Annotated in this window: 48 protein-coding genes and 4 pseudogenes (2 of these 52 running past the window's edge); 26 read left to right on the top strand and 26 right to left on the bottom strand. The window is 68.3% G+C overall.

Translation table 11 applies throughout. The features are described 5' to 3' along the window. From ACKTSN_RS23890 to ACKTSN_RS23875, 4 genes and pseudogenes are all read left to right on the top strand, one after another. A protein-coding gene (locus ACKTSN_RS23890) for an NAD(P)/FAD-dependent oxidoreductase (RefSeq protein ID WP_409470982.1) crosses the window boundary here: on the top strand, nt 1-886 show its 3' portion. Its footprint begins 335 nt before the window's first position; the window shows 886 of its 1,221 coding nt (coding positions 336-1,221); its start codon lies beyond the left edge, outside the window; its stop codon occupies nt 884-886. Between the two features lie 573 nt (nt 887-1,459). Then, nucleotides 1,460-1,720 (top strand): annotated as a pseudogene (locus tag ACKTSN_RS23885) (RrF2 family transcriptional regulator); the annotation flags it as partial. A gap of 255 nt (nt 1,721-1,975) precedes the next feature. Beyond that, a pseudogene (locus ACKTSN_RS23880) lies at nt 1,976-2,659 on the top strand (LLM class flavin-dependent oxidoreductase); the annotation flags it as partial. Between the two features lie 76 nt (nt 2,660-2,735). Then, nucleotides 2,736-3,626 carry a Cof-type HAD-IIB family hydrolase gene (locus tag ACKTSN_RS23875; protein ID WP_409470981.1) on the top strand — a complete coding sequence of 297 codons (891 nt, stop codon included), beginning with the start codon at nt 2,736-2,738 and terminating at the stop codon, nt 3,624-3,626. 72 nt (nt 3,627-3,698) lie between these two features. Here ACKTSN_RS23875 and ACKTSN_RS23870 read toward each other — a convergent pair whose 3' ends face one another. The 5 genes from ACKTSN_RS23870 to hisC all read right to left on the bottom strand — a co-directional run bounded on the left by ACKTSN_RS23870 (nt 3,699) and on the right by hisC (nt 12,233). Then, nucleotides 3,699-4,757 (bottom strand): M23 family metallopeptidase, encoded by a 1,059-nt coding sequence (locus tag ACKTSN_RS23870; RefSeq protein WP_409470980.1) that lies wholly within the window; start codon nt 4,755-4,757, stop codon nt 3,699-3,701. A gap of 99 nt (nt 4,758-4,856) precedes the next feature. Next, complete coding sequence (gene cydD, locus ACKTSN_RS23865) at nt 4,857-8,357, bottom strand: thiol reductant ABC exporter subunit CydD (protein ID WP_409470979.1); 3,501 nt, start codon at nt 8,355-8,357, stop codon at nt 4,857-4,859. 78 nt (nt 8,358-8,435) lie between these two features. Further along, nucleotides 8,436-9,455, bottom strand: coding sequence for a cytochrome d ubiquinol oxidase subunit II (cydB, locus tag ACKTSN_RS23860; protein ID WP_409470978.1), 1,020 nt, complete (start codon nt 9,453-9,455; stop codon nt 8,436-8,438). Between the two features lie 20 nt (nt 9,456-9,475). After that, on the bottom strand, nt 9,476-10,981 hold the full coding sequence (locus tag ACKTSN_RS23855) for a cytochrome ubiquinol oxidase subunit I (protein WP_409470977.1): 1,506 nt from the start codon (nt 10,979-10,981) through the stop codon (nt 9,476-9,478). Between the two features lie 172 nt (nt 10,982-11,153). Beyond that, nucleotides 11,154-12,233 carry a histidinol-phosphate transaminase gene (gene hisC / locus ACKTSN_RS23850; protein WP_409470976.1) on the bottom strand — a complete coding sequence of 360 codons (1,080 nt, stop codon included), beginning with the start codon at nt 12,231-12,233 and terminating at the stop codon, nt 11,154-11,156. A 458-nt stretch (nt 12,234-12,691) separates the two neighbouring features. Here hisC and ACKTSN_RS23845 point away from each other — a divergent pair, with 458 nt between their 5' ends. The 3 genes from ACKTSN_RS23845 to ACKTSN_RS23835 all read left to right on the top strand — a co-directional run bounded on the left by ACKTSN_RS23845 (nt 12,692) and on the right by ACKTSN_RS23835 (nt 16,175). Continuing rightward, a complete protein-coding gene (locus tag ACKTSN_RS23845; RefSeq protein WP_409470975.1) occupies nt 12,692-13,804 on the top strand; it encodes a LacI family DNA-binding transcriptional regulator in 1,113 nt (370 codons plus the stop codon). Nucleotides 13,805-14,017: 213 nt separating this feature from the next. Beyond that, a complete protein-coding gene (locus ACKTSN_RS23840) occupies nt 14,018-15,115 on the top strand; it encodes a metallophosphoesterase (RefSeq protein ID WP_409470974.1) in 1,098 nt (365 codons plus the stop codon). A 193-nt stretch (nt 15,116-15,308) separates the two neighbouring features. Continuing rightward, nucleotides 15,309-16,175, top strand: coding sequence for a hypothetical protein (locus ACKTSN_RS23835; protein ID WP_409470973.1), 867 nt, complete (start codon nt 15,309-15,311; stop codon nt 16,173-16,175). A 132-nt stretch (nt 16,176-16,307) separates the two neighbouring features. Here ACKTSN_RS23835 and ACKTSN_RS23830 read toward each other — a convergent pair whose 3' ends face one another. The 4 genes from ACKTSN_RS23830 to thiC form a co-directional block, all read right to left on the bottom strand. Further along, nucleotides 16,308-17,759, bottom strand: coding sequence for a VWA domain-containing protein (locus ACKTSN_RS23830; RefSeq protein WP_409470972.1), 1,452 nt, complete (start codon nt 17,757-17,759; stop codon nt 16,308-16,310). A gap of 156 nt (nt 17,760-17,915) precedes the next feature. Beyond that, a complete protein-coding gene (locus ACKTSN_RS23825) occupies nt 17,916-18,077 on the bottom strand; it encodes a hypothetical protein (RefSeq protein ID WP_409475128.1) in 162 nt (53 codons plus the stop codon). Between the two features lie 16 nt (nt 18,078-18,093). After that, complete coding sequence (locus ACKTSN_RS23820) at nt 18,094-19,362, bottom strand: DUF4241 domain-containing protein (protein WP_409474904.1); 1,269 nt, start codon at nt 19,360-19,362, stop codon at nt 18,094-18,096. 168 nt (nt 19,363-19,530) lie between these two features. Further along, a complete protein-coding gene (gene thiC, locus ACKTSN_RS23815) occupies nt 19,531-21,345 on the bottom strand; it encodes a phosphomethylpyrimidine synthase ThiC (RefSeq protein WP_409470971.1) in 1,815 nt (604 codons plus the stop codon). 823 nt (nt 21,346-22,168) lie between these two features. On the opposite strand from thiC, the gene ACKTSN_RS23810 reads away from it, so the two are divergent. Then, complete coding sequence (locus ACKTSN_RS23810; protein WP_409470970.1) at nt 22,169-23,434, top strand: YibE/F family protein; 1,266 nt, start codon at nt 22,169-22,171, stop codon at nt 23,432-23,434. 273 nt (nt 23,435-23,707) lie between these two features. Here ACKTSN_RS23810 and ACKTSN_RS23805 read toward each other — a convergent pair whose 3' ends face one another. The 4 genes from ACKTSN_RS23805 to ACKTSN_RS23790 all read right to left on the bottom strand — a co-directional run bounded on the left by ACKTSN_RS23805 (nt 23,708) and on the right by ACKTSN_RS23790 (nt 26,171). Next, on the bottom strand, nt 23,708-24,145 hold the full coding sequence (locus ACKTSN_RS23805; protein WP_129798800.1) for an SsgA family sporulation/cell division regulator: 438 nt from the start codon (nt 24,143-24,145) through the stop codon (nt 23,708-23,710). A 98-nt stretch (nt 24,146-24,243) separates the two neighbouring features. Then, a complete protein-coding gene (locus tag ACKTSN_RS23800) occupies nt 24,244-24,969 on the bottom strand; it encodes an IclR family transcriptional regulator (protein WP_409470969.1) in 726 nt (241 codons plus the stop codon). Nucleotides 24,970-25,467: 498 nt separating this feature from the next. After that, nucleotides 25,468-25,680: a DUF5326 family protein gene (locus tag ACKTSN_RS23795; protein ID WP_129798802.1), complete on the bottom strand. Its 213-nt coding sequence runs from the start codon at nt 25,678-25,680 to the stop codon at nt 25,468-25,470. Nucleotides 25,681-25,853: 173 nt separating this feature from the next. Beyond that, nucleotides 25,854-26,171: a cupin domain-containing protein gene (locus ACKTSN_RS23790; protein WP_409470968.1), complete on the bottom strand. Its 318-nt coding sequence runs from the start codon at nt 26,169-26,171 to the stop codon at nt 25,854-25,856. Nucleotides 26,172-26,230: 59 nt separating this feature from the next. Between ACKTSN_RS23790 and ACKTSN_RS23785 the strand changes: the two genes are divergently transcribed. The 5 genes from ACKTSN_RS23785 (at nt 26,231) to ACKTSN_RS23765 (ending at nt 30,007) form a co-directional block, all read left to right on the top strand. Beyond that, the gene (locus tag ACKTSN_RS23785) at nt 26,231-26,608 is read left to right on the top strand and encodes a phage holin family protein (RefSeq protein WP_409470967.1); all 378 of its coding nucleotides are present in this window, start codon (nt 26,231-26,233) and stop codon (nt 26,606-26,608) included. Between the two features lie 6 nt (nt 26,609-26,614). Beyond that, nucleotides 26,615-27,160, top strand: a complete 546-nt coding sequence (locus ACKTSN_RS23780; RefSeq protein ID WP_409470966.1) for a low molecular weight protein-tyrosine-phosphatase — start codon at nt 26,615-26,617, stop codon at nt 27,158-27,160. Beyond that, complete coding sequence (locus ACKTSN_RS23775) at nt 27,157-28,302, top strand: cystathionine gamma-lyase (protein WP_409470965.1); 1,146 nt, start codon at nt 27,157-27,159, stop codon at nt 28,300-28,302. Before ACKTSN_RS23780 ends, ACKTSN_RS23775 begins: the two co-directional genes overlap by 4 nt. Nucleotides 28,303-28,529: 227 nt before the next feature. Beyond that, a complete protein-coding gene (locus ACKTSN_RS23770; protein WP_409470964.1) occupies nt 28,530-29,435 on the top strand; it encodes a LysR family transcriptional regulator in 906 nt (301 codons plus the stop codon). Nucleotides 29,436-29,524: 89 nt separating this feature from the next. Further along, nucleotides 29,525-30,007 carry an NUDIX domain-containing protein gene (locus tag ACKTSN_RS23765; protein ID WP_224736534.1) on the top strand — a complete coding sequence of 161 codons (483 nt, stop codon included), beginning with the start codon at nt 29,525-29,527 and terminating at the stop codon, nt 30,005-30,007. A gap of 23 nt (nt 30,008-30,030) precedes the next feature. Here the strand turns inward: ACKTSN_RS23765 and ACKTSN_RS23760 are convergent, their stop codons facing one another. After that, nucleotides 30,031-31,893 (bottom strand): globin domain-containing protein, encoded by a 1,863-nt coding sequence (locus ACKTSN_RS23760; protein WP_409470963.1) that lies wholly within the window; start codon nt 31,891-31,893, stop codon nt 30,031-30,033. Between the two features lie 392 nt (nt 31,894-32,285). Next, the gene (locus ACKTSN_RS23755) at nt 32,286-32,918 is read right to left on the bottom strand and encodes an HAD family hydrolase (RefSeq protein ID WP_409470962.1); all 633 of its coding nucleotides are present in this window, start codon (nt 32,916-32,918) and stop codon (nt 32,286-32,288) included. Between the two features lie 197 nt (nt 32,919-33,115). Between ACKTSN_RS23755 and ACKTSN_RS23750 the strand changes: the two genes are divergently transcribed. Then, a complete protein-coding gene (locus ACKTSN_RS23750) occupies nt 33,116-33,982 on the top strand; it encodes a GNAT family N-acetyltransferase (RefSeq protein WP_409470961.1) in 867 nt (288 codons plus the stop codon). Between the two features lie 64 nt (nt 33,983-34,046). Here the strand turns inward: ACKTSN_RS23750 and ACKTSN_RS23745 are convergent, their stop codons facing one another. Continuing rightward, nucleotides 34,047-34,469 carry a GlcG/HbpS family heme-binding protein gene (locus tag ACKTSN_RS23745; protein ID WP_409470960.1) on the bottom strand — a complete coding sequence of 141 codons (423 nt, stop codon included), beginning with the start codon at nt 34,467-34,469 and terminating at the stop codon, nt 34,047-34,049. A 46-nt stretch (nt 34,470-34,515) separates the two neighbouring features. Continuing rightward, nucleotides 34,516-35,724: an MFS transporter gene (locus ACKTSN_RS23740; protein WP_409470959.1), complete on the bottom strand. Its 1,209-nt coding sequence runs from the start codon at nt 35,722-35,724 to the stop codon at nt 34,516-34,518. A 142-nt stretch (nt 35,725-35,866) separates the two neighbouring features. On the opposite strand from ACKTSN_RS23740, the gene ACKTSN_RS23735 reads away from it, so the two are divergent. Further along, nucleotides 35,867-36,325 carry a MarR family winged helix-turn-helix transcriptional regulator gene (locus ACKTSN_RS23735; RefSeq protein WP_409470958.1) on the top strand — a complete coding sequence of 153 codons (459 nt, stop codon included), beginning with the start codon at nt 35,867-35,869 and terminating at the stop codon, nt 36,323-36,325. 9 nt (nt 36,326-36,334) lie between these two features. Then, nucleotides 36,335-36,787, top strand: coding sequence for a GNAT family N-acetyltransferase (locus tag ACKTSN_RS23730; RefSeq protein ID WP_409470957.1), 453 nt, complete (start codon nt 36,335-36,337; stop codon nt 36,785-36,787). Nucleotides 36,788-36,847: 60 nt separating this feature from the next. On the opposite strand, the pseudogene ACKTSN_RS23725 reads toward ACKTSN_RS23730, so the two are convergent. Both ACKTSN_RS23725 and dnaB read right to left on the bottom strand, forming a co-directional pair. Beyond that, a pseudogene (locus tag ACKTSN_RS23725) lies at nt 36,848-37,933 on the bottom strand (serine hydrolase domain-containing protein); the annotation flags it as partial. 59 nt (nt 37,934-37,992) lie between these two features. Further along, nucleotides 37,993-39,336, bottom strand: a pseudogene (gene dnaB, locus ACKTSN_RS23720) (replicative DNA helicase); the annotation flags it as partial. Nucleotides 39,337-39,408: 72 nt separating this feature from the next. Between dnaB and ACKTSN_RS23715 the strand changes: the two are divergent. Further along, the gene (locus ACKTSN_RS23715; RefSeq protein ID WP_409470956.1) at nt 39,409-40,746 is read left to right on the top strand and encodes an MATE family efflux transporter; all 1,338 of its coding nucleotides are present in this window, start codon (nt 39,409-39,411) and stop codon (nt 40,744-40,746) included. Nucleotides 40,747-40,906: 160 nt separating this feature from the next. Here ACKTSN_RS23715 and rplI read toward each other — a convergent pair whose 3' ends face one another. The 4 genes from rplI to rpsF all read right to left on the bottom strand — a co-directional run bounded on the left by rplI (nt 40,907) and on the right by rpsF (nt 42,611). Then, nucleotides 40,907-41,353, bottom strand: a complete 447-nt coding sequence (gene rplI, locus ACKTSN_RS23710; protein ID WP_129798819.1) for a 50S ribosomal protein L9 — start codon at nt 41,351-41,353, stop codon at nt 40,907-40,909. Between the two features lie 18 nt (nt 41,354-41,371). Continuing rightward, nucleotides 41,372-41,608, bottom strand: coding sequence for a 30S ribosomal protein S18 (gene rpsR, locus ACKTSN_RS23705; RefSeq protein ID WP_003949403.1), 237 nt, complete (start codon nt 41,606-41,608; stop codon nt 41,372-41,374). Between the two features lie 59 nt (nt 41,609-41,667). Next, a complete protein-coding gene (locus tag ACKTSN_RS23700) occupies nt 41,668-42,243 on the bottom strand; it encodes a single-stranded DNA-binding protein (protein WP_409470955.1) in 576 nt (191 codons plus the stop codon). 77 nt (nt 42,244-42,320) lie between these two features. Beyond that, nucleotides 42,321-42,611, bottom strand: a complete 291-nt coding sequence (rpsF, locus tag ACKTSN_RS23695) for a 30S ribosomal protein S6 (protein ID WP_224737695.1) — start codon at nt 42,609-42,611, stop codon at nt 42,321-42,323. A 263-nt stretch (nt 42,612-42,874) separates the two neighbouring features. Between rpsF and ACKTSN_RS23690 the strand changes: the two genes are divergently transcribed. From ACKTSN_RS23690 to ACKTSN_RS23680, 3 genes are all read left to right on the top strand, one after another. Then, a complete protein-coding gene (locus ACKTSN_RS23690) occupies nt 42,875-43,186 on the top strand; it encodes a hypothetical protein (RefSeq protein WP_409470954.1) in 312 nt (103 codons plus the stop codon). A 174-nt stretch (nt 43,187-43,360) separates the two neighbouring features. Next, on the top strand, nt 43,361-44,482 hold the full coding sequence (femX, locus tag ACKTSN_RS23685) for a peptidoglycan bridge formation glycyltransferase FemX (RefSeq protein ID WP_224737697.1): 1,122 nt from the start codon (nt 43,361-43,363) through the stop codon (nt 44,480-44,482). 74 nt (nt 44,483-44,556) lie between these two features. Next, the gene (locus tag ACKTSN_RS23680) at nt 44,557-45,588 is read left to right on the top strand and encodes an alanine racemase (RefSeq protein WP_409470953.1); all 1,032 of its coding nucleotides are present in this window, start codon (nt 44,557-44,559) and stop codon (nt 45,586-45,588) included. A 157-nt stretch (nt 45,589-45,745) separates the two neighbouring features. On the opposite strand, the gene ACKTSN_RS23675 is transcribed toward ACKTSN_RS23680, so the two are convergent. Both ACKTSN_RS23675 and ACKTSN_RS23670 read right to left on the bottom strand, forming a co-directional pair. Next, the gene (locus ACKTSN_RS23675) at nt 45,746-46,894 is read right to left on the bottom strand and encodes a restriction endonuclease (RefSeq protein WP_409470952.1); all 1,149 of its coding nucleotides are present in this window, start codon (nt 46,892-46,894) and stop codon (nt 45,746-45,748) included. A 65-nt stretch (nt 46,895-46,959) separates the two neighbouring features. Then, nucleotides 46,960-48,483: a glycosyltransferase family 87 protein gene (locus ACKTSN_RS23670; RefSeq protein ID WP_409470951.1), complete on the bottom strand. Its 1,524-nt coding sequence runs from the start codon at nt 48,481-48,483 to the stop codon at nt 46,960-46,962. 335 nt (nt 48,484-48,818) lie between these two features. Between ACKTSN_RS23670 and ACKTSN_RS23665 the strand changes: the two genes are divergently transcribed. Both ACKTSN_RS23665 and ACKTSN_RS23660 read left to right on the top strand, forming a co-directional pair. Beyond that, the gene (locus ACKTSN_RS23665) at nt 48,819-49,229 is read left to right on the top strand and encodes a peptidase inhibitor family I36 protein (protein WP_409470950.1); all 411 of its coding nucleotides are present in this window, start codon (nt 48,819-48,821) and stop codon (nt 49,227-49,229) included. Nucleotides 49,230-49,304: 75 nt separating this feature from the next. Next, the gene (locus ACKTSN_RS23660) at nt 49,305-50,246 is read left to right on the top strand and encodes a hypothetical protein (protein ID WP_409470949.1); all 942 of its coding nucleotides are present in this window, start codon (nt 49,305-49,307) and stop codon (nt 50,244-50,246) included. Nucleotides 50,247-50,314: 68 nt separating this feature from the next. Here the strand turns inward: ACKTSN_RS23660 and ACKTSN_RS23655 are convergent, their stop codons facing one another. Next, nucleotides 50,315-52,594, bottom strand: a complete 2,280-nt coding sequence (locus ACKTSN_RS23655) for a transglycosylase domain-containing protein (protein ID WP_409470948.1) — start codon at nt 52,592-52,594, stop codon at nt 50,315-50,317. Nucleotides 52,595-53,400: 806 nt separating this feature from the next. On the opposite strand from ACKTSN_RS23655, the gene ACKTSN_RS23650 reads away from it, so the two are divergent. The 4 genes from ACKTSN_RS23650 to ACKTSN_RS23635 form a co-directional block, all read left to right on the top strand. After that, nucleotides 53,401-54,084, top strand: a complete 684-nt coding sequence (locus tag ACKTSN_RS23650) for a PadR family transcriptional regulator (protein WP_129798826.1) — start codon at nt 53,401-53,403, stop codon at nt 54,082-54,084. Between the two features lie 45 nt (nt 54,085-54,129). After that, complete coding sequence (locus ACKTSN_RS23645; RefSeq protein WP_409470947.1) at nt 54,130-55,212, top strand: inositol-3-phosphate synthase; 1,083 nt, start codon at nt 54,130-54,132, stop codon at nt 55,210-55,212. Nucleotides 55,213-55,289: 77 nt separating this feature from the next. Further along, the gene (locus ACKTSN_RS23640) at nt 55,290-56,552 is read left to right on the top strand and encodes an MFS transporter (RefSeq protein WP_409470946.1); all 1,263 of its coding nucleotides are present in this window, start codon (nt 55,290-55,292) and stop codon (nt 56,550-56,552) included. Nucleotides 56,553-56,677: 125 nt separating this feature from the next. Then, nucleotides 56,678-56,883 carry the 5' portion of an LppU/SCO3897 family protein gene (locus tag ACKTSN_RS23635; RefSeq protein WP_409470945.1) on the top strand. The gene runs 307 nt beyond the window's last position, so 206 of the gene's 513 nt are visible here — the first part of the coding sequence; its start codon is at nt 56,678-56,680; the stop codon falls past the right edge of the window.

Raw genomic sequence — 56,883 nt, 5'->3', positions numbered from 1 at the left:
CCAGTTGGTCCAGCCGAAGCTCCCCGGGGCCCAGCGGATGTTCAACGTCGACACGCTTTCGGCAGCCGCCGCGTTCGAGTACCACTTGCAGCGACTGCCGGAGGCAGAGCCGCGGCAGGGGCGCTTCACCGCCGTGGTGGTGGGGGCGGGATTCACCGGTGTGGAGGTCGCCACAGAAATCGGTGGTCGTCTCAAGGCGGTCGCCGACGCTTGGGGTTGCACGGATCCCGTGCGCGTCGTCCTGGTCGAACGAGCGGATGTCGTGGGCCCGGAGCTCGGGCCCGGACCGCGTCCTCACATCGAGAGTGCGCTGGAGTCCCTCGGGGTCGAGCAGCGGCTGGGCCGCACGGTGGAGTCGCTCACCGAACACGAGGTCCGCCTCTCCGACGGGGAGGTCATTCCCGCGGCAACGGTGGTGTGGACGGCAGGCATGACCGCCAGTCCGCTCACCGCGTTCATCCCCGGCGAACGCGACCGCCTGGGCCGACTGCACGTCGACGAGTTCCTGCGCGTCGTCGGCACCTCGGACGTCTACGCGGCCGGTGACACGGCAGCTGCGATGGCGGAGGAAGGCCACACCGTGACGCAGAGCTGCCAGCATGCCATGCCGCTGGGCAGGTTCGCCGGCCACAACGTTGTGGCCGATCTGCTTGGTCTGAAGCAGGTTCCCTTCGCTCCGGAACCGTACGGCACGGGCCTGGACCTGGGGCCGACCGGAGCACTTATCACCATGGGGTGGGACCGCGAGGTTCAGATGACAGGCCAGGCGGCCAAGGAGACGAAGGTCCTGATCAACACCCAGCTCATCTACCCGCCGGTTGACGATGCCGACGCCCTGCTGGCGCAGGCTGACTACGCCGCCAAACCGGTCGGCGAGGTGGTCTGACAGGGCCGGGGCATGTCACCGGCGGTCCTCGGTCGCCAGGGCCTTGAGAACTGTGAGTCGGTGGTTCCCTTCGCAGGCGGGCTCTTCTCCCGGCGCGGAGTCGATGCCCCGAGGGCCGAGCGCGCGTTGGCAGGTGGGCCGTTTCGCTCTGGAGACACCTGGTCCGGCGATGCCCTCGTCGGGGGATCAGCCTGGGAGGGCGGCCTCTGTCCGCTCTCCCGGACGATCCCTGGACCGCCGGTGAGGAGGCCATGTGCGCGGACAGGTACACGGCTGTCTCGTGCAGGGCGACTCCGGCGCCACCGCGTCATGCGGTCCACCATTCAGAGAGGGGTCGCCGCGGGGTTGAAGTGTGCGCCCGACACCGGACCCAGGAGCGCGGGCGGCATGCTGAGTCCGAAGACCGCCGCGGTCGAGTTGGCGAGCAGCGCAGACCAACGTCCTGGGTCAGTTCGGCGGCCTGGATGTGGGGCCCACCATGATGCGACCAGGGGCCGTCCGGCCAAACTCGGTCACTTCCTGTCCGAGAAATATTCGGACAGGAAGTGACCGAGTAAAGGGGTGGATGAAGCAATGAAGACGTCCAACGGCGTCGAGTGGGCGCTGCACTGCTGCGTTGCCCTCACCACGAGCAGCAGACCCGTCCCAGCGGTCAGACTCGCGGAACTGCACGACGTCTCCGGCAGCTACCTCGCCAAACAGCTCCAGTCCCTCGCCCGCGTCGGCCTCATCCACTCCGTGCAGGGCAAGTCCGGCGGCTACGCACTGACCCGCGCCCCGGAGAGCATCGCCCTGCTCGACGTGGTCGAGGCCATCGACGGGACGACCCCCGCCTAAGTGTGCACCGAATCACGGTACTGGTGGACACCAAGAACGCCATCAAGGATTCGGTGGACGTCCTCGGAGCTCAACTGGACACAAGCCATCAGCAGCTGAGCCAGCAGGTATCCGATGCCGTATCACTCATCCGGCAGGACCACAGCGAGACCCGTGACCGGGCCGGCACTGCCTCCTCCCAAGCCTCCCAGGCGGCTGTGGAGGTTGCGGCGCTGAAGCGGGAGGTCAATGCGCTCCGCAGGACGATCGAGGACCTCACCGAACTTCCGCCACCCGGTGACCCTCGCCAAGGAGCTGATCTCCCTGGACGACATCTCCGGTGGCCGGGTCACGCTGGGCATCGGCGCGGGCGGCACCGGCTTCGACGCCACGGCCCTGGGGCAGGACCCTTGGTCCCCGCTGGAGCGTGCCGACCGGTTCGGCGAGTTCGTGCCGCTGCTGGACCGGCTGTTGACCGAGGACGCGGTGTCGTACGAGGGCGACTTCTACTCGGCGCACGAGGCGCGCAACATCCCGGGCTGTGTGCAGCGCCCCCGGCTGCCGTTCGCGGTGGCTGCCACCGGCCCGCGCGGGCTACGGCTCGCCGCGCGGTACGGGCAGGCGTGGGTGACCACCGGCGACCCCAAGTTGTACGAGTCGGGCACGCCTGAGCAGTCGCGCCAGGCTCTGCGCGATCAGGTGGACAAACTCGGCAAGGCGTGTGCGGACGCCAGCCGTGACGCAGATGCCATGGACAAGGTCCTGCTCACCGGTTTCACCCCGGACCGTGGCCAGCCATTGCAATCCCTCGACGCGTTCGTGGACTTCGCAGGACGGCACCAGGAACTGGGCTTCACCGAGATCGTGATCCACTGGCCCATCCCCGACTCGGACTTCGCCGCAGAGGACAAGGTCTTCGAGCAGATCGCCATGGAGGCACCGGCTCAGCTGGGCTGAGCCCGCCGATCGCAACGACACAGGTGAGGGCGGTATCCACTCACCTGCGCGGACTCCTGCACGCCAGTGCGGGCATATGCGCGAGAATGGCGCGGTGACCTCAGCGACTCGACAGCCCGAGACCCCGGCCTCCCCCATGGTTCCGCCCCGGCTGATCGCCACCGACCTCGACGGCACGCTGCTGCGGGACGACAAGTCGGTGTCGCCGCGCACGGTCGCCGCCCTCGCGGCCGCCGAGGACGCGGGCATCGAGGTCTTCTTCGTCACCGGCCGCCCGGCCCGTTGGATGGACGTCGTCAGCGACCATGTCCATGGTCATGGCCTGGCGATCTGCGGCAACGGTGCCGCGGTGGTCGACCTGCACGGCGGCCCCGGCACCCACCGGTTCGTGAAGGTCCGGGAGCTTGCACGGGAGAACGCCCTGGACGCCGTACGGCTGCTGCGCGACGCGGCCCCGGGCACGGTGTACGCCGTCGAGCAGACATACGGCTTCTACCAGGAGCCCGCCTATCCGAAGCTGCACATGGAGACGCCGGACATGCTCGCTCCGGCCGAGCAGCTCCTGGCGCCCGACGCGTCCGGCGCCGACGAGCCGGTGCTCAAGATCCTCGCCTATCACCCCGAGATCGACCCGGACGCCTTCCTCACCCTCGCCCGGCTCGCCATCGGCGATCGCGCCAATGTCACCCGCTCCAGTCCCAGCGCCCTGCTGGAGATCAGTGGGCCGGGTGTCTCCAAGGCCAGCACACTCGCCTTGTGCTGTGCCGAGCGTGGCATCTCGCACGAGGAGGTCGTCGCCTTCGGTGACATGCCCAACGACGTCGAGATGCTCACATGGGCGGGCCAGTCGTACGCCATGGGCAACGCGCACCCGGACGTGATTGCCGCGGCCTCGGGGCGGACGGTCGCGAACAACGAGGACGGGGTCGCGGTCGTGATCGAGCGGATGCTGGCGGAGCGGGTGTAGCAGTCGTTCCCGTACGCGCAACCAGCTGCCTCGTGACGCTCTGCGGCGCGGACGGGCGACCACGCCACCGGGTCACAGATTCACACCCCGTGCGGCCAGCCAAGGCACCGGATCCACCCCCGAACCCAGCTCGGGGGCGACCCGCACCTCGAAGTGCAGGTGCGGGCCGGTCGAGTTGCCGGTGTCGCCCGACTGCCCGACCCACTGCCCCGGCAGCACGCGATCCCCCTGGTCGACGGCGACCGAGGCGAGATGCGCGTACTGCGTGTAGTAGCCGCCGCGGTGCTCGACCACGATCTCGATGCCGAAGGCGCCCCCGCACGACACCCTCACGACCCTGCCCTCACCGACCGCCCGCACCGGCGTACCGATCGGCACCGCGAAGTCCTGCCCTGTGTGCCGGTTCGCCCATCGCGCACCACCCGTGCCGAACCCGGCGGACAACACGTACTTCTCCACCGGTGCGACCCAGTCGCGGGTGAAGGACAGCTTCGGCTGGTCGAGCCGCACCGCACCACGGCAGATGCCCGCCATGGCGGAGGCGTTCGCCTGCCCCTGCAGCCGCCACCGCGCCTCTTCGAGCTTCTGCTCGATGCTCTTCTTCAACTTGGCTAGTTCAGCGTTCCGTTTCTCCAGGTCCTGCCACGCCGCCGCAGCCCTCGCCTCGTCCGCCGCGAGCCGGATCTCCGCGCGGCGGCTCTTGTCGATCGCGTTGTCGACGACGAGATCCGCCTTCCTCACGGCATGCTCACGCTCCATCAGTTTTTCCGGGTCGTCCGCGAGGATCATGCGCGCGGTGAGGGGAAGGTCCCCGCCGGTGCGGTACTGGGCGCGCGCGAGTCGACCCAGGTCCTCGCGCAGCACTACGATCTCCCGCCGCTCACGGTCGAGGAGCCCTTCGAGCCGCCGGGCCCGCGCCCGCTGCACCCTCGCCTCCCGCCACCCCTCCTCGTACTGCTGCGTGGCCACGGCCGCGTCCTCGTACAGCTGCGCCACCTCGGTGCCGACGCCGACGTCCCCGCGGCCGTCCTCCGGGCTGCGCCGGGACTCCTCGGCGGGCCGGGCCGCGAGCAAGGCGAAAGCGCAGAGCAGCACCGAAACAAGCAGCGGACAGCGGCGAGATGAACGCATGACAGCGATCGTGGCCCGCGCGGGCAGCCCGATCCCGTTCCAGTCGTACGCATGGCGCGCAAACGCCTACGGATGGAGCAGCGCAAATATGGCGAATGGCTACAGGATCGACGCTGCTTCGGTCAGCTCCGACTGCGCCTCTCGCGTCGCCATCGCCCGCAGCGGCCCGTCCACGGCGACCAGCTCCGCGTAGGCACCGCGCTGCACCACCCGTCCATCGTCGAGCACGATCACCTCGTCCACGGTCTCCAGCCCGGCCAGCCGGTGCGTGATGAGCAGCGTCGTACGGCCCTCGGTGGCGGCCAGCAGATCGGCGGTGAGCGCGTCCGCCGTCGGCAGGTCGAGGTGCTCGGCGGGCTCGTCGAGAACGAGGACGGGGAAGTCCGCCAGCAGCGCCCGGGCCAGCGCGAGCCGCTGCCGCTGCCCGCCGGACAGCCACGCCCCGTACTCACCGACCAGCGTGTCGAGCCCCTCGGGCAGTGCGTCGGCCCAGTCGAGCAAGCGGGCCCGCGCGAGCGCGTCACGCAGCTCGCCCTCGGTCGCGTCCCGCTTCGCGAGGAGCAGGTTCTCCCGCACCGAGCTGTCGAAGAGGTGCGCGTCCTGCGCGCACAGTCCGACGAGCCGCCGTACGTCGTCGCTGTCCAGGGAGTACGCGTCCACGCCGGCCAGCGTGTACGAGCCTGCGTGCGCGTCCAGGAACCGCAGCAGTACCTGCGCCAGCGTCGTCTTGCCGGCCCCGGACGGGCCGACCACCGCGATGCGGCGGCCCTTGTCGAGCGTCAGGTCGAGCCCCGCGAGTGCGTTCCGGTCCTGTCCCGCGTGCCGGGCGGCCAGGCCCTTGAGGACGAGCGGGAACGGCGATACGGGCGCCTGCCGGGGCTGCTCCGGTTCGCGTACGGGCTCGGGGGCGTCCAGCACCTCGTGGACACGCTCGGCGCTCCTGCACACCCGCTGCCGGAACTGCACCGCGAGCGGCATCCCGAGCACGGCCTCGAAGGCCGCCAGCGGGGTGAGGACGACCACGGCCAGCGCCACGCCGCTCAGCCGTGCGTCGGCGACCGCCTGGATGCCCACCAGGGCGGCTCCGGCGACGGTCAGGCCGGAGATCAGCGCGGTGAGTCCGTCGCCCAGGGCGGTGGCGGTGGCGGCGCGCGAGGCGATCCGGGTGAGTGTCGCGTCGGCCCGCCGGGTCTCGGCGGTACGGGCGGGCAGCGCCCCGGCGACGGTGAGCTCCGCGGTGCCGGTGAGCAGATCGGCCACGCGGGTCGCGAGTACCCCTCGGGCGGGGGCCAGCCTGCGCTCCGCCCGCCGCGCCACCGCGCCGGTGACCAGCGGGACGCCGGCCCCGGCCGCGAGCAGCCCGACGGCGAGCACGGCCCCGGCCTCGGGCAGCAGCCAGGCGGTGAAGCCGACGGAGGCCGCGGAGACGGCGACCGCGGCGCCGGCCGGGAGCAGCCACCGCAGCCAGTAGTCCTGCAGGGCGTCCACATCGGACACGAGCCGTGACAGCAGGTCACCCCGTCGGGCCCGGCGCAACCCGGCGGGCGCAAGCCGCTCCAGTCGGCGGTACACGGCGACCCGGGTGTCGGCCAGCATCCGCAGCACGGCGTCGTGCGACACGAGCCGCTCCGCGTACCGGAACACCGCCCGACCGATCCCGAAGGCCCGCGTGGCCGTCACGGCAACCATCAGATACAGCACGGGCGGCTGCTGCGAGGCTCGGGAGATGAGCCATCCGGACGTGGCCATCAGCCCGACGGCGCTGCCCAGCGCGAGGCTGCCGAGCAGCAGGGCGAGTCCGAGTCGGCCGCGCCGGGCCCCGGACATGGCCCGGACGCGGGCGAGTACGCCGCCGCTGTGCGCCGCAGGTTCGGACGCGGGCTCCTCCTGCGCGGCCTCGGGTGCCGGGGCGGACTCGATCGGACGCGCCGCGGACGCCCGGGGCCCGGTTTCCACGCGCGAGGCGAGGGCGGGCTCCTCGAGCCGCACCACCCGGTCCGCCACGTCCAGCAGCGCCGGCCGGTGCACCACCAGCAGAACGGTCCGGCCTGCCGCCAGTCGCCGCACCGCCTCGACCACCTCGGCCTCGGTCGCTCCGTCGAGCGCGGCGGTCGGTTCGTCGAGCAGCAGCACAGGCCGGTCGGCGAGGAAGGCCCGCGCCAGCGCGAGCCGCTGCCGCTGCCCGGCGGACAGCCCGGCCCCGTCCTCGCCCAGCACGGTCTCGACACCCTGGGGGAGGGCGTCCACGAACGTGAGCGCTCCCGCGTCCTGAAGCGCCTGCCGTACCGCTGCGTCGTCCGCGTCGGGACGGGCGAGCCGTACGTTCTCGGCGATCGTCCCGGCGTACAGGTGCGGCCGCTGCGGCACCCAGGCGATGCGCGACCGCCACTGCTCCAGGTCGGCCTCGGTGAGATCGACTCCCCCGATCCGCACCCGGCCCTCGGTCGGCCGCACGAACCCCAGCAGTACGTTCAGCAGCGTCGACTTGCCCACGCCGCTCGGCCCGACGAGCGCGACGGTCTCCCCGGGCTCGACGGTGAAGGTCGCATCGGACACGGCCTCGGCGGTGCGGCCCGGATAGCGGACCGTCACGCCCTCGAAGGCCGCCGCGCCCGCCGGCACGGCCCTGGTTCCCGACGCCGGTACCGGAGTCTCCAGAACCGAGAAGATCTCCTCGGCCGCGGCCAGCCCCTCGGCCGCTGCGTGGTACTGCGCGCCCACCTGCCGCAACGGCAGATACGCCTCCGGCGCGAGGATCAGGATGACCAGCCCGATGTACAGATCCATGTCGCCGTGCACGAGCCGCATGCCGATGGTCACGGCGACCAGCGCGACCGAGATCGTGGCGAGCAACTCCAGCGCGAACGACGACAGGAACGCGATCCGCAGCGTTCGCATCGTCGCCTGCCGGTACTCGCCGGTGATACGCCGGATCGACTCGGCCTGCGCCTTGGCCCTTCCGAACACCTTCAGGGTCGGAAGCCCGGCGACCACGTCCAGGAAGTGCCCGGACAACCGGGACAGCAGCCGCCACTGACGGTCCATCCGGGACTGGGTGGCCCAGCCGATCAGCATCATGAAAACGGGGATGAGCGGCAGCGTGCCGACGATGATGGCGGCGGAGACCCAGTCCTCGGTGACGATCCGGGCGAGCACCGCCACGGGAACGACCACCGCGAGCCCCAACTGCGGCAGATAGCGCGAGAAGTAGTCGTCGAGGGCGTCGACTCCGCGCGTGGCGAGGGCAACCAGCGATCCAGTGCGCTGCCCGCTCAGCCATCCGGGCCCCAGTTGGGCGGAGCGCTCCAGCAGCCGCCCCCGAAGCTCCGACTTCACCGCCGCGCTCGCCCGGTGTGCGGCGAGCTCCGTGAGCCAGGAGACCAGCGCGCGGCCACAGGCGACGGCCACCAACAGCAGCAGGGGAGTGCGCAGTTCGGCGGTTGACATCCCGTGCTGGAACGCGCCGACCACCGTCTCGGCGATCAGCATCGCCTGCGCGATGACCAACCCGGCACCGACGGCACCCAGGCCGACGACCGCCACCAGGAAGAACCGGGTGGCGCGGGCGTATCGGAGCAGTCGCGGGTCGATCGGTTTCACGTGAAACACACCCTCTTCTCAAGAGGCCTGAAGGGGTCTCAAGGGGCATGTTTCACGTGAAACATGCCCCTGTCGGACTCAGTGTGCGGAGCCGGCGGCAGCATCCGCGGCGATGTGCTGTGTTCCGATCCGCTTACGGAACACCCAGTAGGTCCACGACTGGTACAGCACGACGATCGGCGCGGCGATGCCCGCGCACCAGGTCATGATCTTCAGGGTGTACGGGCTCGACGAGGCGTTGGTGACCGTGAGACTCCACTCCTCATTGAGCGAAGACGGCATGACGTCGGGGAAGAGCGACAGGAAGAGCATCGCGACGGCGGCCACGATGGTGACGCCGGACAGCGCGAACGCCCAGCCCTCACGCCCGGCCTGGTTCGCCACCAGCGCCGCGACCAGGGCGGCGACCGCCACGATCATCGCGACGAGGCTCTTGCCGTCCCCGCTGTCGACCTGGGTCCAGAGCAGGAAGACCGAGGCCAACCCGGCCGTGAGCAGACCGACCTGGAGCGCCAGCTTCCGTGCCCGCTCCCGAATCCCCCCGACGGTCTTGAGCGCCGTGAACACCGCGCCGTGGAAGGTGAACAGCGTCAGTGTGACGAGGCCGCCGAGAAGTGCGTACGGGTTGAGCAGGTCCCAGAGATTTCCGACGTACTCGAAGTCCTGGTCGATCTTCACGCCGCGAACGATGTTGCCGAAGGCCACGCCCCACAGGAACGCGGGAATCAGCGAGCACCAGAAGATCGCGTTCTCCCAGTTGCGCTGCCAGTTCTCCTCGGGCCGCTTGGCCCGGTACTCGAAGGCGACACCCCGGACGATCAGGCAGACCAGGATGAGCAGCAGAGGCAGGTAGAAGCCCGAGAAGAGCGTGGCGTACCACTCGGGGAAGGCGGCGAAGGTCGCGCCGCCGGCCGAGAGCAGCCACACCTCGTTGCCGTCCCAGACCGGGCCGATCGTGTTGATCAGCACCCGCTTCTCGGGCCGGTTGCGGGCGAGCAGCTTGGTGAGGACGCCGACCCCGAAGTCGAAGCCTTCGAGGAAGAAGTAGCCGATCCACAGGACGGCGATCAGGACGAACCAGACGTCGTGCAGTTCCATGACTGTGCAGCTCCCTCGGCCTAGTACGAGAAGGCCATCGGCTTGTCGGCGTCACGGGAGTCGCCGCCGATCTTCGTGGGCGGGTTGAGGTCGGCCTCGGTCAGCTCGGGCGGGCCGGCTTTGACGTACTTCGCGAGCAGCTTGACCTCGATCACGGCGAGGATCGCGTAGAGCGTCGTGAAGACGATCATCGAGGTGAGCACTTCGCCCGTGGAGACACCGGGGGAGACCGCGTCGCGGGTCTGGAACAGGCCGTAGACGACCCACGGCTGCCGGCCCATCTCGGTGAAGATCCAGCCCCAGGCGTTGGCGATCAGCGGAAACGCCATCGTCCAGAGGGCGAGCAGCCAGTACAGCCGGGTGAGCCTCGACCCGAGCGGCTTCTTCAGCAGCACCAGATGCGGCACCTCGTCCTCCCCGGTCCGCAGGGCGGCCGGCAGCAGGAACTTCTTCCGCGTGAGCCACAGCCCCAGCAGGCCCAGGGAGAGGGACGCCATGCCGAAGCCGATCATCCACCGGAAGCCCCAGTAGGCGACGGGGACGATGGGCTTGTAGTCACCCGGCCCGAACTTCTCCTGCAGGGCCTTGTTGGTGTCGTGGATGCCGGGCACATACGACTCGAAGTCGCTGTGGGCCAGGAAGGACAGCAGCCCGGGTATCTCCAGGGCGACCTTGTTGTGCCCCTTGTCGACGTCCCCGTACGCGAAGACGGAGAACGGTGCCGGGCTCTCGCCCTCCCACAGGGCCTCGGCGGCGGCCATCTTCATCGGCTGCTGCTCGTACATGACCTTGCCGAGGGTGTCCCCGCTGACCGCGGTGAGCACACCGCCGACCGCCAGAGTGACCAGGCCGAGCCGGAGCGACGTCCGCATCACCGGGATGTGCTTCTTGCGCATCAGGTGGAAGGCGGCGATGCCCACCATGAAGGCGCCACCCGTCAGGAAGGCGGCCGAGAAGCTGTGGAAGACCTGGTTGAGTGTCGTGTTCTGGGTGAGGACCAGCCAGAAGTCGGTCAGCTCGGCGCGGCCCTTCTCCTCGTTGATCCGGTAGCCGACCGGGTGCTGCATCCAGGAGTTGGCCGCGAGGATGAAGTACGCCGACAGAAGCGTGCCGATCGAGACCATCCAGATGCAGGCCAGGTGGATCTTCTTCGGCAGCTTGTCCCAGCCGAAGATCCACAGCCCGATGAAGGTGGACTCGAAGAAGAAGGCGATCAGGGCCTCGAAGGCGAGGGGAGCACCGAAGACATCGCCGACGAAGCGCGAGTAGTCGGACCAGTTCATGCCGAACTGGAACTCCTGCACGATGCCGGTGACGACACCCATCGCGATGTTGATCAGGAAGAGCTTGCCCCAGAACTTGGTCGCCTTGAGATACTTCTCCTTCTCCGTACGCACCCACGCGGTCTGCAGGCCGGCCGTGAGGGCAGCGAGGGAGATCGTCAGGGGGACGAACAGGAAGTGGTAGACGGTGGTGATGCCAAACTGCCAGCGCGCCAGCGTCTCCGGCGCCAAAGCCAATTCCACGTCGTCTCTCCTTACGTCGCCGTGGGGGCGCTTGTGAACGCGTTCACATTCACAAGCAATTATGGCGCACTGGCTTTCGATGCCTCGAAGGGGGGTCCCCTACGGACCTACGCCGGGCTCGCGAAGCGGCGAGAGTCACCTCGCGAGCCCGTTCAACACCGTCGGCGACCGCCTAGAACTCCTTACGGAATCCTTCCGCCACCTTCAGGAGGATGTCGTTCGCCTCGGTCTCCCCGACCGTCACCCGCACACCCTCGCCGGGGAACGGCCGTACGACCACACCTGCCGCCTCACACGCCTCCGTGAAGGCGACCGCGCGCTCCCCCAGCGGCAGCCACACGAAGTTGGCCTGGGACTCGGGCAGCGTCCAGCCCTGGCCGCGCAGCCCGTCGACCACGCGGTTGCGCTCACAGACCAGCGAACCGACCCGGCCCAGCAGCTCGTCCTCGGCACGCAGCGAGGCGATCGCCGCCTCCTGGGCAATCCGGCTCACTCCGAACGGCACAGCCGTCTTGCGCAGCGCCGCCGCGACCGGCTCGTGGGCGATGGCGAAACCGACGCGCAGGCCGGCCAGCCCGTACGCCTTCGAGAACGTCCGCAGTACACAGACGTTGGGCCGGTTCCGGTACAGCTCGACACCGTCCGGCACCTCGGGGTCGCGGATGAACTCGCGGTACGCCTCGTCGAGCACGACGACCACGTCGCTCGGCACGCGGTCGAGGAAGCGCTCGAGCTCGTCCCGTCGGACGACGGTGCCCGTGGGGTTGTTGGGGTTGCAGACGATGACCAGGCGGGTCCGGTCCGTGATCGCGTCCGCCATCGCGTCCAGGTCGTGCACCGCGCCCGGGGTCAGCGGCACCTGCACGGACGTCGCACCGCTGATCTGCGTGATGATCGGGTACGCCTCGAAGGAGCGCCACGCATAGATCACCTCGTCACCGGGACCGCTGGTGGCCTGGACCAACTGCTGGGCGACACCGACCGAGCCGGTGCCGGTGGCCAGATGCGAGACAGGGACACCGAACCGGTCGGACAGCTCGTTCATCAGGTCCGTGCAGGCCAGATCCGGGTAGCGGTTGAAGGACGAGGCCGCCGCCGTCACCGCCTCCATCACGCCGGGCAGCGGCGGATAGGGGTTCTCGTTGGAGGACAGCTTGTAGGCCACGGGGCCGCCGGCCGCGGCCGGCTTGCCCGGCTTGTAGGTGGGGATCCCCTCCAACTCGGCGCGCAGCTTCGGGCTCGTCTCGCTCACCGCAGTCCTCCTCGCGACCACCGGCAGCCCTGACTGCCGCCGGCTTCCAATGCTTCTCACCTTATGAGGATTCGGCACGGCTGCGTATGGCCCGGCACCAACTGCGCGCCCTCCGCGTGCGGCCTCCGGGTGCGCGGGACGAACCCCATCTGCCCCACTGGCATCAGGGGCATCATCGTATGAAGGGTGTGAATCGGGGGGCGTGCTGCACATATATCTACGCGCCGGTGGCTCACGCCGTAGCGCGCATCACCCGTGCAGGTGAGTTGAGACCTCTTCGAAACATCGACCACTTGGCAGGCCTGTGCGCTCCGACAAGTCAAGTACTACAACAGGATGGGTCAACTCCCTTTCATACCAAGGTATTTGACCCTTAATGACCTTGCAGAAACGTGCCTGTCAACGGGTGCATATGCGTCCGCACTACCCCACCACGTGAGCCCTACTATCGGCTCGCCATGACAGCAGCAGGGAAGCACCAGGTGAGCCGCGCGGAAACCTCACGTCGAGGCAGCCGACCGGGCCGGGCGGGCATCAGAGATGTGGCCGCCGCCGCCGGGGTCTCCATCACGACCGTCTCCGACGCCCTCAACGGCAAGGGCCGGCTCCCCGACGCCACCCGACGCCATGTCCGCGAGGTCGCCGACCGACTGGGGTACCGCCCCTCGGCCGCCGCCCGCACCCTCCGTACCGGCAAGTCCGGACTGATCGGTCTGACCGTGACGACATACGGGGATGAACCTTTCACCTTCACGGAGTTCGCGTACTTCGCCGAGATGGCCCGCGCCGCCACCTCCGCCGCGCTCGCCCGTGGTTACGCCCTCGTCATCCTGCCCGCGACCTCGCGTCACGACGTGTGGTCGAACGTCGCCCTCGACGGGACCGTCGTCATCGACCCGTCCGACCAGGACCCGGTCGTCAGCGAACTCGTCCGGCAGGGTCTCCCGGTCGTCTCCGACGGCCGGCCGGCCGGCACGCTCCCGGTCACGGCCTGGGTCGACAACGACCACGAGGCCGCCGTCCTCGGCATCCTCGACCACCTGGCCGAAGCGGGCGCCCGGCGCATCGGCCTGCTGACCGGCACCACGACCGACACGTACACACACCTGTCCACCACCGCGTATCTGCACTGGTGCGAACGCGTCGGCCAGGACCCGGTCTACGAGGCCTACCCGGCACACGACCCGTGCGCGGGTGCCGTCGCCGCCGACCGGCTGCTGGCCCGCCCCGACCGACCGGACGCCGTCTACGGCCTGTTCGACCCGAACGGCACCGACCTGCTCGCCGCCGCCCGCCGCTACGGACTGCGCGTACCGGACGATCTGCTGCTGGTCTGCTGCAGCGAGTCCACCGTGTACGCCAACACCGAGCCGGCCATCACCACACTCTCCCTGAAGCCGCGCCGCATCGGCACGGCCGTGATCCAGCTGCTGATCGACGCCATCGAGGGCGTGGAATCGGACCGTCCGGTCGAGCAGGTGATACCGACCGAGCTGATCGTGCGAACCTCGTCGCAGCGGCGTTCCCCGCGCACGACGGTCAGCCCGCCGCGGTCGCCCGACAACGGGTAGAGCGAGGCGGTCACCCGGGAGGGGATCTGCGCAGGGCGGTCACCAGGCGGGCAAAGCCCTGCCCAATCGGGGCGAAAGCCGCGATGAACTGGAGTCTTGCTCCGATTCACTACCCCTGGGTCATCACACAGCGCGATCCGCATTCCTATGATGGGCCCACGACACCGCGGGCCGCTGCGACCAGGCAGTCCGAAGCGGTGCAGATGCGGCGCGATGGTGGAGGGGTCGATGACTCAGGGGGCCGGTCAGGGACCCGAGGTGAAGCGGACGGCGACGCTGCGCGACTTCCGGGTGCCCGCGTATGTGCACGAGACCGGTCCGTACGTCCACAGCACGCATCCCGGCGAGGCCATCAGCCCCGTCGCGGAACCGGTCGACCACCCGGAGGGGTACACCCCCACGGAGCGCGACCTGCCCGTCATCCGTCGGGGTGACACGCTTCAGGTGACCGTCGACCCCGCACCCACGCTGGCCCCGCAGCCCGGCACCGGCCCCGGCCCCCTCTACGTCGTGGGTGACGTTCACGGCTACCTCGAGGAGCTGGTGGCCGCCCTGCAGGAGAAGGGCCTCATCGACGCCGCCGGCCAGTGGTGCGCCGGCACCGCCCGGCTGTGGTTCCTCGGCGACTTCACCGACCGCGGTCCGGACGGCATCGGCGTCATCGACCTCGTGATGCGGCTGTCCGCCGAGGCCGCCGCGGCCGGCGGCTACTGCAAGGCCCTGATGGGCAACCATGAACTGCTGCTGCTCGGCGCCAAGCGATTCGGCGACACTCCCGTCAACTCCGGCGCGGGCACCGCCACCTTCCAAGCGGCCTGGCTGCTCAACGGCGGTCAGAAGACCGACATGGACCGCCTCCAGGACCACCATCTGCAGTGGATGGCCCGCCTCGACGCCGTCGAGGAGGTCGACGGCCATCTGCTCGTCCACTCGGACACCACCGCCTACCTCGAGTACGGCAACTCCATCGAGGAAGTCAACGACAACGTCCGCGAGACCCTCACCCGTAACGACGCGAACGAAGTCTGGGACTTGTTCCGCAAGTTCACCAAGCGCTTCTCCTTCCGCGACGAGGGCGGCGCCGACGCCGTACGCTCCCTCCTCGATACGTACGGCGGCACCCGCATCGTTCACGGCCACAGCCCCATTCCGTATCTGCTGGGCGAGGTCGGCTCCGAGGACGGCGAGGACAGCTCCGGTCCCGTGGTCGAGGGACCGCACGTCTACGCCGACGGCCTCGCCATCGCCATGGACGGCGGAGTGACCATGGCCGGAAAGCTACTGGTCCAGCAACTTCCCCTGGATATCTGAGGGTTTACCGGGCAGGCGTACCGCGACGGCGGACCGGCGCACGACGGCGCAGGCCAGGGCCCAATTTCTGGAAACCCCCTGTCACGGCGCACCGTCACCGCTCTACCATCGGCTTATCCGTAGCAGGCTCCCCTCCGTTTCTGCCCAACGGCTCGTCAGCGTGCGAGCCACCAGCCCTACGGAGCATCGGGGGATGCACATGAACAGCGTTCCGCAGCACCTGTTGAGCGAGGACCGCCAGGAATACGAGCGGATCCTCGATGAGGCGCTGCGCTCCGCACCACAACGCCCGGAACTGGCCGCTGTCGGACAGCGGCTCAACCCTGAACAGCTGCGCACCATGGCGCTCAACGCCACCGCATTCATCACGGCGGCCGCGGCGACCGAGTACCAGCACTACGTGAAGGTCCGCGAGGAACTGCGCCGCCCGGCGCCGTCCACCCCGTCGTCCACTCGCGAGTCCGGCTCCGCGGAGCCCGGCACGGGCGCGGTGGGGCTCGCCACCACCATGGGAGAAGTCGCCGAAACCTCCGGCGCGGGTGCCGTCGCCATCGTCGCGGTCCTCGCCCCCGTCCTGGCCGGAACGGCCGCGGCGATCTTCCTGCTCGTCGGCTACATCCTGAAGATGCTGGACCCCGAGCCGGCTTTCGCCGAGACCATGCTCACCACCGGGTGGGTGTTCGGCGCCGTCACCGCGGTCGCGATCCTGGTCGCCGCCGTCGGGTTGCTGCTCACCGCACTGCGCAACCGGCCCTCGCTGGAGGCCGGTCCGTACGGCGAGCTCAGCGGCGAGGTGGCCAAGGCCAGGGAAGCCTGGCACGAGGCCCTGCTGGAGAACGGCATCCTGCCGTTTCTGCGCGAGGCGCTCGCCGACCCCGGCCCGTCCGCACTGCACCATACGGCCCCGTCGGCGTCGACCAGTCGTATCCCGCACCTCGGCTACGACCGCCCGGGCTTCACCAGCCCCGGCGACGGCCCGGAATCGCGCTCGCGCCCGAGCTTCACGAGCCCGGACTACACGAGCCCGGAGTTCGGGGGGCCCGAGCACCAGCCGGAGTAATCCTCGGCTTGCGCCCCCACCCAGGGGAGCGCAAGCCGAACACACCCCGCTGTACGTGCGGCTGTGCGTGGCCATGCCGACCGCACGGGCCACCCACCCGTGGTGCTCTGCGCGCCGGGCTGCGACATCCGGTCAGAGGATGCCCGCCTGGCGGGCCGCGGCCATCCAGCTGGGAAACTCCGACAGAAGCCGGTCGTACAGCTCCTGATCGGGGACCGTGCTGATGTCGTCGACCGCGAAGAAGCCCACGTTGTCGACACGGCGGCCGGGCAGGGTGTCGAACCGCTCCAGCACGCCGTAGTTGGACCGCCCCAGACCCACGAACTGCCAGAAGACCGGTTCCTCCACTGCCTCCCGCAGCTCTCGCTCGATCTGGGCGTTGCGGTAGACGCCTCCGTCGGAGAAGAAGAGCACGAGTGTGGGAACCGCGGCCGGGTTCTCCCGGACGTATGTACGAACCTGGGCGATCACCTTCTGTTCCTCGTTCTGGATACCGATCATCCGCATGTCGACCTGACCTGCCTCGAGGCCCTTCCTCGCCTTCTTGCGGCCAAAGAGGCTCAGCTCACCGACCCGGACATGCAGCCGCAGCCACTCGGGCAGCTCCCCGAGCCGGAGATCGGGCAGCCGGGCCGCGTTCGAGGCGAACGTCCAGGCCTGCATCTCGCCGTCGTCGTCGAGTTGTGCGGCGACAGCGGCCATGCGCTCCACCACGTCCCTCACGATGCCGCGGGAGTACAGGGACGACATGGAGCCCGAGGCGTCGAGAACCAGGATGACGCGCGCGGTGGTTCCGGCGACCCCGTGCTTGGTCAGGCTCACCGCCACCTGCTGCTTGCGCAGCGACAGCCGCTTGCGCATGTCCACGGGCAGGTGTTCCTCGCCCTTGGTCAGGCGGGGGGCGGGGGGTGGGGTGGGTGAGGGTGGTGTCGTCGGAGGTGCGGTGGGTGGCACCATCGGTGGAGCTGGCGATGCGGATGGTGTCGGCGGGGCTTGAACAGGTGCCGTCGGCTGGGTCGGTTGGTCAGGCTGGACCGGCACGGCCGGCGGAGCGTCGTCGACCGTGATGCCGAAATCGGTGGCCAGGCCCGCCAGCCCGGAGGCGTACCCCTGCCCGACCGCACGGAACTTCCACCGCCCCTGCCGTAGGTACAGCTCACCTCCGATGAACGCGGTCTCCGCCCCGGCCGCCATCTCGAACCGGGCGAGCTCGGTCCGCGTCCCGTCGTCGAGCAGCCTCAGCATCAGTCCGGGCACCTGCCCGAACGTCCCGCCGTCGGCCGACGCACACAGCACGATCCGTTCGACGGCCGGCTCCAGTGAACCGAGGTCCACCGCGATCGTGTCGGAGGTGGCCCCGGCGGCACGCTGTTTCCCCAGGTGGGTCACAGCATCGGACGCGTGGTTCGGCTGGTTGTAGAAGACGAAGTCACCGTCGTCCCGAACGCGTCCGGCCGCGGTGAGCAGCAATGCGGAGGCGTCGACGTCGGGCACGCCCGGCTCTTCGGACCAGGAGAGCTCGACGCGTACCGCCCGAGCATCGACGGGAAGGTTGGCACCCTTGCTCAGTGAAGTCGCTGCCATGAAGTCAGTCTGCCGAGCCGAGAGAGCCGAGGCGCGGCTTTCCCGAGGACCGGGCTGACCGGGGTGACCGGGGTGACCGGGGTGACCGGGGTGACCGGGGTGACACGGTGCCCCGGCGGACCGGGGCACCGCAACGTGGTCTCGGCCTGAAGGTCTTCAGTCCGCGATCGGCAGATACACGCGGTTACCCGCGGCCGCGAACTCCTTCGACTTCTGTGCCATCCTCTCCTCGACCTCCGCCCGCGTTCCACCGTGTTCGCAGCGGATGTCCTGGGAGATCTTCATCGAGAACAGCCACGGGCCGGACATTCCTGTCACGAGGGAACCGCGCTACTCACAGGACTCGCAGATCGGGAAGGTACCCGCACTCGACTACGACGGACACCAATTTTCCGGACTCCGAGCGCCCCAGCCAAACCGGGTACGTGCCGTCTCCACCGGTGTAGAAGGACACGAGATCGCTGCCGGTCATGTCGTCAGAGGTGCGTATGAAGCCCTCACCGACGTTCTCTCCGGCGTCGCGCTGCCGGTCCACGACATAGCTCCGGTACTTGTGCGCGAGCACTTCCCAACCGGAGGAGTCGGCGAAGCAACCTGCTGCGCTGTCGGTGTCGAAACCGAATATCTCGCGGTCCCGCAGAAGCCTGGCATCGTCTCCCTCCGCGAGCGCCAATTCCCAGGAGACCGGCGGCTCCGCGTCCACAAGAAGACGGATGGCCACGTCTTCCTCCACCGGGAACCGCTCGTCCTCGTACCGCCCCTCGTAGGCGACCACAGCGGCCTGCACCGGATATGCGCCCGGTGGAATGCGCTCGGTCAGCTCGCGGCCGGCGGTATTCCCCGTCATCAGCGGATCGGCGACGGTAAGTCTGCCACTGGGCACACGCAGCACTGCGATGTCACGCACACCGTCGACTGTCATCTCCGGCTCGAAACGCGTCGCCATGCGAGTCCCGGGCTCGAACAGCTCGCGCAAGTGCTCCGGCTCGGCCGGGCGAGGTGGCAGCCAAGGGGTCTGAGCGGCAGGTGCGCCATCGCCTACAGCCCCGGATGAATCCCGATAAGTGACGTGCCGGCCCACCAGCGCCTCGTGAGGAAAGAGCAGATTCCTGACGCCTCGTACACCCAACGTCGACCTGTCGCGCCATCGATCTGTTTCAGGAATGTCCGCAAGGGTGTGCAGCGACGAGCCTCGGCGGCCTTTCGGCTCGGACACCTTGCGTCCCTTGCCATCGGGAAACAGGTCCGTGCTCGTGCGCCAGGCGTCCTCCGCGAACTCGGCCTGCGTTGGAGAGCCATAGCGCCATTCTTCGAAGTGGCGCAGGAACAGACGCCCCGGTTCGATCAGCCGCCAGTCCATCTCCCGAGTCCGGCGCGTTTGATCGTCGTACGCCCACGCACCCACATAGTGATCACCCCAGGCCACCAGGTGCACCTCGACCGGTGCGGACCGGCCTTCCACTCGATGCACCATCACATACGGCTCCCCCGCGCGGTCCCGCGCCTCGGCCTCAGAACCTGAAAGAGGACCCAAGGCGGTACCGGAAGACAGATCCCATCCCGTCGCGTACGACACCACCACTGTCCGTCCATCGCCGCCCATCACGATGCCCCTCCCACCCTGCAATGGCTCCTTCCTTGATCTACAAGCGAACCGTAGCGGCCGCCTACGACAAACAGCCGGGGCCCGACACCGAGGGCGCCAGAGCACGCCAAAACGACGGGAGGCAGTGCTCTGGTCACCGACCGCGAGCACCGCCCCCAGAGAACGTCAGTCCGCGATTGGCAGGTACACCCGGTTCCCACTCTCCGCGAACTCCCTCGACTTCTGGAGCATCCCCTCCGCGACCTCATCGGGCGACGCCCCCTCAGCCACCGCACCACCGAACCGCTCTGTGATGCTTTGGCTAATCTTCATCGAACAGAACTTCGGCCCGCACATCGAGCAGAAGTGAGCCGTCTTGGCGGGTTCGGCCGGCAGGGTCTCGTCGTGGAACTCCCGTGCCGTGTCCGGGTCGAGGGCGAGGTTGAACTGGTCCTCCCACCGGAACTCGAAGCGGGCGTCGGACAGCGCGTCGTCCCATTCCTGTGCACCGGGGTGCCCCTTGGCGAGGTCGGCTGCGTGGGCGGCGATCTTGTAGGTGATGACGCCGGTCTTGACGTCGTCACGGTTGGGTAGGCCCAAGTGCTCCTTGGGCGTGACATAGCAGAGCATGGCCGTGCCCCACCAGGCGATCATCGCGGCACCGATGCCGGAGGTGATGTGGTCGTACGCCGGCGCGACGTCCGTCGTCAGCGGGCCGAGCGTATAGAACGGAGCTTCATCACAGATCTCCTGCTGAAGGTCGATGTTCTCCTTGATCTTGTGCATCGGGACATGACCCGGGCCCTCGATCATGGTCTGAACATTGAAACGCTTCGCGATTCGGTTGAGTTCCCCGAGAGTTCGGAGTTCCGCGAACTGCGCCTCGTCGTTGGCGTCCGCGATCGAGCCCGGCCGCAGGCCGTCGCCCAGCGAGTAGGTGACGTCGTAGGCGGCGAGGATCTCGCAGAGTTCCTCGAAGTTCTCGTACAGGAACGACTCCTTGTGGTGCGCCAGGCACCACGCGGCCATGATCGAGCCGCCGCGCGAGACGATGCCGGTCTTGCGGTTCGCCGTCAGCGGCACGTACGGAAGGCGCACTCCGGCGTGCACCGTCATGTAGTCCACGCCCTGCTCGGCCTGTTCGATGACCGTGTCCTTGTAGATCTCCCAGGTCAGCTCCTCGGCCCTGCCGTCGACCTTTTCGAGGGCCTGGTAGAGCGGCACCGTGCCGATGGGGACAGGGGAGTTGCGCAGCACCCACTCGCGGGTGGTGTGGATGTTGCGGCCGGTGGACAGGTCCATGACCGTGTCGGCCCCCCAGCGGGTAGCCCAGGTCATCTTCTCGACCTCCTCCTCGATGGAGGACGTCACCGCGGAATTGCCGATGTTGGCGTTGACCTTGACCAGGAACCGCTTGCCGATGATCATCGGCTCGATCTCCGGGTGGTTCACATTCGCGGGGAGGACCGCCCGGCCCGCCGCGATCTCCTCGCGGACCACCTCGGGCGAAACGTTCTCCCGCAGGGCCACGAACTCCATCTCGGGCGTGATCTCGCCCCGGCGGGCATACGCCAGCTGCGTGACCGCCTTCTCGCCACGGCTGCGGCGCGGCTGGCGCGGCCGGCCGGGGAAGACCGCGTCGAGGTTGCGCAGGCCGCCGCGCGGCGAGGTGTGCTTGATTCCGTCGTCCTCGGGGCGGACGGGACGGCCCGCGTACTCCTCGGTGTCTCCGCGGGCGATGATCCAGTTCTCCCGCAGTGGCGGCAGCCCCCGGCGGACATCGGTGTCGACGAGTGGATCGGTGTACGGGCCTGAGGTGTCGTACAAGGTCACCGACTGCCCGTTGGTGAGGTGCACCTGACGGACCGGCACGCGCAGATCGGGGCGTGAGCCTTCGACGTACGCCTTGTGCCAGCCGATGGACTTCCCGGCCTCCCCGTTGCTCGCGTCGTTGGTCGCGTTCTGCGTGGAGGCAGGCGTGCGTGCGTCCTTGTTGGTCATGAGACCGTCTCCCTACGCCGGCATTACCCGGTAACAGGTTCGGCGGTCGACGCAGCGATTTCCGTTTGCCGACGTTTCATGGGAAACATCACTCGTGCACAGTGATGTTCCACGTGAAACATCGCGAAGACGGAGGTCAGCGCCCTCTCAGCCCGGTGCTCCGAGCTCCCGCGTGTACAAAGGTCCCCCCACGCTAGCGTCAATTCGGGCGCGGTGAACAGAGGGGCCCTGTCGTTCTTGCGATGATCGGTCGGTGACCACGAATCAGCAGCCCCCGTTCCCGCCGCCCGAACCCCCGCGCGGAACCGGCCCCGGCATGGGCCCCGGAACCGGCTCTGGAGCGGACAACGGCCGTGGCGACGGCCGTGGCGCCGGTGGCGGGCACGGTTTTGGTGGCGGGCAGGACTTCGGTGACTTCGGTGCCGGATATGGGGCCGGGGCCGGTGGTGAACACCGGTCCGGAGCCCGTGGTGAGTACAGGTCCGGAGCCGGTGATGGATACGGATCCGGAGCCCATGGCGGATACGGGTCCGGGGCCGCGGGTGGACAAGAGCGCGGGCCGGGTTCCGGGGTCGGCGACCGGCAATCCGGGGCCGGCGGCGGCCACAACTCGAGGGGCGGACCGAGACGGGGATCTGGCGGAGGGCCGGGGAACGGCTCTGGAGGCTGGCCCGAACAAGGCTCCGGTGGCGGACCGGCACAGGACTCCGGTGGCGGACCGGGGCGCGGATCCGGTGGGCCGGGACAAGGATCAGGAGCCGGATCCGGTGCCGGGCACGGGCACTCCCACAGCCACGGTCATGGGCCCGCGGCTCCCGTCTCCATGCACCTGCGCAAGGTGATCGCGGCGGTAATCATCCCGTTCGCCGCTGCCGTGGTGGTCGGCCTCGCGGTGCTCTGGCCCGGTGGCGCACCACCGCACGAGCGCACCGGCGTCGGCTTCGACCGGCAGACCCAGCAGGCCACGGTCACCAAGATCGAGGAGTTGCCCTGCGACTCGGTCAATGCCTCGGCGGACACACCGAACGGCGACACTTCCACCGCCGAGGGCTCCTCCGCACAGCAGCAGGCGAGCGGCCTCTGCAAGAGGGCGACGATCCGGATCGACACCGGCAAGGACAAAGGCCGTACGTTCACCGAGATCGTGCAGCCGGACCAGTCACGGCAGTTGCACGAGGGCCAGAAGGTCGTGGCCGCCTACGAGCCCTCCGCCCCTGAGGACCTGCAGTACTCCGTCACCGACGTGAACCGCAGGCTCCCGATGGCACTGCTCGCCGGCATCTTCGCGGTGGCCGTCGTGGCCGTCGGCCGGATGCGCGGCTTCATGGCGCTGATCTCGCTGGCCATCAGTTTTCTGGTGCTGAACTTCTTCATCCTGCCCGCAATCCTCCAGGGTTCGAACCCGCTGGTCGTCGCGGTGGTCGGGGCGAGCGCCATCATGCTGGTCGCCCTGTACCTGTGCCACGGCCTGTCGGCCCGAACCTCCGTTGCGGTGCTCGGCACCCTGGTCTCGCTGCTGCTGATCGGGGTGCTCGGTTCGCTGTTCATCGACTGGGCCGCGCTCACCGGCAACACCGACGACAACACGGGTCTGATCCACGGCCTGTATCCGTCGATCGACATGAGCGGTCTGCTGCTGGCCGGCATCATCATCGGTTCGCTCGGTGTGCTCGACGACGTGACGGTCACGCAGACCTCGGCGGTCTGGGAGTTGCACGAGGCCAACCCGACGATGGGCTGGCGCGGGCTGTACCGGGCGGGCATCCGCATCGGCCGCGACCACATCGCCTCGGTCGTCAACACGCTCGTCCTTGCCTACGCGGGCGCCGCACTGCCGCTGCTGCTGCTCTTCTCGATCGCGCAGAGCAGCGTGGGGACAGTCGCCAACAGCGAGTTGGTCGCCGAGGAGATCGTGCGCACGCTGGTGGGGTCGATCGGTCTGGTGGCATCGGTCCCGGTCACCACGGGACTCGCGGCCCTGGTGGTCTCCACCGACCGGCACAGGGCGGAGTCGGCGACACCGGCGACGGCCGAGGGTGGCCCGGCTGCGGCGGCACGCGGTGGGAAGGGGCGGCGACGCAAGCACTGAAGCGGATGGCGGGAGACGTCGCCGCGCGGCAGGCGTGAAAGCACGAATCCCAGCCGCGCGGCAGGCGCTAGAGCAGGAGACACCAGCTTGAGAGGCCGCCCCGGCTCCTCCGAGGAGACCGCCTCCTGAGGCTTCTCGAGGGCCCTGGAGAGCCCAGGAAGAAGCGTTCCTGCCGCAACCTCCGCACGCGCCTCCTCAGCCCCCGCCCGTGCCACCCACTGCCTTACAGAGCCTCAGGCGAAGCGTTACACCACCCACCCCGTCGCGCACGCGTCAGCCCGCGCTCTGCTCCTCGGCCAGGATGCGGTCCAAGGCCTCGTCGAGATGGGCGTCGAAGTCGGCGAGCGCGCCTTCCTGACCCAGCGGAACCAGCTTGTCCGTACGGTCGAGGAAGGCGACCAGCGGCGCGGTCGACGATCGGAACAGCGCCTGGTCGCTGCCGACCTGAAGCCGGATCAGGACGTCGCCCAGCGACTCGGGTGCGACCGGCGAGACGCGGACATCGCCCTCCCCGCACGGCCGGCCCACCCCGTCGATCAGCAGCTCCCGGCCGAATGCCCAGGTCACCGGAGCGTCTCCCGGCAAATGGAAGGTCAGCCGCACGGCGTAGGGATCGCACGTCTCGTAGCGCAGCTCCACCGGAATGCGGAAGGAGAGCTCCTCGGACACGAGAAAGCTCATCATGACCTCTGCCTGTACGGACTCGCGCATCGCCTACCCCGTCATTTGCCGTCGACTGGCCGGGAACGAACTTCGGACACTGGTGGCATCTTGCTGAACGTACACACCAGATCACAAGGAGTGAGTTTTCAGATACTGATAGAGAGCGCGAGCGACCCCAGAAGGCGTCCGATCTCGCTCTGCAGCTGCCGTGCCGCGGGCAGCAGTCGGTCGGCCTGGTGGCAGGGCAGGGAAATGGCCATCGTCCCGGCCGTGGTGCCCAGCGTGATCGGAATCGCCGCGCAGACGGTACCCAGCGCGTACTCCTGGCGCTCGATGACCGGTTGCATCCGGCCCATCTGGTCGAGGCGTTGCAGCAACGTATGACTGTCACGGACCGTGTACCGGGTGATGGACTGCACGGGGTAGCGGTCGAGGTGGGCGCGACGGGCGTCCTCGTCCAGCTGGGACAGCAGGCACTGGCCGATGGCGTGCGCATGTCCGGTCTCACGGAAGTCGGCCCATTCCTCGACCGCCGGGTTGCCGGGGGTGTCGGAGACACACACCACCTCGATCTCGCCGTCGCGGTAGATCGCGTAGTACACGGGGACGCCGATCACATCCCGCCAGTGTGCGAGTGCCTCGGCGATCGTGCCGCGACGTTTCTCCTGCGCCCCGCTGCTGCTCAGCCGCTCAGCCGCCTCGCCGAGGAAGAACAGCCCTTTGTCGCGGCGTAGATAGCCCTCGTGCACCAGGGTGCGCAGCAGGTGGTACGTCGTGGGCAGGGCCAGGCCGGTCTCGCGGGCCAGTTGCTTGGCGGGTGCGCCGTGCTCATGCTCGGCGACGCATTCCAGCAGGCGCATCGCGCGCTGCACGGATCCGATGAGGGTCCCGGACTGCTGGGGAGCGGGAGGAGTCGACGGGGAGGCCGGGCCACTCGCCGGTCGGCGCGCCGCGCATGCCGTCGGGCGCGCTGATGGAGGGGAGTTCGTCGGGGAGTCCGAGATCGGGCGTGATCGCTCAGGCCTGGTCCGGGGCGGTGCGGGCTGTTCGGGGGGCCTGACGCGGAGCGCCGAGGCCGGGAGGGGGGTCCGGGTGGGTGCGGGGGATGCGGGGGGTGCGGGGGGTGCGGGGGATTGTGCTGGTGCGGTGTCAACCGTGGCCAAGGGTCACTCCCGAAGCGCGAGAGGGCGGGCCGTGCGGGGAACACGGCTGGGGGTGTACGGAGGTGTACGCCGCTCGCGGGGTCATCGTCCCCGCGTCGAGTTCCGGACTCTAACCGTCTGCCACCGCTTGCAGACGCTCCGTACGGAAACTTCCCTCGCCCGAGGGAACCGGTGATTCCTGTTACCGGTTCCCGTCACCCACTCCTGTCACCAGTCGCTGCGCGACGTGGAGCTCGTCGTGAACTTCCGTACGACGTAGATGAGTCCACCGACCAGCGCCACGAAGACCAGTACCTTGAACAGCAGCCCGATCACGAAGCCCACGACGCTGGCTATCAGGCCACCGAACACGACCAGGGCGATGACCGGCACCGCGATCCACTTCACCCACCACGGCAGACCCGTGAAGATCTCTCGCATCGCCCTTGTCCTTCTCTCTCCACCCGTCAGCCGCACCGGCTCCGCTGAGCCCGCCGGTCCTGCCGGCTCCTGTGATGTCCTGCCTCAAGGCTAGGGCCGGCAGGGACCCGGCGGGGGCCTGGCAGCCCTTGTCCTCCCCTGACTGATCCCCTAGGGAACCCCGAGCCGGCGCATCAGCTCTCGGGCGGAGAGAACACCACGAGCACCCGCAGATCCTCGCTGATGTGGTGGAACTTGTGGGCCACTCCGGCGGGCACGTACACCACGCTTCCGCGGGCCACGTCGGTGGTCTCCAGGCCGACGGTGATCGAAGCGCGTCCGCTCACGATGAAGTAGACCTCGTCCTGGTTGTGGGGTTTCTGTGGATCATGCTCGCCCGCATTGAGCGCGTACAGCCCGACCGACATGTTCCGCTCCCGCAGAAACTGCAGGTAGGCCCCTTCGTTGGAGGCGCGTTCCGCCTCCAGTTCGTCCAGCCGGAATGCCTTCATCGCCACTCGTCGCCTCGCGCCCGTACTCGTAACCGATCTCGTCTGCCACGATCAGACACATGAAGAATTTCGTAGTCAAGACGATCGCCAACGCGGGCGCCCTGGCGGTCGCCGTATGGCTGCTCGACAAGATCACCCTGACGGGTGACAGCACCGGCAAGAAAGTCGGCACGCTGATCCTCGTCGCGCTGATCTTCGGCCTGGTGAACTTCATGGTCAAGCCGATCGTGAAGCTTCTGAGCCTTCCGCTGCTCATCCTGACGCTCGGCCTGTTCACCCTGGTGGTGAACGCGCTGATGTTGCTGCTGACCTCGTGGCTGGCCGACAAGCTCGACCTGAGTTTCCACGTCGAAGGCTTCTGGACGGCCGTCCTGGGCGGCCTGATCATCTCGATCGTCTCCTGGGCGCTCAACGTCGTCCTGCCCGACGGGGACTGAGCGCCGATGACGTACCGCGTCTGTTTCGTCTGCACCGGCAACATCTGCCGCTCCCCGATGGCCGAGTCCATCTTCCGCGCGCGGGTGGCGGAGGCCGGGCTCCACGGCCAGGTCGAGGTCGACAGCGCCGGCACAGGCGGCTGGCACGAGGGCGATCCGGCCGACCCGCGCACCGTGGCCGTGCTCCAGGAGCACGGCTACGACGGTGACCACACCGCACGCCAGTTCCAGCCGTCGTGGTTCTCCCGGCTCGATCTCGTGATCGCCCTCGACTCCGGCCACCTCAGGGCGCTGCGCCGCCTGGCGCCGACCGAGCAGGACGCGGCGAAGGTCCGCCTGCTGCGCTCGTACGTCCATCCGTCGCCCGGCCACCACTCCTCGACGAGTGCTTCGCACGCCCATTTCGATGCCGCGGGCGACGGCGACCTCGACGTCCCAGACCCGTACTACGGGGGCATGGACGGCTTCGAGGAGTGCCTTGAGATGGTGGAGGCGGCGAGCGAAGGGCTGCTCGCCGCGGTACGTGAGCACGTGGAAGGACGGGCAGCATGAGCGGTACGGGTGGGAGCAACGGTGTCGGTGACGGCACGCGCGCGGTGCGGGCCGGTCTGCCCGAGCCGGTGAAGCACGAGCCGACGCTGCCCGGTCCGGTGTTCGCCGCCCACTACCACCTGCCGGGTGACCCCACTGGCCCGTACACCTACGGCCGCGACGAGAACCCGACCTGGACCCACCTGGAGCGCGCGATCGGCGAGCTGGAGGCGCCCGGGCAGGACGACGTGGAGACACTGGTGTTCGCGTCCGGCATGGCCGCCATCTCGTCGGTGGTCTTCTCCCAGCTGCGCGCCGGGGACGCGGTCGTCCTACCCAGCGACGGCTACCAGGTACTGCCTCTGGTGCGCGCCCAGCTGGAGGCGTACGGCATCGAGGTGCGCACCGCCCCGACCGCCGGTGATGCCCAGCTGGACGTCCTCGACGGCGCGAAGCTCCTGTGGATCGAGACCCCGTCGAACCCCGGGCTTGACGTGTGCGACGTCCGGCGGCTCGCAGAGGCGGCACGCGCGCGTGGCGCCCTGGTCGCGGTCGACAACACGCTCGCGACACCGCTCGGACAGCGCCCGCTGGAGCTCGGCGCCGACTTCTCCGTGGCCAGCGGAACCAAGCAGCTCACCGGGCACGGCGACATCCTCCTGGGCTACGTCACCGGCCGCGACCCTGCGGCAATGGCTGCCGTACGCCGCTGGCGCAAGATCGTCGGTGCGATTCCTGGGCCCATGGAGGCCTGGCTCGCGCACCGTTCGATCGCCACGCTCCAGCTGCGCGTGGACCGGCAGAACGCGAGCGCCCTCGCGGTCGCCGAGGCGCTGCGTGACTGGCCCGAGGATCTCGGAGTGCGCTACCCGGGACTGATGAGCGACCGCTCGTACAAGATTGCCTCGCAGCAGATGCACCGCTATGGGTGCGTGGTTTCCTTCAGCCTGCCCACACGCGCGCGTGCGGACCGTTTTCTCGACGCGCTACGGCTCGTGGACGACGCGACGAGCTTCGGCGGGGTGCGCTCCACGGCCGAGCGGCGCGGGCGCTGGGGAGGGGACGCGGTTGCGGAGGGCTTCATTCGGCTGTCGGTCGGTGCCGAGGATCCCGGGAATCTGGTGGCGGATGTGCTGGCCGCGCTGGACGAGTCGGCGAAGTGACCGCTTTCCGGACACCCGGTGGGTGCGCGGCTACGTAGAACGGACGGTCCGAGCCTCCCCCCTCGTGGCTCGGACCGTCCTCGGTTCTGCGCGCGAAGAACCGCGCGAACAAGGCTAGTTGACTCTGTGTCAGTGTCCAATCACAGTAGCGACAGAGACCTATCGACTTATTTATAGTTGGGCCCTGCCCGGGGGCGGGAGACAGGCAGGGAAGGGGAGGGCGTTCCATGGATCTGGCCTTGCTGCGCACGTTCGTCACCGTGCACCGGGCCGGTTCCTTCACTCGCGCCGCCGCCCTGCTGGGCCTCTCCCAGCCGGCTGTCACCTCGCAGATCCGGACGTTGGAACGACAGCTGGGCCGCCCTCTGTTCCTGCGGCAGGCCCGGGGAGTGACGCCGACGACCATCGGCGACGAACTCGCACACAAGGCCGCTCCGCATCTGGACGCCTTAGTGGAGATAGCCGAGAGCGGACTCGACGACGAGTCCTCGTTACGCACCCTGCATCTGGCGGGGCCCCCTGAGTTCACCGCCGAGCGGGCACTGCCCGCGCTCGTGGAACTGACCGGCGAGGACGGACAGGGCTTCGCGCTACGCGCGTCCTTCGGCAACGCCGAGGAGACCCTGGAAGGGCTGGCCGCCGGCCATCACGATCTGGCCATTTGCACAGCCCAGCCGCGCGGCGGACTGCTCACGGCGACTCCGCTGTGCGACGAGGAGCACGTCCTGGTCGCCGCCCCGCACTGGGCCGAGCAGATCGGGACCGGAGCGCTACGAGAAAAAGGCGCGTCCGCCCTGGAGAACCTGCCTGTCGTCGAGGTGCACGAGTCGCTGCCCTTCGTCTCCCGCTACTGGGCCTCTGTCTTCGACTCCCGCCCCGCCGCCTCCGGCACCGTCATCGTCCCGGACCTCCGCGCCGTCCTCGCCTGCACGGCCGCCGGTGCCGGGCTGGCGGTCCTGCCCCGCTATCTCTGCGAGACCGCCCTGGAGCGTGGTGACGTCGTCGCTCTGCATGATCCGGCGGTGCCGCCGCTGCGGACGTACTTCCTGGTCGTGCGCACCGGCACCCTGGCCATGCCGCACATCGCACGGGCCCATGAGTGGCTGCAGCGCGCGGCCGCCGAATGGTGCTGAGCCGAGCAATCGGGAGGCCTCACGCGCTGGGCTCGACCGATGACGTTTCGCGATGTTTCACGTGGAACCAGCCGGGCCACATTTCTCCCATGACCGTCCGACCCGTGGTCAAGCGCACCGCCCGCGCCGTTCTCCTGGACGGCGACGACCTGATCCTGATCAAGCGCACCAAGCCCGGCGTGGATCCCTACTGGGTCACTCCCGGTGGCGGTGTCGAACCAGGAGACCCCACCGTCGTCCATGCTCTGCATCGCGAGGTGTACGAGGAGCTGGGCGCCAAGATCACCGATGTTGTGCCGTGCTTTGTCGACACCGTCGAGCACATCGGCGAGGACGGCGGCGCGACCGGTGTGAAGGTGCAGCACTTCTTCGTCTGCCGACTCGAGTCCATGGATCCGTCCCTGCGGCACGGTCCCGAGGTGGACGAGCCCGCGGGCGAGTACGAGATCGTACGAGTGCCGTTCACCCGTGTCGGGATCGCCTCCGTCCATCTCGTACCTCTGTCGCTGCGGCACTACCTCGACGGGAACATCGAGGGCGTCCGGGCCATGCACGCTCCCGATCTGGGCTGACCCGGCCAGTGGCCGGCGCCGGGTCAGCTTCCGGCGGCGACGAGTTCCTCCACCGAGTCGTGGCGTATGCGCTCCGAGGGAATGCCGGCGTCCCGCAGGGCGTCCACGCCGCTGCGGATCATTCCGGGCGGGCCCGAGAGGTAGGCGTCGTACTCGTTCCAGGGGCCGTACGCCCTTATGGCATCGGGGAGCTGGAGATGTGCCTGCTGGTCGATGATGGCGCGGACCGAGAGCCAGGGGTGTGTCTGCTGGAGCCTGAGCATCGTGTCGATGTCGTACAGGTCGTGGTCGGTGCGGGCTCCGTAGAAGACCTCGACGGGGCGCCGCTCGCCGTGCTCGGCGACGTCCTCGACCAGCGCCTTGATGGGCGCTATGCCCGTGCCACCGCCCAGACAGAGCAGTCCGCTGTCGGTGGAGTGGTCCACGGTCATCGAACCGGCAGGCGGGCCGAGGCGGACGACGTCACCGGAGCGGGCGCGGTGCACCAGGGCGTTGGAGACCCAGCCCGCGGGGACCGCCTTCACATGGAAGCTGAGCAGTCCGTCGGAGCGGGGCGCCGACGCGAAGGAGTAGTGCCGCCATATGCGCGGCCACCACGGCGTCTCCAGGCTCGTGTACTGCCCGGCGAGAAAGGGATACGGCTGGTCGGGGCGGATCGTGATGACCGCGACGTCCGGGGTCCTCAGGTCGTGCGAGACAACCTCGGCGTACCACCAGGCCGGTGCGCGCAGCTCGTCCGCAGCCGCGGCGTCGATCATGACCTGCGAGATGGTCGTGTACGCCCGCACCCACGCCGCCTCGGTCTCCCCGTCCCAGACCGACTCCGCGTACCGGCTCAGCGCGCCGATCAGACACTCGCCGACGGCCGGATAGTGCTCGGGGCGCGTGCCGTACTTGCGGTGGCCGCGGCCCAGGTTCTGCAGATACGGGACCAGGACGTCGGCGTTGTCGATGTGCTCGGCGGCAGTGAGCAGCGCCTTGAGCAGGCGGTCCCGCTGGGCGTCCATCGCGGCGGGGAAGAGGGGCCGCAGATCGGGGTGGCGGACGAAGAGCAGCGCGTAGAAGTACGAGGTGACCTTGTCGGCCACGGGGGCCACGGTGGTCATGGTCCGGCGGATGAGCACGGCGTCCGGGGAGGCGTCCTCGTGGGCGGTGGGCTGATCAGCGTGCGGGGCGGGTGGCTCGGCGTGCGGAGCGGGCAGATCGGCGTTGGAGGCGGGGCCGGCTGCGGGCGCCGTGCCGGCAGCGAAGAGAGACGGCTCCGTGTGTTCGGCCGCGGTCCGTTGCGCGGGCACGCGGTGAGCGGGGGGCGGTGGCGCGGTGGGGGTGGGGGCGGGCTGCGCGGGCGGTACCTCATTAGGGAGGGGGGCCCGCTGGGTGGTGGGCCGCTCCTGTGTGGTGGTGGAAGGGCCTTGAGCAGCGGGCGGTGCTTCAGCGGGGGCGGTCACGTGCTGAGCGGCGGACGGTGCCTCGGTGCGGGCCGGGGCGGGTGCAGGCGTGGATATCGCGGGTGCCGTTATTCGCTCACGGTCCGTCCCGGCGTCGGCTGCGGCCGGCTGGGGGCCAGGAGCTCCGTAGCCGCGCGGCTCGGGGTGGGTGGCTGAGGTCGGCGAGCCCGTGCCCTGCGCTTGTGTGTGCGGCTCCATCACCTGCGGTGTGGCACCCTGTGCGACCTCGTCCAGCGGCGCCTCGGGATCAGTCCCGGTGGTTGTCCTGCCCACCGGGCGCATCGCTGCCAGGCGCCGACCATCTGCCGTCTCCCGCTCGCTGCCCGGGGTTGGCATCGGCTTCTTGCGCGGCGTGAACCAGCCGCCCCCGCCGTCTGAAGTGCCGTTGTCGGCCGACGTGGTGGTCGGAGCGTCCATGGTGTGCCTCGCCTCGAACATCTTTCGGTCGGTCTGCGCACTTCCTCGGTCGGAAGGTGCCTGCTTCCCCGTAGTCGGCTGCTTTCCCCGTTCGCTGTTGCAGTCAACGCGGCCCTATTCAACTCGTGTTCCCACTTCGTACGGACAAGTAGGGCGAGAATGTGACATTGGCCGCAATACTCTCCCCGCAGCATCCCACTTCACGCGGAAACCTCAGCCGCTTAACCCAGAATGCGGGTCGTCGATCTCTCCCTCCCGTTAGGCTCCCTTGCCCCTCTTTCCGCCCGTATGGGAAGGGCGCACCACATCCCGGACGGCAACCGGAGTCGACCATACCGGCCCCCGCGCCCCACACAAGTCCCCCCTTGACCCACCACTCTTTTGACCAAGGGGCGAACCAGCAGTTCCCTCAATTACCGGGCGGCGCAGACCAATTCATAGGCATCCCACAGATCCCTCCCCGTATAGGAGTGAGTTGCGAGAGCCCCCAGATGGTGGTCCGCGTTGACCGCGACGGATACCGGAACGGCACCGAAGAGATCCCGGTCCGATGACGAGTCCCCGTACGCGACGCAGTCCGCGCGCGTCACGCCGAACTCCTGGCACAGCCGGTCGGCGATGAGGACCTTGGCCGCGGCACTGAGGACTCCGGCGGGGTCCACAGGCTCGGTGAACGGCACCGCAGGGAAGCGGGATCCGTGTGCCGCATGCGCACCCCACGCCGTGAGCCGCTCCACGAAGAACGATGGAGACAGTGACACGACAGCGCAGTAGTCGCCCGCGCGCCTGATCTCCGCCCAGACGTCACGGATACGCCCCAGCCAGGGTGCGCCGTCGAAGGCTGCGGCCACGTGCGCCTCCGTGAGATCCGCCCAAAGCGCATGTACCCGCTGCGCATATTCCGGTGGGCCGATCAACCCGGCCGCGATCTCCTGGTCGAGCGCCACGGTCTCGGACTCCAGCCCGAGTTGCCGCGAGATCTCCACGGGCGCGGAGGTGCCGTGCAGCAACGTGCCGTCGAGATCGAAGAGATGAAGTCTCGCCATGGCATGCGAGGCTAGCGAGAGGAGTGTTCCCGCCGCGCACTGAGCCAGATGGATGCCCGCAGTTCTCCGATGTTTCACGTGAAACACCCCGCGCTTGTCCACCCACTCCGCTGTTCGCCACGACAATGGCCAAAAGCGCTTACGTCTCTCCCGAAACCAGTGGACGTCGGGGGCACCGGTCGGCCAGCCTGACCTGCGTGCCTACTCCTGCCCTCGCCGCTCTGCCGATCCGCCGTCTGACGCTCCGCGACCTCACCGCCTGCGCCGACTTGTCCGAGGACCGGGGGTGGCCGCGGGAGGAACACAAGTGGGGCTTCCTCCTCACCGCTGGCAGGGGATACGGCATCGACAACCCCGACGGAGGGCTCGTCGCCGCATGCACGGTCACCGAATACGGGCCACCGGAACGCCCTGAGCTGGGAGCCGTCGGCATGGTCCTGGTTGCCGAGCGGCACGCCCGCCAGGGTGTCGGACGGCGACTGATGCGCCATGTGATCTCGATCATGGGCGCCATACCCCTGACTCTGCACGCGACCTCGAACGGCCGCCCGCTCTACGAGGAACTCGGCTTCAAGGTCACCGGCCGGGCGGAGATGCTGCGCGGCCCCTTCATGCCGGGCGGCGCCGAGCTCGCGGTGGCCACCCGACCTGCGACCGCCGAGGACCTCACCACGCTCCTGCGCCTCGACCTGGAGGTGTTCGGCGCCGATCGCACGCACATCATCACCCGGCTGCCGGCCTTCGCCGACCAGGTCCGCGTCGCTGAGGAGGACGGCCGGATCATCGGGTACGCGGCCGCCTGGCCCAATATGCACACCCATGTCGTGGGCCCGCTCATCGCCCGGGACACCGAGACGGCGAAGGCGCTGATCGCCTCGCTCGCCGCCCACACCGACCGCCCGCTGCGCACCGACATCGACGTACGGCACGAGGAGCTGCTGGCGTGGGCGAAGGAGCGAGGGCTGGCGTCGGTCGCCTTCAACGCGGTCATGACGTACGGGGTTGCGGAGCTGCCCGGTGACTGTAGCCGGCGCTTCGCTCCGCTGACGGTGGCTGCCGGCTGATACTCCGGCACGGGTAACGCCGGTCCCTCCAGGGAACCGGCGTTGCCCGCTGATCGGAGCCAGGTCAGGCGAGTGCCTCTGCGGCGGCCGTGGCGAAGCCGTGGTCCTGATCCGGTGCGCCCCCGCCGACACCGATCGCACCGATCAGTCGCCCGTCGCGGTGGATCGGCAGACCGCCCGCGATGAACAGCAACGGCCGGTCGAGCGCGGTGGGCAGGGAGTGGAAGGGCCCGTCGGGCTTGACCGCGTCGACGAGGTCGGCGGTCGGCGCGTTCAGTTGGAGGGCCGTGTACGCCTTGCGGGTGCTGGTCTCGCCGGAGATCAGCACGGCCCGGTCGTCGCGCCGGAACGCGAGCAGGTGGCCGCCGGCGTCCAGGACGGTGACGCTGACGGTCGCTGCGGCGGCCTCGGCGGCGCGACGGGCCGCGGTGACGAGGATCTCGGCGTCCTGGATGGTCAGGGGCGCGACGGCGGTGGACGTGGTCATGCGGGACTTCTCCTTGCGGGTATGACTGGCGAGGGGGTTCGGCGGGTCAGTGGTGGACGGCGGCCCGCTGCTCGGTGGGCGCACCGGACGCCACCACGGCACTGGGGGTGCTCTCGCGGCGCTCCAGAGCGGCCGAGAGGAAGGCGAGGACCAGAGCAGCCGCGGCGAGGACGGCGCCGACCCAGTTGGGGGCGGTGTAGCCGAGACCGGCCGCGATGACGAGGCCGCCGAGCCAGGCGGCGAGGGCGTTGCCGAGGTTGAAGGCGCCGATGTTCACCGCGGAGGCCAGGGTGGGAGCGCCGTGCGCCTGGTCGAGGACGCGTTTCTGCAGCGGCGGGACGGTGGCGAAACCCAGGGCACCGATCAGCGCGATGGTCACGGCCGAAAGGATCTTGTCGTGTGCCGTCAGCGTGAAGAGCGCGAGCACGACAGCCAGGGCGCCCAGGGAGACGTACAGCATGGGCATCAGGGCGCGGTCGGCGAACCTGCCGCCGACCAGGTTGCCGCCGACCATGCCGAGGCCGAAGAGGACCAGCAGCCAGGTGACGGAGCCGTCGGCGAAGCCGGCGACGTGGGTCATCATCGGCGCGATGTAGGTGATGGCCGCGAAGACTCCACCGAAGCCGAGGACGGTCATCGCCATGGCGAGCAGGACCTGGACGTTCTTGAAGGCAGCCAGCTCGTGGCGCAGGTGCACGCCCTCGGGCTTGGGCATCTCCGGGACGAGCTTGGCGATGCCGGCCAGACCGACGACGCCCAGCACGGCCACGATGGCGAAGGTGACCCGCCAGCCGACGGACTGCCCGACGAGCGTGCCCAGTGGGACGCCCACGACATTGGCGACGGTCAGACCCGTGAACATCATCGCGATGGCTCCGGCCTTCTTGTCAGGGGCGACCAGCTCGGCCGCGACAACCGAGCCGATACCGAAGAAGGCACCGTGGGCGAGGGAGGCGACCACGCGGCCGACGAGCATCAGCCCGAAGACGGGAGCGATGGCGGAGAGCACGTTGCCGACGATGAACAGGCCCATCAACACCATCAGCATCCGCTTGCGGGAGACCTTCGTGCCGAGCACGGTCATCAGCGGGGCGCCGAACATCACACCGAGCGCATAGCCGGTCACGAGGAAGCCGGCGGTCGGGATGGAGACCCCGAAGTCGGCCGCGACCTCGGGCAGCAAGCCCATGATCACGAATTCGGTCGTGCCGATTCCGAAGGCCCCGATCGCGAGGGCCAGAAGCGCGAGAGGCATGGGGGTGTACACCTTCCCAGAGATTGCAGGAGCACTTAACGTGCGTCCACAATAGTTGCAGACGCGGGCTATATGCAACCGCAGGCTATTGCGGCCCTGCTCTATTCTGGATTCCAGCCGCTCCGGGACGGAGGAAACGCCAATGACAGCGTCGGACCCCGCGCTCACCGCCCTAGCCCAGGGCTGGTGCGCCCTCTCCCTGCTGCACGGGAGGATCGAGGCGCACATCGAGCGCGCCCTGCAGGCCCAGCACGGCCTCAGCGTGCGCGAGTACTCCCTGCTCGACGTGCTCAGCCGACAGCACGACGGTGACGGCGGGCACCTGCAGATGAAGCAGGTCGCGGACGCGGTCGTCCTCAGCCAGAGCGCCACTACGCGCCTGGTCACCCGGCTCGAGGACCGCGGTCTGCTAGAGCGCTACCTGTGTCCCACCGACCGCCGGGGCATCTACACCAACGTCACCGAGGCGGGCCTGAAGCTGCTGGAGGAGGCGCGGCCGACCAACGACGCGGCCCTGCGTGAGGCGCTCGACGAGGCCGCCAAGAACCCCGAACTTGCCCCGCTGGTCCGGGTCGTGGAGTCGGTGAAGGTCCCCGCATAGGGTGCAGCCATGGGAGATCTTGAGATACGAGCCGCAGTCGCCGACGACATCCCCGCAATCGTCGGCATGCTCGCGGACGACCCACTGGGTGCCCGGCGCGAGTCACCGGACAACCTGGCCCCGTACCTCGCGGCGCTGGAGCGGCTCAGCGCGGACCCGAACCAGCATCTGATGGTCGCTGTTCGCGAGGGCGGCGTGGTCGGCACGCTCCAGCTCACGATCGTTCCCGGGCTGTCCAGGCGCGGCGCCACCAGGTCGATCATCGAAGGCGTACGGATTCATGCCGATGAGCGCGGCAGCGGGCTGGGCACCCAGCTCATTCAGTGGGCTATCGATGAATCCCGGAACCAGGACTGCCAGTTGGTACAACTGACCTCCGACTCCTCACGTACGGACGCCCACCGCTTCTACGAACGGCTTGGATTCACGGCGTCCCACGTGGGCTTCAAGCTCGCGCTCTGAACGAACGAGGGCTGTGTTTCACGTGAAACACAGCCCTCCTCATGTCGCGGGACGGTGACGCTACCTGATCCCCCGCCACCCCTCCGGGTCCACTCCGCCCGGCACTTCCGCGTTCTCGTCGTACGGCTGACGCGTGAACACGAACGAACCGAGGTCCAGATGACTCACGGACCCGTCCGGGCGGCGCACCGTCCGCAGAAGTTCTCCGGCGTAGTAGCCCTCCAGGCCCGTCCAGGTGCCGTCACCATTGGACCGGAAGCGCGAACGGCGGCCATTGCCAGACAGTGGCTCCAGCGACACACCTCCGTCGCCGGTCAGCCGCAGGGCAAACGCGTAAGTCCCCCAGTACCACTGCCCCGCCAACTCCAGGACGGAAGTGTCCACGTCCGGCAGCGGGCGCCATGGTTCGGGAATCCGCGGTTCTGCCTCGGCCACGATACGCACGAGATCCGCACCCACGGCGGCCAACAGCGGACCGGAGGTGCAGTTGGCCAGCACCACCACCGCGACGTCGTCCGCCACGCTGATGGTGAGGTTCGCCAGGAAGCCCGGCAGCGACCCGGAGTGGCCGACGAGCAGACGCCCGTCACGGTGCTGAATCTGGAGCCCGAGCCCGTAGGTGACCCCGTCCGCGACATCAGCGGCCTCTGCCGGCGCAGCGGGCATCCGCATCTCCCGTACAGTCTCCGCGCTCAGCACCCGATCGTCGCCCTGCGCGAGGAAGACCGCGAATCTGGCCAAGTCTCCCGTGGTGGACCAGAGTTGACCGGCCGGGGCCATCCGGCCGAGATCCTCCGCAGGCTCCGGCAGCAGCACATCGGCCCAGGGATGCACCGCCCAGCCGCCCGCGTGCGGGGCTGACGGCTGTGCGCTCGTTCGGTTGAGGCCCAGGGGTTCGAGCACTTCGCGCCGGAGTACCTCCTCCCAGGAAGCCCCGCGCAGCTGCTCAACCAGGGCACCCAACAGCGTGTAGCCGGGGTTCGAATAGTGGAACCGGCGCCCGATCGGATGCAGGAAAGGATCATCGCCGAGCACATCGGCCAGCTCCGGACGCAGCGACCCCGGGCTGCGCTCCCACCACGGGGCGGGTGATTCGGCGGCCAGACCACTGATGTGCGCCAGCAGTTCGGCGATGGTGGCCACGCCATGTCGACGAACCGGCTGTAATGCCCCTGGAAGGCCACCGTGACCGTCGCCGTGGGCCCGTTGCGGTGCTTGGCCACGATCAGGTCGGCCTCGCCCGAGCGGGCCGACTCCTTCTCGTACGCGTCCTCGCGGTGCAGCAGGATCACCATGTCCGCGTCCTGCTCGATCGAGCCGGACTCGCGCAGCTCGCTGATCTGCGGACGCTTGTCGGTGCGCTGCTCCGGGCCGCGGTTGAGCTGCGAGAGCGCGATGATCGGGATCTCCAGCTCCTTGGCCAGCAGCTTCAGGTTGCGGGAGATGTCGGAGACCTCCTGCTGCCGGTTCTCCGCGCGGCGGCCGGCACCGGACTGCATCAGCTGCAGGTAGTCCACGATCAGCAGGTCCAGGCCGCCCTTGGCCTGCTTGATGCGCCGGGCCCGCGAGCGGATCTCGGTGAGCGACAGGTTCGGGGAGTCGTCCACGATCAGCGGGGCGCCCTCGATGGCGGGCGTGCGCTTGGCCATGCGGGTCAGGTCGTCCTCGGTCACCGTCCCGGACCGGATGTGGTGCAGCGCGACCCGGGACTCGGCGCTGTAGAGGCGCTGGGTGATCTCGGAGCGGCCCATCTCAAGGGAGAAGAACGCCGAGGTCAGGCCGTTCTTGATGGAGGCCGCGCGGGCGATGTCCAGGGCGAGCGTCGACTTGCCCATGGCCGGGCGGGCGCCGATGACGATGAGCTGCCCGGGCTGCAGGCCGTTGGTCATCGCGTCCAGGTCGACGAAGCCGGTCGGCACGCCGGTCATCTTGCCGGTGCCCTTGATCCGGGCGTCGAGCTGGTCCCAGAAGTCGGGGACGTCCTCGCGCACGTACGCGTAGCCGGCGGTCTGCTCGCGGGTCGCCAGAGCGTCGAGGACCTCGGCCTCCACCGCGCTGCGGACGTCGTCGATGTCGCCCTCGCCGGAGTAGGCGACCTGCGCAATCCGGGTGCTGGCCTCGATCAGGCGGCGGCGCACGGCCCGCTCGTGGACGATCTCGGCGTAGTACGACGCGTTCGCCGCCGTCGGCACCGTCTGGACCAGGGTGTGCAGGTAGGAGGCCCCGCCGACCTTGGTGATGTCACCGCGCTTGGTCAGCTCGGCGGCCACCGTGATCGGGTCGACCGGCTCCCCCTTGCCGTAGAGGTACAGGATCGCGGCCTGGATCGTCTCGTGCGCGGGACGGTAGTAGTCGCGCTGCTGTAGCGGGGTGTCGAGGACGTCGGCGATGGCGTCCTTGCTCAGCAGCTGGCCGCCGAGCGCCGACTGCTCGGCGTCGATGTCGTGCGGCGGGACCCTTTCGAAGGACGAACCTCCGCCGTACCGGCTGTGCAGAAGAAAAACTTTCCCAGTCGGCCCAAGATCGCTTCGAACTGTGTACGACAGCACACACCGCGAGACGAAAAGTAAGGGGCGCTATTGCTTTGCATCTCTTACCTGTGGACGATTAGATTGGTGCTCATGACACAGGCTCCCGCGCCCCTCAAGGCCGTCCGACGCCGGCACGATCGAGAGATCATCTCGCTGGCCGTCCCCGCCTTCGGCGCACTGGTCGCCGAGCCCCTCTTCGTACTCGCCGACAGCGCTATCGTCGGCCACCTCGGTACGGCGCAGCTCGCCGGCCTCGGCGTCGCCTCCGCCCTTCTCACCACCGCGGTCAGCATCTTCGTCTTCCTCGCTTACGCCACCACAGCGGCCGTGGCCCGGCGCGTGGGCGCAGGCGAACTCCCTGCAGCCATCCGCCAGGGCATGGACGGCATCTGGCTGGCATTGCTGCTCGGCGCCGGTGTCATCGCCATCGTCCTGCCCATGGCCCCGTTCCTCGTGGAACTCTTCGGCGCCTCCGACACGGCGGCCCCGTACGCGACCACCTATCTGCGGATCTCTGCCCTCGGCATACCCGCGATGCTCGTCGTACTCGCCGCGACCGGTGTCCTGCGTGGCCTGCAAGACACCAGGACACCGCTCTATGTCGCCGTCGCGGGCTTCGTCGCCAACGCTGTCCTCAACGCGGGCCTCGTCTACGGCGCCGGCCTCGGCATCGCGGGCTCCGCCTGGGGCACCGTGATCGCTCAGTGGGGCATGGCCGCGGTCTATCTCGTGGTTGTCGTCCGCGGGGCCCGAAGGCACGGCGCCTCTCTGCGTCCCGACGTCGCCGGGATCAAGGCGTCCGCACAGGCCGGCGTACCGCTGCTGGTCCGCACGCTCTCACTGCGGGCGATCCTGATGATCGCCACGGCCGTCGCGGCTCGCCTCGGTGACGCCGATATCGCTGCGCACCAGATCATCCTGTCCCTGTGGAGCCTGCTTGCCTTCGCGCTCGATGCCATCGCGATCGCCGGACAAGCCATCATCGGACGCTATCTCGGTGCCAATGATGCCGAGGGAGCCCGCGACGTCTGCCGCCGTATGGTGCAGTGGGGCATCGTGGTCGGCCTCGCACTCGGCGTCCTGGTCGTGGTGAGCCGCCCGGCCTTCCTCCCCCTGTTCACGAGCGACTCCGCCGTGAAGGACGCCGCACTCCCCGCCCTGCTGGTAGTGGCGCTCTCCCAACCGCTCTGCGGCGTGGTTTTCGTCTTGGACGGCGTCCTCATGGGCGCTGGCGACGGGCCTTACCTTGCCTGGGCAATGCTCCTCACCCTGGCCGTCTTCACGCCCGTGGCGCTCTTCGTCCCCACCCTCGGCGGCGGGCTCACCGCGCTCTGGATCGCCATGACGCTGATGATGACGATTCGGATGCTCACGCTGTGGATCCGCGCCCGCTCGGGACACTGGCTCGTCACGGGCGCCACGCGCTGAGCGAGCCGCGAGGAGATGCGCCCGTTCTGCTCGGTTTCACGTGAAACACAGCAGCGTTTGACGGTGTTTCACGTGAAACACGCCGCCATGCCCCGGACATACCAGTGGGGCCGCACCCCAAAGGGTGCGGCCCCACTGACTGCTTCAGCGAGCGCAGCGCTTACGCAGCGATGACCTCGATGTTGACCTTGGCGGCCACCTCGGGGTGCAGACGCACGGACGTCTCGTGAGCGCCCAGCGTCTTGATCGGAGAGCCGAGCTCGATACGACGCTTGTCGACCTCGGGGCCGCCAGCGGCCTTGATCGCCGAGGCGATGTCGGCCGGGGTGACGGAACCGAAGAGACGGCCAGCCTCGCCAGAGCGGACGGCCAGACGGACCTTCACACCCTCGAGCTGGGCCTTGACCTGGTTGGCCTGCTCGATGGTCTGGATCTCGTGGATCTTGCGAGCACGACGAATCTGCTCGACATCCTTCTCGCCACCCTTGGTCCAGCGGATAGCGAACTTCCGCGGGATGAGGTAGTTGCGAGCATAACCGTCCTTGACGTCAACGACGTCGCCCGCGGCGCCGAGGCCGGAGACCTCGTGGGTGAGGATGATCTTCATGTCTTGGTCACCCTTCCCTTAGCGCGCAGTGGAGGTGTAGGGCAGCAGCGCCATCTCACGGCTGTTCTTGACGGCCGTGGCGACATCACGCTGGTGCTGCGTGCAGTTGCCGGTCACGCGGCGGGCACGGATCTTGCCGCGGTCGGAAATGAACTTCCGCAGCATGTTCGTGTCCTTGTAGTCCACGTACGTGACCTTGTCCTTGCAGAAAGCGCAGACCTTCTTCTTCGGCTTGCGCACAGGCGGCTTCGCCATGGTGTTTCTCCTGTGTGATCAAGAAGTTTGGGTACGACCCACCCTTGAAGCCGTACGGCTCAGAAGGGGGGCTCGTCCGAGTAGCCGCCGCCGCTGCCGCCGGAGCCACCGCCCCAGCCGCCGCCACCCTGCTGGCCACCGGCGGGTGCGCCGGTCGCCCACGGGTCTTCGGCAGGAGCGCCGCCACCCTGCTGACCGCCACCGGGGCCACCGCCCCAGCCGCCGCCCTGCTGGCCGGCACCGCCGCCGTAACCGCCCTGGCCACCACGACCGGTGGTCTTGGTGACCTTGGCCGTGGCGTTGCGCAGGCTGGGGCCGACTTCCTCGACGTCCAGCTCGAAGACCGTGCGCTTGACACCCTCACGGTCCTCGTAGGACCGCTGCTTCAGCCGGCCCTGCACGACAACGCGCATGCCTCGCTGGAGCGACTCGGCGACGTTCTCCGCCGCCTGACGCCAGACCGAGCAGGTCAGGAAGAGGCTTTCGCCGTCCTTCCACTCATTCGTCTGGCGGTCGAAGGTGCGGGGGGTGGACGCGACACGGAACTTCGCGACCGCCGCACCGGACGGGGTGAAGCGCAGCTCGGGGTCATCGACAAGATTGCCGACGACCGTGATGACGGTCTCGCCTGCCATGGGGGAACCTCTCGGCGGGTGTGCTGCTGGCTGCTTGTGCTGCTACTCGAATCCCGAGATCAGCTGAGCGGAAGAGCTCAGTGGGTCTCGGGACGGAGGACCTTGGTCCGGAGGACCGACTCGTTCAGGTTCATCTGGCGGTCGAGCTCCTTGACGACCGCAGGGTCGGCCTGCAGGTCGATGACCGAGTAGATGCCCTCGGGCTTCTTCTTGATCTCGTACGCGAGACGACGACGGCCCCAGGTGTCGACCTTCTCGACCTTTCCGCCACCGTCACGGACGACAGAAAGGAAGTTCTCGATCAGCGGGGAGACAGAGCGCTCCTCGAGATCGGGGTCGAGGATGACCATCACCTCGTAGTGACGCATGTGGAACCCACCTCCTTTGGACTCAGCGGCCACGGTCGTTCCGTGGCAGGAGGGTTGTGATGCGTACGCAACGGTATCGGCCGCCACTGACAATCGGGGACCCGATCGGGCTTCCCGGCTGCGGCCTGGGCAGACACCGGTGCAGAGGGTACAGAGTACCCGCACACCGGCTTCCGGTTGAAATCCGGCCGTGAGGACCGTCAATCTGTACACATCGGGTGTGTATGGCGCTACGATCCGCCGTCTTCCGCAGGAGGTGCCCCATGGCACAGGCATTGCGACCCAACACCGCCGGATCCCTTTTCGCCACGGACGACAGGCCCCACCCCGTCCAGGACGCCCTGCTCGCGGTGACCCTGGTACTCGGAGCGGTCTCCTTCATCACGGCGATGTCCCACAGCCTGCATCTGCTGAGCTCGTGGACCGGTCTGGTGGGAATCTTGACCGGCGCGTACGGGCTGTGGATCTCGGAAACGACCCGCGAACGCTCCGGACTGATCCTGGGCCTCGGCGCCTCGGCCATCGGCTTCTTCCTGGGCATGGCCCACGGTGGCCTCTTCGGCGGCCTCTCCTGACCGGCCGACACTGCACAAAGCCCCTCGGGGCACGCTGATCACCGCCCCGGCCGCGACAGGCCGGGGCGAAGTCCCGTGTGCCCAGTCGGGGCGCTCGCAGGGCGCAGTAGGCTTCGGCGCGAGAGCCGGAGCCCCTGTACCCATGGGGACACACCAGCCCGAGGAGCGCCCCGAATGAGCCTGACCCTGAGGACCATCAGTCGCGAGCAGCATCTGGCCTATATCCAGAGCCTGCCGTCGGCGAGTCACATGCAGGTCCCGGCCTGGGCGGACGTCAAAGCGGAATGGCGCTCGGAGAACCTCGGCTGGTTCGACGAGCGGACCGGCGAGCTGGTCGGTGCGGGCCTGGTTCTCTATCGCCAGCTTCCCAAGATCAAGCGCTACCTCGCCTATCTCCCCGAGGGTCCGGTCATCAACTGGTTCGCGCCGAATCTCGACGACTGGATTCAGCCGATGCTGGCGCACCTCAAGCAGCAGGGCGCCTTTTCCGTGAAGATGGGCCCGCCGGTGATCATCCGGCGCTGGGAGGCCTCGTCCATCAAGCAGGGCATCCAGAACCCCGACGTCAAGCGCCTGCGTGACATCGAGGCCGACTTCATCGAGCCGCGCGCCTTCGAGGTCGCCGACAAGCTGCGCCGCATGGGCTGGCAGCAGGGTGAGGACGGAGGCGCCGGCTTCGGCGACGTACAGCCTCGTTACGTCTTTCAGGTGCCGCTGGCGAACCGCTCGCTGGAAGAGGTGCACAAGAACTTCAACCAGCTGTGGCGCCGCAACATCAAGAAGGCCGAGAAGGCGGGTGTCGAGGTCGTCCAGGGCGGCTACCACGACCTCGAGGAGTGGCAGCGGCTGTACGAGATCACCGCTGTGCGCGACCACTTCCGGCCGCGCCCGCTGGCGTACTTCCAGCGCATGTGGACGGCCCTCAACACCGAGGACCCCAACCGCATGCGGTTGTACTTCGCCCGCCACAACGGCGTGAACCTGTCGGCGGCGACGATGCTGATCGTCGGCGGGCACGTCTGGTACTCCTATGGCGCCTCCGACAACATCGGCCGTGAGGTCCGGCCCTCGAACGCGATGCAGTGGCGGATGCTGCGCGACGCCTACGCGCTCGGTGCCACCGTCTACGACCTGCGCGGCATCTCCGACTCGCTGGACGAGACCGACCACCTCTTCGGCCTGATCCAGTTCAAGGTCGGCACGGGCGGGCAGGCCGCCGAATACCTCGGCGAGTGGGACTTCCCACTGAACAAGCTGCTCCACAAGGCGCTCGACATCTACATGTCGCGCCGCTGAGCCCCGGACGTTTGCTTCGATAGCTTCCACACCTCTGATACACCGCAGCCACGAGAAAGGTTCCAGGTCCGGCCATGGCGCTCACGCTCTACGTCGACACCGCGCGCTGGCGGGCGCACCACAAGCACGTGCAGGAGCAGTTCCCGGGGCTCGTCCCGGTCTGCAAGGGCAACGGCTACGGGTTCGGGCACGAGCGGCTGGCGGAGGAGGCCACGCGGCTGAGCGCGGACATCCTCGCCGTCGGCACGACGTACGAAGCCGCGCGCATCAAGGACTGGTTCGGCGGTGATCTGCTGGTGCTGACGCCGTACCGGCGCGGCGAGGAGCCGGTGCCGCTGCCCGACCGGGTCATCCGCTCGGTGTCGTCGGTGGACGGCGTGTACGGCCTCGTGGGCGCCCGTGTGGTCATCGAGGTGATGTCCTCGATGAAGCGGCACGGCATCAGCGAGCGGGACCTGCCGCAGCTGCACGCCGCCATAGAGAACGTCCGTCTCGAGGGCTTCGCGATCCACCTGCCGCTGGACCGCACCGACGGCTCGGACGCCGTCGAGGAGGTCATCGGCTGGATGGACCGCCTGCGTGCGGCCCGGCTGCCGCTGCACACGATGTTCGTCAGCCACCTCAAGGCGGACGAACTCGCCCGGCTGCAGCAGCAGTTCCCGCAGACCCGCTTCCGCGCCCGTATCGGCACGCGGCTGTGGCTGGGGGACCACGAGGCCACCGAGTACCGCGGCGCGGTCCTGGACGTCACCCGCGTCACCAAGGGCGACCGCTTCGGCTACCGGCAGCAGAAGGCGGCCTCCGACGGCTTCCTGGTGGTCGTGGCGGGCGGTACGTCGCACGGGGTGGGCCTGGAGGCCCCGAAGGCGCTGCACGGCGTCATGCCGCGCGCCAAGGGCGTCGCCCGGGCCGGCCTCGCCACGGTCAACCGGAATCTGTCGCCCTTTGTATGGGGCGGCAAGCAGCGCTGGTTCGCCGAGCCGCCGCACATGCAGGTGTCCATCCTGTTCGTACCGGCCGACGCCCCCGAACCCAATGTCGGCGACGAGCTGGTGGCTCATCTGCGGCATACGACGACGCAGTTCGACCGGCTTGTGGACAAGTAGGCCAACAGACTCTCTTCAAGCGAGTCTGTTCCCGGTGACAGAGTGAGATTGAGTCACTCTGCTGCCCGCCGGTGTACACAACGAGGTCTCACCAGGCCGGAGGGGCTTGCCGCAAATTCGCCTTGCGGCAAGCCCCTCCTCTTTCCTGCGCTCGTGTTCAGGCGGCTGCGTTGAGCAAAAGCGTCTCCAGTCGTGCCCCCGCGTTCCAGGCCGCGAAGAGTTCACGTGGCATGACGGTGATGCCGTGCCGGGCGGCGAGGACCAGTGCGCTCTTGGTGAACCGGCAAGTCACGGTGTAGAGCGCGATGTCGGCGCGGTGTTCGGGCCGTGCGGCTCCGATGAACTGCTGCATGTCGGCGGTGGTGACGGCGCGGTGGGCGGCCTGCCGCTTGCACTGGATCACCAGCCGCCTTCCGTCCGGCAGCAGGGCGATGACGTCCGCGCCCAGGTCGCCCTTTCCACCGGTGACGACGACATCCGTACAGCCGTCCCGACGGCACAGCTCAGCGACGCGCTGCTCGAACTGCTTCCAGCTCATGACGTCGACAGCGGGCATCAGACTCGCCAGTTCCGGCCGCGGCGTACCGGGCGCCGCCTCGTACAGGGTCGCTTTCATGGCGTCGACGTCCTCCCGAAGCCGGTTCACGTCGCGGCGCAGTTCCGAGCAGGTCTCGATCATCGCGTTCTGCATCGGGATGACGGTCCGGGACAGGATCGAGGAGACGGTGCGCTCGGTGATGCGGACGATCCGGGCGTCCAGGCTCTCCTCCCCGCTCGGCACGGTGGACAGGTTTTCCACAGGCTGTGGGCGGGCGTCCTGGGCGTCGTTGAGCAGCTCGTACCGCACCTGACGTGCGATGACGCTGTCGCGCAGCAGCATTCCGGTGTTCAGGATGGTGCGGCGTGTGAACAGGGCGAGGGAGCGGGCGCGGGACCGGATCCCACTGACTTGCTTGAAGTAAGTCAGTTGCGGGCCAGTCACTGTGTGATAGCCGTTCGATTCGAACTCATCCCGGTGGTCGTGAACCATCGCCCAGATGACGTTCCCACTTACCTCGTAGTACTCCGCGACCATGGCACTCGTCGCGTGCACCCCGTCCGGCAGCAGCCGGAGTTCCCCGACCCGCTCCAGGACGTCCGTCCGCTGCGCCATCTGGCTGCGTAGCGTCGGGGATTCGAGGAGTACGCCCTCGATGGCCTCCTTGTTGTCCTTCCACTGGGCGAAGACTTTCGGGTATGCCCCGCTCGCGTGGTCCGCGTGGTCTTCTTCGGCCGTCCTGGTGGACGACCAGCGCTGTTCGCTCACAGCGATCACCTCCGTAGCAGAAAGTAAGATCGACGGAGGCTCATCTGTGCGAGATTTGCACCGGTTCACTCATTGGTGGCGGAACGACCCGTTCTGCTGGAATGTGCACCCCACTGGACGTAGGAGCCGTCGTTCATGTGCGCAGTGTGGCGCGGGGGATGGGCCGCGGGGCCGAGCACGAACACGTCCTGCGCCCCGTCGAGCACCCCGCCCGAGGGATCGTCCCCGCCGGCCCGCCGCACCGGGTCCCGGTCCGGCATGAGGATGTCGCGCACCACCATGACGCACAGGTACAGAGTCCCCAGCAGGTGCACCCCGATCGCCCAGTGGTAGCCGTCGGTCGGCAGCCCCTTGTGGGCGTCACCGCTGGTCGTGTACGCGAGGTACAGCCAGATCCCCAGGAAGTACGCGACCTCACACGCCTGCCAGATCAGGAAGTCCCGCCATTTGGGCCGGGCCAGCGCGGCCAGGGGGACCAGCCACAGGACGTACTGCGGCGAGTAGACCTTGTTGGTGAGGATGAACGCCGCGACGATCAGGAAGGCGAGCTGGGCGAACCGCGGGCGGCGCGGCCCCGTGAACGTGAGCACGGCGATGCCGACGCAGCACAGCAGCATCAGGAGCGTGGCAAGGGTGTTGACGGTCTCGGTGCTGAGCGGGTCACTGGAGTTCTGGGCCATGATCAGCCAGAAGGACCCGAAGTCGACGCCCCGTTCCTGGCTGAACGTGTAGAACTTCGACCAGCCCTCGAAGGCGAAGAGCATCACAGGACCGTTGACCACCAGCCAGGCGACGGCCGCGCCTCCCAGCGCCTTGCCGAAGTCCCGCCATTTGCCGGCGCGCCAGCACAGCACGAACAGAGGTCCCAGCAGGAAGACAGGATAGAGCTTGGCGGCCGTGGCGAGCCCCAGGAGGACGCCGAAGGCGAGGGAGCGACCCCTGGACCACATCAGCATCGCCGCGGCCGTCAGGGCGACCGCCAGCAGGTCCCAGTTGATGGTGGCGGTCAGCGCGAAGGCGGGCGCCAGGGCGACCAGCAGGCCGTCCCAGGGGCGCCGGGCGTGGGTCCGGGTCACGCACACGGCGATGACGGCCGCACAGACCATCAGCATCCCGGCGTTGGCCATCCAGTACCACTGCTCCTGGTCCTGGATGCTGCCGCTGCCGGGCGTGAGCCAGGCGGCCACCTCCATGAACACACCGGTCAGCACCGGGTACTCGAGGTACTCCATGTCGCCGGGGAGCTTGTCGAAGTACGGCACGAGCCCATCGGCGAAACCGCGCCCGTTGTAGAGGTGCGGAATGTCCGAGTAGCACGCGTGCGTGTACTGCGAACTGGCGCCGAAGAACCAGCCGCCGTTGTAGCAGGGCGCCTTCTGGACCAGTCCGAGGACGAACATCCCGATCGCCACGAGAGCGATCACCCGTACGGGCATCCACCAGGACGTCCCGAGCAGGGCGCGCCGCCCGATGGGGCCGCCGATCAGCTCACTGCCGCTCGCAGCGACCTCGTCGGCCGTGGTGGGCCGCACCTGGTCCGGCTCATGCGCGCTCGCTTGCGTCGTTTCTGCACTGGGCATGGGGCACATCCTGCCGTATCCGGCTGGGAGTGCGCCGGGGCGGCCGTCGCACCTGATGGACGTATCGCACAGCGGAAGCACAGGAGTTTTTCAGCCACGCGACCCATCTCCCTGTTAAAAACGCTTTTTAGATCCAATTCCACAACAAAATGAGACCCCGGAATTGCCCGGATCACCGTCCTTGCGACGGAAATATGAAATCAGACGAACACTGCGCCACCGTCGAGACTGAGCCAGAAGAACAGGGCACCCTGGCGGAAATCACGATCACTGGGTTACTTTGATCCGGCCAGCAAGATCAAATCCGGTCGGCACGCCGATCTAGGAACAGCTAAGGGATGGTAATGAAGGCAAAGTATCTGCTCGCGGCCGCGCTCGTGAGCACGGTCGTCTTCACAATCGGCTCGGCCGGCACTGCCATGGCGGACAGCGCGCAGGATTGCCCCGACCAGTCCGCCTGCCTCTACTACAACTCCGACCTGGGTGGCGCGTCCGCCATTGACAACGGCGATGACATTGCCGACTACGGCACGTGGAAGTTCTACTACACCCAGTCGGGCACCGGCGGGCAGAACGGATACCTGCAGTACGTGAAGAACAACGCCGCCTCCATCAGCTCCGGAAATGACCCGGGTGGCTACCGCGTCTACTACAACAGCAACTACGCAGGCGTCTACCAGACGATCGGCGGCAACAGCTGGGCAAACCTGAACAGCCAGCTGAAGAACGAGAACGCGTCCGGTCGACACCTCTAGTCCAACCCGGCTGACCTCGTCAGCCACTGCACTGCCAGCGGCCCTTGGATTCCCCAAGGGCCGCTTTCCACTGCCATGAAGCCCTGGGAATGGACCATGCCCGCTCCAGAAAGAATCCGCCCCCGCATACGCGCCCGGATGAAAGACGCGTCGATCGGCCTTCTGCTGATCGCTTGCTGCGCCTGCACGGCTGACCAGAAGGAACCCCAGGCGTCGAAGCCCACGACGGTGCCGAAGATCACGACGGCAACGCGCATGACGCTGCCGATCGAGTCGTACATGTTCACTGACGCCCAGCGGCAGCGGATAGTCGCAGCGAAGGAACAGGTGATCACCGACTGTATGAAGCGCTTCGGCTTCACCTACGAGGCGCCCGCGCCGGAATCATCCTTCCAGCCCGAATCCATGACTGCTCTTCGCTATGGCGTCACCAGCGTCTCGGACGCGACGCGCTTCGGATACCGGCCCAAGGGAAGTGAGGAGGTCGCAGCCGCTGAAGCGACGCGGGCGCCGACGACAAAGACATTCAAGAAAATTCTTCAGGGCACCGGCAAGCCTTTCGCATACAAGAGCAAGAGTGTGCCGAAGGACGGCTGTGTCGGCGAAGCCCGACGAGCGCTGCACGACACGGAGAAGGACGGAGGCGGCGGGGACGCGGAAATCTCCAACGGCATCAACGCGGCAAGCTGGGACTACTCCTACAAGAGCAAGGAGGTACGGGCGGTCTTCAAGGAATGGTCGGCATGCATGAAGCAGGAGGATTACCGCTACACCGACCCAATAGCGGCCAACAACGACCCGGAATGGAAGCAGAGCACATCCGCCACGGAAGCGGAGAAGCGGGTGGCGACGGCCGACGCGAAGTGCAAGAAGGAGTACAACGTCGTAGGAACCTGGTATGCCTCCGACAAGACCTACCAGCAGAAGATGATCGCCGAGAACCTCAAGCAGCTCGAACCCGTGCAGCGGAAGATCAGCGCCCAGGTCCGCTTGGCCGGAGAAATACTGGGGAACTGACGCCGCATGGCAAGGGCCCCGGTCGTGTCATCGCATGACCGGGGCCCTTGCCACGTACGCCTCAGGCGTCAGCTCTCCGTACCCCCGAAGATGCCCCCTCCGTTGCCGTTGCCGTTGCCGTTGCCGCTGTCCCCGCCCGTATCCGTAGGCGTCGGTGATGTGGTCACACCGCCGTCCGTGCCTCCGACATCGGCACCGCCGTTGTCGTTGCCTCCATCGGTTTCTTCACAGCCGAAGAAGCCGCAGGTCTCCGTCACCGAAGGGGTGGGAGTGATCAGCGACTCGCTGGGCGTCGGGGTCGGCGTCGGGCTCTCCTCCTCCTCGGTCTCGGTGACCGTGGGAGTGGGGGTCGGGGGCGGAACGTCGTTGACCACCTCGCCAATGGGCTCGGGGGTCGGGAACTTCTCGGCCTTCTCGCCCTTCAGCGCCTGCTCCATGTAGTCGTGCCAGATCTGGGCAGGGAACGAGGCACCGTGAATCGACTCCTGTCCACCCGTTCCGTACATCTCGAGGAACGTGCGGTTCTTCATGGTCTCGTCGTCGGGATACCGGAACATGCTGATCGCGGTCGACAACTGCGGGGTGTAGCCGACGAACCAGGCCGACTTGTTGCCGTCGGTGGTACCGGTCTTGCCGGCCACCTCACGACCCGTCAGCTGGGCGTTGGTACCCGTACCGTCCTCGACCACGGTCTTCAGCACGTCGGTGACGTTGTCGGCCACCTGCGAGCTGAAGGCCTGCTCGGCCTTGTCCTCGTGCTCGAAGAGCGTGCCGTCCTTGTCTGTGACCTTCGTGACGGAGAACGGATCACGCTGCTTGCCGCTCGACGCGAGGGTGGCGTACGAGCCCGCCATGCGGATCGCGCTGGGGTCGGAGGTACCGATCGAGAACGTCGGGTAGTCGGTGCCCGACAGGCTGCTCTCCAGGATGCCCGCGTCCAGGGCGGCCTCCTTGACCTTGTCCAGACCGACATCCATGCCGAGTTGGACGAAGGCAGAGTTCGCCGAGACCCTCATCGCCTCACGGAGGTCGATCTGGTAGTTCGGCGGGCTGCCCTCCGACTTGTCACCGTCGTTGACCTGCAGCCACTCCTCACCCTTCTCGTTCCGCCAGACCGACCCGTCGTAGTCCTTGATCTTGAGCTTGTTCTTGCCGCTGTACAGGCTCTTCGGGGACACCTTGGTCCGCTCGTCCTGTGCCTGCACCTCTTCCAGATCCGGATCGCGCACGCCCCACTTCATCGCCGCCGCCAGCACGAACGGCTTGAACGTCGAACCGACCTGGGCACCGGTCTGGTCGGCGTTGTTGGTGAAGTGCTTGGTCGCGTCCTCACCGCCGTAGATGGCCACGATGGCGCCTGTGTCCGGGTCCACGGAGGCTCCGCCGAACTGGACGTGCGTGTCCGTCTCGGGCCGTTCCTTGGGCTTGATGTTCGCCTTTTGGACCTTCTTCACCGCGGTCTCGAGCTCCTTGACCTTCTTCTTGTCGAAGGTCGTGTAGATCGAGAGCCCGCCCTCCCGCAGCTTCCGCTCGGTGACGCCGGTCGTGTCGCTGTTGTTGACGAGGTAGGCGTTGGCCAGGTCGACGAGATAGCCGATCTGGCCGCTCAGCGCGGTGTTGAAGCGTGGGTTCTGGACCTTGGGAAGCTTCGTGTGCTTGGCACGTTCAGCGGCGTCCAGGTGGCCGTACTCGACCATCTTGCCCAGGGTGTCCTGCATCTGGCGCAGTGCCCGCTTCTGGTTGGCCTCGGGGGTGGCACCGACCGGGTCGATGGACCGCGCGCCCGCCGGGTCGTAGTACGTGGCGCCCTTGAGCGTGGCCGCCAGGAACGCGCACTCGCCCGCGTTCAGCTCGATGGCGTCCTTGTTGAAGTACGCGCGCGCGGCGGCCTGGATGCCGTAGGCGTTGCGGCCGTAGTAGGCGGAGTTCAGGTAGCCCTCCATGATCTCGTCCTTGTCGACCGAGGCGCCCACCTTGATGGAGACGAACAGCTCCTTGAACTTACGGGTGATCGTCTGCGTCTGGTCGTCCAGCATCGCGTTCTTCACGTACTGCTGGGTGATGGTCGAGCCGCCCTGCGTGTTGCCGCCCCGAGCCATGTTGTACACGGCTCGTGCGATGCCCATCGGGTCGATGCCGCTGTCGGTCAGGAAGGTCTTGTTCTCCTGGGAGATGACGGCGTTCTGCATGTCCTTCGGGATCTGCGACAGGTTGATGATCTGCCGGTTCGTCTCGCCGCCCGTCGACACCATCTCGGTGTCGTCCGCCCAGTAGTAGACGTTGTTCTGCGCCTTCGCGGTGTCCGCGACGTTCGGCACGCCCACCATGGCGTATCCGATGCCGGCCACGGCCACCAGGCTGCCGAAGAAGGCAAGGCACAGCCCGGAGACCAGCTTCCAGGAGGGCACCCAGCGGCGCCAGCCGTACCGTCCCGCGCGCGGATAGTCGACGAGCCGTTTTCTGCCGGGGGCCTCCGCGCGCCCACGCCCCGGTCCGTTCGGACCGCCGGGGCCGGCACGTCGGCTTCCCCGGCCGGGGTCCGCCGCTCTGCGGCGGCCACCAGCGCTTCTCTGTGTTGCGCGCCGGGCCTCGGCGCGGCCGCCGTACGGCCGCTCTTCGCCTCCCGGCCCGGGGGAACCCGACCCGTAAGAGTCGGATGGGGACCCGGTGGCGCCTCGCGGTGCCGCACGGCGGCCGGAGGACGCACCGGACTGGCCGCGTCGGGCCGCGGCACGTCCGCCTTCCTGCGGCTGCGGCGGTTTGCGACGGTGCTCGCTCATCGAACGACTACTCCTAGGGCAGGCGCACCCTGGCGCGCCTGGAAACGGCGGCTGGTTTCCGGTCCCCCCGAAGTACGGATGTGGTCGGTTCCGCATTCACCCGTACTGCACCGAGGACGAGGACGCCCCCAGACGCAACTCGGTTCCCGGTGGTGTGCATGCCGCACAGACTACGCAGCCACAAAACCGACCTAGCCCTGAAGTTCACCCCAAATCAGGCAACTTACTTGCAACGAATCAGTGATGTGATCCCGTTCACCGTCCACGCTCTTGTCGCATCCACAACACCGTTCTATCGTGCTGATGTATCGAGTCGATACATCAGCACGGCATAAAGACCGTGACGGCCCGACCGCAGCAGAGAGGGGGCGACGATGAGCCGGCGTTCCGGGATCCTCGAGTTCGCCGTACTCGGCCTGCTCCGCGAGTCACCGATGCACGGCTACGAGCTGCGCAAACGACTCAATACGTCACTGGGCGTGTTCCGTGCGTTCAGCTACGGGACGCTCTATCCCTGCCTCAAGACGCTGGTGGCCAACGGCTGGTTGATCGAGGAACCGGGGAACACATCCGAGGACGCCCTCGCCGCCCCACTGACCGGACGCCGCGCCAAGATCGTCTATCGGCTGACGGCGGAAGGTAAGGAGCACTTCGAGCAGCTGCTCGCGCAGACGGGCCCCGACGCGTACGAGGACGAGCACTTCGCCGCCCGGTTCGCCTTCTTCGGCCAGACCTCCCGTGACGTACGCATGCGCGTACTGGAGGGCCGCCGCAGCCGGCTGGAGGAGCGGCTGGAGAAGATGCGGGCCTCCCTGGCCCGCACCCGGGAGCGCCTCGACGACTACACCCTTGAGCTCCAGCGCCACGGAATGGAGTCCGTGGAGCGCGAAGTGCGCTGGCTGAACGAGCTCATCGAGAGCGAGCGGGCCGGGCGGGACCTTCGTGGTTCCGCCACCGGGGGGCCCGCTCAGCAGGACACCACATCTGGAGCGTCGGGCGACCTGCCCCGGCCCGGGGACACCTCCCGGCCGGATTCGCCCGACGACACCGCCATGTGAGGTTCCCGTCAGGGCCTCACCGAGTACACACAGGGAGCAACCGGAATGGGTTCGGTTCGCGTAGCCATCGTCGGCGTCGGCAACTGCGCCGCGTCGCTGGTGCAGGGAGTCGAGTACTACAAGGACGCCGACCCGGCGTCCAAGGTCCCCGGCCTGATGCACGTCCAGTTCGGTGACTACCACGTTCGTGACGTGGAGTTCGTCGCCGCGTTCGATGTCGACGCGAAGAAGGTCGGCCTCGACCTCGCGGACGCCATCGGCGCCTCCGAGAACAACACCATCAAGATCTGCGACGTGCCGAACACCGGTGTGACCGTCCAGCGCGGCCACACCCTCGACGGCCTCGGCAAGTACTACCGCGAGACCATCGAGGAGTCCGCCGAGGAGCCGGTCGACATCGTCCAGGTCCTCAAGGACAAGCAGGTCGACGTCCTCGTCTGCTACCTGCCCGTCGGCTCCGAGGACGCGGCGAAGTACTACGCCCAGTGCGCCATCGACGCCAAGGTCGCCTTCGTCAACGCCCTCCCGGTCTTCATCGCCGGCACCAAGGAGTGGGCGGACAAGTTCACCGAGGCCGGCGTCCCGATCGTCGGCGACGACATCAAGTCGCAGGTGGGCGCCACGATCACGCACCGCGTCATGGCGAAGCTGTTCGAGGACCGGGGCGTCATCCTGGACCGCACGATGCAGCTGAACGTCGGCGGCAACATGGACTTCAAGAACATGCTCGAGCGCGAGCGCCTGGAGTCCAAGAAGATCTCCAAGACGCAGGCCGTCACCTCGCAGATCCCCGACCGGGAGCTCGGCGAGAAGAACGTCCACATCGGCCCGTCCGACTACGTCGCCTGGCTCGACGACCGCAAGTGGGCGTACGTCCGCCTCGAGGGCCGCGCCTTCGGTGACGTTCCGCTGAACCTGGAGTACAAGCTGGAGGTCTGGGACTCCCCGAACTCCGCCGGTGTCATCATCGACGCCCTGCGCGCCGCGAAGATCGCCAAGGACCGCGGCATCGGCGGCCCGATCCTCTCCGCGTCGAGCTACTTCATGAAGTCCCCGCCGGTCCAGTACTTCGACGACGAGGCACGCGAGAACGTCGAGAAGTTCATCAAGGGCGAGGTCGAGCGCTAAGTCGACCCCTTTCGCGGTCAGTTGAGGGTCCCCGGGGCACTTCCCCGGGGACCCTCCCCGTATGTGAGGCTGTGCCCATGGCCGTCGTGCGCGATCTGCGCATCCTGCTCCGATTCCGGGACTTCCGGCGCCTGCTCGCCGTACGGCTTCTCTCCCAGGGCGCCGACGGCGTCTACCAGGTCGGGCTCGCGACCTACGTCGTCTTCTCCCCGGAGAAGCAGACCTCGGCCGCCGCGATCGCCTCGGCCATGGCGGTGCTGCTCCTCCCGTACTCCCTGGTGGGCCCCTTCGCCGGCGTCCTGCTGGACCGCTGGCGTCGCCGGCAGGTCTTTCTGTACGGCAACCTGCTGCGCGCCCTGCTGGCGTCGGCGACGGCGGTGCTGATGCTCAGCCACGTCCCGGACTGGCTCTTCTACGTCTCCGCCCTGTGCGTCACCGCCGTGAACCGCTTCGTCCTCGCCGGCCTGTCCGCCGCGCTGCCCCGCGTGGTCGACAAGGACCGCCTGGTCATGGCCAACTCCCTGTCCCCGACGGCCGGTACCCTCGCCGCGACCGCGGGCGGCGGCCTCGCCTTCGTCGTACGGCTGCTGATCGCGGACTCGGATGCCGTCGTGGTACTGGTGGGCGCCGCGCTGTATCTGTGCTCGGCGCTGGCGTCCCTGCGCATCGCCCGGGACCTGCTGGGTCCGGACCGTGATCTGGTGCAGCCACGCCTGGCGGCGGCGCTCTCCGGAACCGCCCGTGATCTCGTGGCCGGAGTACGCCATCTCGCCGCGCCGATACGCCGGGACGCCGCCTGGGCGCTTGCGTCGATGACGCTGATGCGGTTCTGCTACGGCGCCCTGACGGTCATGCTGCTGATGCTCTGCCGGTACGCCCTGACCAGGAACACGGACGACGGACTCGCCCTGCTGGGGCTGGCGGTGGGAATCTCCGGCGCCGGCTTCTTCGCGGCGGCCGTGCTGACCCCCTGGGCCGCGGGACGGTTCGGCCCCGGACGCTGGATCGTCGTCTGCGCGGCATCCGCTGCCGTCCTGGAGCCCGCCCTCGGCCTCCCGTTCGCCACCGCCCCTGTCCTGGTCGCGGCCTTCGTCCTGGGCCTCACCACGCAGGGCGCAAAGATCTCCACGGACACGATCGTGCAGTCGTCGGTCGACGACGGCTTCCGCGGCCGGATCTTCTCCCTCTACGACGTCCTCTTCAACATCGCCTTCGTCGGCGCCGCCGGCATAGCTGCGCTGATGCTGCCGCCGGACGGGCGCTCGGTGCACCTGGTACTCACGGTGGCCGCGCTCTACGGAGCGGTTGCAGTGGCTATGGCCCGCTTTGAACTCCGGTAAGTGTCACACCAGTGCCACAGAGTCACGCCCGGCTGCGGAGTTGTCAGTGGGGCCCGATAACTTACGTGAGGCTTATGCGCGCGCCTGCTGCGCGCCGCACACCTACGTTCTAGGGGGACCCCCAAGTGACAACTCCGCCGCCCCAGGGCAACCCGTTCGCGCAAGGCCAGCCGCAAGGCCAGAACCCTTACGCGCAGGGCCAGCCCCAGGCCCCGTACCCGCCGCAGGGCGGCTACCCCCAGCAGCCCGGCCAGCCCGGCTTCCCCCAGCAGGGGGCCCCGTATGCCCCGGTCCCGCCGGAGCAGCCCCGGCGCCGGTTCAGCTTCAAGAC

The sequence above is a fragment of the Streptomyces flavusporus genome, assembly GCF_046267975.1.
Classification (GTDB): Bacteria; Actinomycetota; Actinomycetes; order Streptomycetales; family Streptomycetaceae; genus Streptomyces; species Streptomyces flavusporus.
Note: the sequence above shows the minus strand (reverse complement) of the source record. Positions and strands in the feature narration are given on the sequence as shown.

Bases quoted from the DNA above. Each gene is read 5' to 3' on its own strand.
- ACKTSN_RS23760 (WP_409470963.1), bottom strand. From the start codon at position 31,893: ATGTTCGAGGCGAGGCACACCATGGACGCTCCGACCACCACGTCGGCC.
- ACKTSN_RS23785 (WP_409470967.1), top strand. From the start codon at position 26,231: ATGAAGAATTTCGTAGTCAAGACGATCGCCAACGCGGGCGCCCTGGCG.
- rplI (WP_129798819.1), bottom strand. From the start codon at position 41,353: ATGAAGATCATCCTCACCCACGAGGTCTCCGGCCTCGGCGCCGCGGGC.
- thiC (WP_409470971.1), bottom strand. From the start codon at position 21,345: ATGACCAACAAGGACGCACGCACGCCTGCCTCCACGCAGAACGCGACC.
- ACKTSN_RS23745 (WP_409470960.1), bottom strand. From the start codon at position 34,469: ATGACCACGTCCACCGCCGTCGCGCCCCTGACCATCCAGGACGCCGAG.
- ACKTSN_RS23805 (WP_129798800.1), bottom strand. From the start codon at position 24,145: ATGCGCGAGTCCGTACAGGCAGAGGTCATGATGAGCTTTCTCGTGTCC.
- ACKTSN_RS23640 (WP_409470946.1), top strand. From the start codon at position 55,290: ATGGCCGTCGTGCGCGATCTGCGCATCCTGCTCCGATTCCGGGACTTC.
- ACKTSN_RS23740 (WP_409470959.1), bottom strand. From the start codon at position 35,724: ATGCCTCTCGCGCTTCTGGCCCTCGCGATCGGGGCCTTCGGAATCGGC.
- ACKTSN_RS23660 (WP_409470949.1), top strand. From the start codon at position 49,305: ATGAAGCCCTGGGAATGGACCATGCCCGCTCCAGAAAGAATCCGCCCC.
- ACKTSN_RS23665 (WP_409470950.1), top strand. From the start codon at position 48,819: ATGAAGGCAAAGTATCTGCTCGCGGCCGCGCTCGTGAGCACGGTCGTC.
- ACKTSN_RS23780 (WP_409470966.1), top strand. From the start codon at position 26,615: ATGACGTACCGCGTCTGTTTCGTCTGCACCGGCAACATCTGCCGCTCC.
- cydB (WP_409470978.1), bottom strand. From the start codon at position 9,455: ATGGAACTGCACGACGTCTGGTTCGTCCTGATCGCCGTCCTGTGGATC.
- ACKTSN_RS23870 (WP_409470980.1), bottom strand. From the start codon at position 4,757: ATGCGTTCATCTCGCCGCTGTCCGCTGCTTGTTTCGGTGCTGCTCTGC.
- ACKTSN_RS23820 (WP_409474904.1), bottom strand. From the start codon at position 19,362: ATGGGCGGCGATGGACGGACAGTGGTGGTGTCGTACGCGACGGGATGG.
- ACKTSN_RS23735 (WP_409470958.1), top strand. From the start codon at position 35,867: ATGACAGCGTCGGACCCCGCGCTCACCGCCCTAGCCCAGGGCTGGTGC.
- ACKTSN_RS23700 (WP_409470955.1), bottom strand. From the start codon at position 42,243: ATGGCAGGCGAGACCGTCATCACGGTCGTCGGCAATCTTGTCGATGAC.
- ACKTSN_RS23765 (WP_224736534.1), top strand. From the start codon at position 29,525: ATGACCGTCCGACCCGTGGTCAAGCGCACCGCCCGCGCCGTTCTCCTG.
- ACKTSN_RS23770 (WP_409470964.1), top strand. From the start codon at position 28,530: ATGGATCTGGCCTTGCTGCGCACGTTCGTCACCGTGCACCGGGCCGGT.
- femX (WP_224737697.1), top strand. From the start codon at position 43,361: ATGAGCCTGACCCTGAGGACCATCAGTCGCGAGCAGCATCTGGCCTAT.
- ACKTSN_RS23790 (WP_409470968.1), bottom strand. From the start codon at position 26,171: ATGAAGGCATTCCGGCTGGACGAACTGGAGGCGGAACGCGCCTCCAAC.
- ACKTSN_RS23775 (WP_409470965.1), top strand. From the start codon at position 27,157: ATGAGCGGTACGGGTGGGAGCAACGGTGTCGGTGACGGCACGCGCGCG.
- ACKTSN_RS23840 (WP_409470974.1), top strand. From the start codon at position 14,018: ATGGTGGAGGGGTCGATGACTCAGGGGGCCGGTCAGGGACCCGAGGTG.
- ACKTSN_RS23755 (WP_409470962.1), bottom strand. From the start codon at position 32,918: ATGGCGAGACTTCATCTCTTCGATCTCGACGGCACGTTGCTGCACGGC.
- ACKTSN_RS23875 (WP_409470981.1), top strand. From the start codon at position 2,736: ATGCGCGAGAATGGCGCGGTGACCTCAGCGACTCGACAGCCCGAGACC.
- rpsF (WP_224737695.1), bottom strand. From the start codon at position 42,611: ATGCGTCACTACGAGGTGATGGTCATCCTCGACCCCGATCTCGAGGAG.
- ACKTSN_RS23645 (WP_409470947.1), top strand. From the start codon at position 54,130: ATGGGTTCGGTTCGCGTAGCCATCGTCGGCGTCGGCAACTGCGCCGCG.
- ACKTSN_RS23650 (WP_129798826.1), top strand. From the start codon at position 53,401: ATGAGCCGGCGTTCCGGGATCCTCGAGTTCGCCGTACTCGGCCTGCTC.
- ACKTSN_RS23715 (WP_409470956.1), top strand. From the start codon at position 39,409: ATGACACAGGCTCCCGCGCCCCTCAAGGCCGTCCGACGCCGGCACGAT.
- ACKTSN_RS23730 (WP_409470957.1), top strand. From the start codon at position 36,335: ATGGGAGATCTTGAGATACGAGCCGCAGTCGCCGACGACATCCCCGCA.
- ACKTSN_RS23845 (WP_409470975.1), top strand. From the start codon at position 12,692: ATGACAGCAGCAGGGAAGCACCAGGTGAGCCGCGCGGAAACCTCACGT.
- ACKTSN_RS23670 (WP_409470951.1), bottom strand. From the start codon at position 48,483: ATGTGCCCCATGCCCAGTGCAGAAACGACGCAAGCGAGCGCGCATGAG.
- rpsR (WP_003949403.1), bottom strand. From the start codon at position 41,608: ATGGCGAAGCCGCCTGTGCGCAAGCCGAAGAAGAAGGTCTGCGCTTTC.
- ACKTSN_RS23835 (WP_409470973.1), top strand. From the start codon at position 15,309: ATGCACATGAACAGCGTTCCGCAGCACCTGTTGAGCGAGGACCGCCAG.
- ACKTSN_RS23690 (WP_409470954.1), top strand. From the start codon at position 42,875: ATGGCACAGGCATTGCGACCCAACACCGCCGGATCCCTTTTCGCCACG.
- ACKTSN_RS23795 (WP_129798802.1), bottom strand. From the start codon at position 25,680: ATGCGAGAGATCTTCACGGGTCTGCCGTGGTGGGTGAAGTGGATCGCG.
- ACKTSN_RS23810 (WP_409470970.1), top strand. From the start codon at position 22,169: ATGCACCTGCGCAAGGTGATCGCGGCGGTAATCATCCCGTTCGCCGCT.
- ACKTSN_RS23830 (WP_409470972.1), bottom strand. From the start codon at position 17,759: ATGGCAGCGACTTCACTGAGCAAGGGTGCCAACCTTCCCGTCGATGCT.
- ACKTSN_RS23680 (WP_409470953.1), top strand. From the start codon at position 44,557: ATGGCGCTCACGCTCTACGTCGACACCGCGCGCTGGCGGGCGCACCAC.